General features: G+C 42.6%; 35 protein-coding genes (1 of these 35 running past the window's edge). 32 read left to right on the top strand and 3 right to left on the bottom strand.

The features are described 5' to 3' along the window. From DS742_RS07695 to DS742_RS07555, 29 genes are all read left to right on the top strand, one after another. A protein-coding gene (locus DS742_RS07695; RefSeq protein ID WP_117416408.1) for a non-ribosomal peptide synthetase crosses the window boundary here: on the top strand, positions 1-3,878 show its end. It extends 5,038 nt beyond the left edge of the window; 3,878 of the gene's 8,916 nt are visible here — the last part of the coding sequence; its start codon lies off the left edge, out of view; its stop codon occupies positions 3,876-3,878. Positions 3,879-3,901: 23 nt separating this feature from the next. Then, a complete protein-coding gene (locus DS742_RS07690) occupies positions 3,902-5,176 on the top strand; it encodes a condensation domain-containing protein (RefSeq protein WP_117416407.1) in 1,275 nt (424 codons plus the stop codon). A 22-nt stretch (positions 5,177-5,198) separates the two neighbouring features. Further along, positions 5,199-18,980: a non-ribosomal peptide synthetase gene (locus DS742_RS07685; RefSeq protein ID WP_117416406.1), complete on the top strand. Its 13,782-nt coding sequence runs from the start codon at positions 5,199-5,201 to the stop codon at positions 18,978-18,980. Beyond that, positions 18,967-19,689 (top strand): thioesterase II family protein, encoded by a 723-nt coding sequence (locus DS742_RS07680; protein WP_117416405.1) that lies wholly within the window; start codon positions 18,967-18,969, stop codon positions 19,687-19,689. The genes DS742_RS07685 and DS742_RS07680 overlap by 14 nt, the downstream gene beginning before the upstream one ends. Before the next feature lie 57 nt (positions 19,690-19,746). Next, a complete protein-coding gene (locus DS742_RS07675; RefSeq protein ID WP_242996423.1) occupies positions 19,747-20,124 on the top strand; it encodes an ArsR/SmtB family transcription factor in 378 nt (125 codons plus the stop codon). A 248-nt stretch (positions 20,125-20,372) separates the two neighbouring features. Beyond that, a complete protein-coding gene (locus DS742_RS07670; protein WP_117416404.1) occupies positions 20,373-21,899 on the top strand; it encodes a C40 family peptidase in 1,527 nt (508 codons plus the stop codon). 195 nt (positions 21,900-22,094) lie between these two features. Continuing rightward, a complete protein-coding gene (gene licT, locus DS742_RS07665) occupies positions 22,095-22,937 on the top strand; it encodes a BglG family transcription antiterminator LicT (RefSeq protein ID WP_117416403.1) in 843 nt (280 codons plus the stop codon). Between the two features lie 69 nt (positions 22,938-23,006). Continuing rightward, positions 23,007-24,836: a beta-glucoside-specific PTS transporter subunit IIABC gene (locus DS742_RS07660; protein ID WP_117416402.1), complete on the top strand. Its 1,830-nt coding sequence runs from the start codon at positions 23,007-23,009 to the stop codon at positions 24,834-24,836. 12 nt (positions 24,837-24,848) lie between these two features. Beyond that, entirely contained in the window at positions 24,849-26,300 is a 1,452-nt protein-coding gene (locus DS742_RS07655; RefSeq protein WP_170313390.1) for a glycoside hydrolase family 1 protein, read from the top strand. A gap of 150 nt (positions 26,301-26,450) precedes the next feature. After that, entirely contained in the window at positions 26,451-26,732 is a 282-nt protein-coding gene (locus DS742_RS07650) for an autorepressor SdpR family transcription factor (protein ID WP_117416400.1), read from the top strand. Further along, a complete protein-coding gene (locus tag DS742_RS07645; RefSeq protein ID WP_170313389.1) occupies positions 26,719-27,384 on the top strand; it encodes an SdpI family protein in 666 nt (221 codons plus the stop codon). The genes DS742_RS07650 and DS742_RS07645 overlap by 14 nt, the downstream gene beginning before the upstream one ends. 53 nt (positions 27,385-27,437) lie before the next feature. Next, positions 27,438-28,157: a MerR family transcriptional regulator gene (locus DS742_RS07640; protein WP_170313388.1), complete on the top strand. Its 720-nt coding sequence runs from the start codon at positions 27,438-27,440 to the stop codon at positions 28,155-28,157. Positions 28,158-28,184: 27 nt separating this feature from the next. Continuing rightward, complete coding sequence (locus tag DS742_RS07635) at positions 28,185-29,342, top strand: serine hydrolase domain-containing protein (protein ID WP_117416397.1); 1,158 nt, start codon at positions 28,185-28,187, stop codon at positions 29,340-29,342. Positions 29,343-29,344: 2 nt separating this feature from the next. Continuing rightward, positions 29,345-29,752 (top strand): hypothetical protein, encoded by a 408-nt coding sequence (locus DS742_RS07630; protein WP_117416396.1) that lies wholly within the window; start codon positions 29,345-29,347, stop codon positions 29,750-29,752. Positions 29,753-29,799: 47 nt separating this feature from the next. After that, positions 29,800-30,474 (top strand): response regulator transcription factor, encoded by a 675-nt coding sequence (locus DS742_RS07625; RefSeq protein WP_117416395.1) that lies wholly within the window; start codon positions 29,800-29,802, stop codon positions 30,472-30,474. A 145-nt stretch (positions 30,475-30,619) separates the two neighbouring features. Then, positions 30,620-31,537: a HAMP domain-containing sensor histidine kinase gene (locus DS742_RS07620; protein ID WP_170313387.1), complete on the top strand. Its 918-nt coding sequence runs from the start codon at positions 30,620-30,622 to the stop codon at positions 31,535-31,537. A gap of 152 nt (positions 31,538-31,689) precedes the next feature. Then, the gene (locus DS742_RS07615) at positions 31,690-32,490 is read left to right on the top strand and encodes an SDR family NAD(P)-dependent oxidoreductase (RefSeq protein WP_117416393.1); all 801 of its coding nucleotides are present in this window, start codon (positions 31,690-31,692) and stop codon (positions 32,488-32,490) included. 23 nt (positions 32,491-32,513) lie between these two features. Further along, positions 32,514-33,344, top strand: a complete 831-nt coding sequence (locus DS742_RS07610) for an SDR family oxidoreductase (RefSeq protein ID WP_117416392.1) — start codon at positions 32,514-32,516, stop codon at positions 33,342-33,344. A gap of 63 nt (positions 33,345-33,407) precedes the next feature. Continuing rightward, positions 33,408-34,487, top strand: coding sequence for an efflux RND transporter periplasmic adaptor subunit (locus DS742_RS07605; RefSeq protein WP_117416391.1), 1,080 nt, complete (start codon positions 33,408-33,410; stop codon positions 34,485-34,487). After that, positions 34,484-37,576 (top strand): efflux RND transporter permease subunit, encoded by a 3,093-nt coding sequence (locus DS742_RS07600; RefSeq protein ID WP_117416390.1) that lies wholly within the window; start codon positions 34,484-34,486, stop codon positions 37,574-37,576. Before DS742_RS07605 ends, DS742_RS07600 begins: the two co-directional genes overlap by 4 nt. 14 nt (positions 37,577-37,590) lie before the next feature. Continuing rightward, positions 37,591-38,739: a TolC family protein gene (locus DS742_RS07595; protein WP_117416389.1), complete on the top strand. Its 1,149-nt coding sequence runs from the start codon at positions 37,591-37,593 to the stop codon at positions 38,737-38,739. Positions 38,740-38,743: 4 nt separating this feature from the next. Further along, positions 38,744-39,940, top strand: coding sequence for a TolC family protein (locus DS742_RS07590; protein WP_117416388.1), 1,197 nt, complete (start codon positions 38,744-38,746; stop codon positions 39,938-39,940). 368 nt (positions 39,941-40,308) lie between these two features. After that, complete coding sequence (gene hcp / locus DS742_RS07585) at positions 40,309-41,940, top strand: hydroxylamine reductase (protein WP_117416387.1); 1,632 nt, start codon at positions 40,309-40,311, stop codon at positions 41,938-41,940. Between the two features lie 332 nt (positions 41,941-42,272). Continuing rightward, entirely contained in the window at positions 42,273-43,607 is a 1,335-nt protein-coding gene (locus DS742_RS07580; RefSeq protein ID WP_117416386.1) for a phosphoglucose isomerase-related protein, read from the top strand. A gap of 58 nt (positions 43,608-43,665) precedes the next feature. After that, on the top strand, positions 43,666-45,303 hold the full coding sequence (locus DS742_RS07575) for an ABC transporter substrate-binding protein (protein WP_117416385.1): 1,638 nt from the start codon (positions 43,666-43,668) through the stop codon (positions 45,301-45,303). Between the two features lie 100 nt (positions 45,304-45,403). Then, complete coding sequence (locus DS742_RS07570) at positions 45,404-46,381, top strand: ABC transporter permease (protein WP_117416384.1); 978 nt, start codon at positions 45,404-45,406, stop codon at positions 46,379-46,381. Next, positions 46,374-47,243: an ABC transporter permease gene (locus tag DS742_RS07565; protein ID WP_117416383.1), complete on the top strand. Its 870-nt coding sequence runs from the start codon at positions 46,374-46,376 to the stop codon at positions 47,241-47,243. Before DS742_RS07570 ends, DS742_RS07565 begins: the two co-directional genes overlap by 8 nt. Before the next feature lie 16 nt (positions 47,244-47,259). After that, on the top strand, positions 47,260-48,267 hold the full coding sequence (locus DS742_RS07560) for an ABC transporter ATP-binding protein (protein ID WP_375340421.1): 1,008 nt from the start codon (positions 47,260-47,262) through the stop codon (positions 48,265-48,267). After that, entirely contained in the window at positions 48,268-49,230 is a 963-nt protein-coding gene (locus tag DS742_RS07555) for an ABC transporter ATP-binding protein (protein ID WP_117416382.1), read from the top strand. Positions 49,231-49,290: 60 nt separating this feature from the next. Here the strand turns inward: DS742_RS07555 and DS742_RS07550 are convergent, their stop codons facing one another. Next, positions 49,291-49,779 carry a hypothetical protein gene (locus DS742_RS07550; protein WP_117416381.1) on the bottom strand — a complete coding sequence of 163 codons (489 nt, stop codon included), beginning with the start codon at positions 49,777-49,779 and terminating at the stop codon, positions 49,291-49,293. A gap of 122 nt (positions 49,780-49,901) precedes the next feature. Here DS742_RS07550 and DS742_RS07545 point away from each other — a divergent pair, with 122 nt between their 5' ends. From DS742_RS07545 to DS742_RS07535, 3 genes are all read left to right on the top strand, one after another. Next, on the top strand, positions 49,902-52,337 hold the full coding sequence (locus DS742_RS07545; RefSeq protein ID WP_170313386.1) for a glycoside hydrolase family 3 N-terminal domain-containing protein: 2,436 nt from the start codon (positions 49,902-49,904) through the stop codon (positions 52,335-52,337). An 84-nt stretch (positions 52,338-52,421) separates the two neighbouring features. Continuing rightward, the gene (locus tag DS742_RS07540) at positions 52,422-54,032 is read left to right on the top strand and encodes a sulfatase family protein (protein ID WP_117416411.1); all 1,611 of its coding nucleotides are present in this window, start codon (positions 52,422-52,424) and stop codon (positions 54,030-54,032) included. A gap of 86 nt (positions 54,033-54,118) precedes the next feature. Next, positions 54,119-55,495, top strand: coding sequence for an MATE family efflux transporter (locus tag DS742_RS07535; protein WP_117416379.1), 1,377 nt, complete (start codon positions 54,119-54,121; stop codon positions 55,493-55,495). Here DS742_RS07535 and DS742_RS07530 read toward each other — a convergent pair. Continuing rightward, positions 55,485-56,714 (bottom strand): ROK family transcriptional regulator, encoded by a 1,230-nt coding sequence (locus DS742_RS07530; protein ID WP_117416378.1) that lies wholly within the window; start codon positions 56,712-56,714, stop codon positions 55,485-55,487. The two genes, DS742_RS07535 and DS742_RS07530, sit on opposite strands and share 11 nt — an antisense overlap. Before the next feature lie 45 nt (positions 56,715-56,759). Continuing rightward, complete coding sequence (locus DS742_RS07525; protein WP_117416377.1) at positions 56,760-57,608, bottom strand: creatininase family protein; 849 nt, start codon at positions 57,606-57,608, stop codon at positions 56,760-56,762. Positions 57,609-57,671: the final 63 nt, after the last annotated feature.

Genomic DNA, 57,671 nt, shown 5'->3' with positions numbered 1-57,671 from the left:
GCAGTTCCCCGCGGTTAGGCAGGGTGTATCCATACAGCCAGTATATACAATGGCTGGAAAACAGAGATGACCAGGAAGCTTCGGATTACTGGGATCAGTATCTCATGGAATATGAGCAGACCGAACAGCTCTCCAGAATGAAAGTCACAACTGCCGGGCAGGGATATCTTCAGGAGGAATACGATTTTACAATAAATGAAGAAATGAAAGCAGGACTTGAGAAAACGGCAAGAGATAACGCCGCCACTTTAAGTACGGTGATGCAGACGGTATGGGGAATCTTACTGCAAAGGTACAGCAATACCCGGGATGTGGTGTTTGGATCAGTAGTTTCAGGCAGACCGGCCGAGGTAGAGGGTGTTGAACGAATGATAGGCCTCTTTATTAATACCATTCCAGTCAGAGTCCGGTCAGAAAAAGGGGAAAGCTTCTCCTCTCTTATTTCAAGACAGCAGCGGGAGGCGCTGGAGTCTGAGAAACACAGTTATTATCCGCTGGCAGAAATTCAGTCCAGGATATCCTGCAAAGGGGAACTGGTTCAGAGCCTTATGGCTTTTGAAAATTATCCCATGGAGGAAGCCGTTAAGGGAGATGACAACGGCAGGGATCATATCACCATTCTTTCAGCAAAGGTATCCGAGCAGACGAATTTTGACTTAAATATTATTATAATGCCGGGAAAGGATCTGCAAATCAAATTCCGATACAACAGTCTGGTTTATAACAAAAGCTTTCTCGCCCGGATTGCTGAACAGATGAAAACCATGATCAGTGAAATCGTAAAGCGCCCCGGGATGTCCGTTGAAGAGATCGATGTAGTACCGGAAGGAGAAAGGCGTATGCTGCTTCATGATTTTAATCAGACAGTGATGGAATATCCAAAAAATCAGACCATCCACGGTTTGTTTGAGGAGCAGGCAGAACAAAGACCGGAACATACGGCGCTCGTTTTTGAAGATAAAAAACTGACCTATAGGGAACTGAACCAAAAAGCCAACAGGCTTGCCCATGCGCTGAGGAGAAAGGGAGTGAAACCGGACAGCATTGTTGCTGTGATGACGGAACGTTCTCTGGATATGGTAACAGGGATATTTGGTACGCTCAAGGCCGGAGGTGCCTACCTGCCCATAGATCCAGGCTATCCGCAGGACCGGATTGAATATATGCTGGAGGACAGCGGCGCTGGCGTTCTGCTGACTCAAAAGCATCTAAAAGACAGTATTCAGTATAACGGTAATATAATCTGTCTGAATGAGGAGGATGTTTATCTGGAAGAGGATGCCAATCCCAAGCCTGTAAATAAACCAGATGATCTGGCGTATATCATCTATACATCAGGCTCTACCGGAAAACCGAAAGGGGTCATGGTGGAACATCACGGAATTTTGAATCTGCAGAATTACTTTAAGGAAAGCTGGGGCGTGGACGGATCAGACCGGATGCTTCAGTTTGCCAGCAGCTCCTTTGATGCCTCCGTATGGGAGACCTTTACCATTCTGCTGGGCGGGGGAACACTTTATCTGGTTTCCAGAGATGTGATTAATAATCTGGATGATTTTAAGAATTTCATCAATGAAAACAAAATCTCCATCACCCTTCTGCCGCCTGCATACCTTTCAGGCATTGAGCCGGGAAGCCTTCCGTCATTAAAGAAGCTGGTAACCGGCGGATCGGCTATTACAAAGGAACTGGTTTCAAAGTGGAAGGATAAGGCGGCCTATATGAATGCTTATGGTCCTACCGAATACAGTGTAATTGCAACTGCATGGAAATACCGGAACGAGGAGATGGGATGTGATTCGGTCCCCATTGGAAAGCCTGTGTCCAATACAAGGATCTATATACTGGATAAGGACCAGAAGCTTTTGCCGGTGGGAGCGGCCGGAGAGATGTGCGTATCGGGAGACGGCATTGCCAGAGGCTATTTAAACCGCCAGTCCCTGACTGCAGAAAAGTTTGTGGATAATCCGTATGAAGCCGGAGAGAAGATGTACCGGACAGGAGACCTTGCCCGCTGGCTGCCGGATGGGAATGTGGAATATTTGGGGAGAATTGATGACCAGGTAAAGATCCGGGGATTTCGGATTGAGCTTGGGGAGATTGAAGCAAACTTACATAAGTATCCGCTGATCCGTGAAGTGGCAGTGATCGCCAGAGAGGATAAAAAGAAAGAGAAGTATCTGACAGCATATTTTACTTCGGAAGAAGAGCTGAAAGCGGAAGAATTGAAAAAACATCTTTTAAAGGAACTGCCGGACTACATGGTCCCAGCCTTCTTTATGCAGCTGGAGCACATGCCCATGACTCAAAGCGGTAAGATAGACAAAAAAACACTGCCGGAGCCTGAAATGCGCGGAAATTCAGGGGCAGATTTCATAAGCCCGAGAAACGATGCGGATAAGAAGATTCAGGAAGTGTGGCAGGATACACTGGGAATTGAATCAATCGGAATCGACGACAATTTCTTTATGCTAGGCGGTAATTCCATCAAGGCGATTCAGGCTGTATCAAGGCTGGCGTCGGAATTTGAAATTGGAATCAATGACATTTTCCAATATCCCACAATACGGAGTCTGTCAGATCAGATAAAATACTCCAAAGACAGGCTGAAGACAGCGATTGAAGCACTGCAGGAAGCAGCGGTCACCAGGATTGAAGGAAGGGGAGCCAGTGATGGCAGAATCCTCAAAAGCCTGAAAGAATACCATAAAAGAAATCAGAAGTATAAGGGAGTTGAGATTTCGGAAAAGGCTGGCTACCAGAATATACTGGTGGCCGGAGGAACCGGTTATCTTGGAATACAGATTGTACATCAGCTGCTGAAGATTACTGATTATAAGATTTACATAGCTGTCAGAGGAAAGGATGACAGTGATGCACGGGAAAGGCTGCATGCAAAGCTTAAGTTCCACTTTGGAAATGAAATCTGCGGACAGGAAACACTGGAAGACAGATTGTGTGTATTTTGCGGAGATTTAACAAAGGAATACTTCGGGCTGAGCAAAGAGCGTTATGAAAGTCTGGCAGAAAAAATTGATGCAGTCATAAACTCAGCGGCAAATGTAAAGCATTTTGGGAATTACTCGGAGTTTTATGCAATTAATGTGGAAGGAAATAAAAGGCTCATTGAATTTGCCGGTACAGGGAAGAAAAAGGTGTATAACTTCATCTCTACCACCAGTGTGGGAAGCGGATTCATAGAAGATCAGTCAAGCGTGGTGTTTACTGAGTATGACTGTGATGTGGAACAGAGCTCCGATAACTACTATGTAATGACGAAACTGGAGGCTGAGAAGCAGATCGTCAGGGCGAGAGAAGAAGGCATTATATGCAATGTTTTCAGGGTGGGAAATCTGGTTTTTGATTCAAAGTCCGGTATTTTCCAGGAAAATATTCAGGATAATGCGTTCTACACCATGGTGAAATCCCTGATAAAACTTGGATATGTCCCTGCGATTGCTGATAAAACCCTGGACTTTTCCTTTGTTGACCAGGTGGCGAAAGCTGTCGTACTGCTGTTTGACAGGAAGAATTTAAAAAATGAGACGTACCATTTATTTAACAGCCATCGGATCAATATGATTTCCTTTGCCCGGTTTTTAAATCAGGCAGGAGTGGAAGTGGAGACGATGCCCGTGGACAAGTTTACCTCATTTATTCTGAAAAAATACGATGATGATGATGCGAAACAGGAAGTATCCAGAATACTTGTCCATTCCAATATATTCTTTGAAGGAGCCAGCAAAACATTATTCCTGGTGAAGAACAGAAAGACCGACGGTATCTTAAAAGCACTGGGATTTGAGTGGCCGAAGCTTGACGGCAGCAGAGTAAAGCTCATGATTGAACACTGCAGAAATGTAGGGTTTATGCAGTAAAAATACGCTGGAGGCAGTAAAAGATGGATGCAATCAAACTTGCAAGTTTATATTTTTTTGGAACAGAAGAATTTAATTCGTCCAATTGCATGATAGCAACAGTCAGCTTTAAGAAAAAAATTGATCCGGAACGATTGTATCCCAGCTACCGGGCGCTGGTTATGGAAAATCCGCTGCTGCAGGCAAAAATGGTGGAACAGCCTGAAAAAAATACGTTCAAATGGAACCGGTTTCCAAAAGAGGAGCTAAAAGCTTTGCTTGATTATGAAGAGGAGCAGCTTTCTAAGTATTATACTGAGGAAGAGGTTTTGGAACGATACGATTCCACCAATTCCAGGCTGGTTTTTCACCTGTTTCCTGTAAATGAGAATACGATGGTATTTTCCATGCACCATGCAGTGACCAATGGCCGGGGACTGATATTCTGGATTAAGAAGTGGCTTGAATACTATTCATGTGAAATTGACACAGTGCCGGGAGAGACAGACGCCTCTTCCGGCTTAAGAGATCGGATTCTTCGCACGGTAAGAAGAATTTCTGCCTATTTATGGCTGCCTGTTTTTTTAACGGGCTTTGCATTCCATGCGAATAAGAAGGATAAAAACGAAACGTTAGACTTAAGTTATGACAGAAAACCAAAGAAAGGCAGAGGCTATGTGAAAAAATCCTACAGCTTCAGTGCTGAAAAAACCCGGGAAATATTACGCCAGAGCAGACGGTATGATATGACATTTGGCGAATATCTCTGTTACAGAATGACGGATGGATTATTGGAGCATGATTCCGGAAAACAGCGTGTGCTTGTCTCCATGCCTATGGACATACAGCCTTTGCATTCCTATTCGCCACAGACCATGCATGGTAATTATGTGGCGAGTCTTCCGGCGCAGTTCTTCCGGGAGGGAGATTTGAGAAAACAGGTAAAAGAAGCGTTTAAATGGTTCAAAAGAGGAGTTCCGTACGGCTTGCTGCGTCTGGCAGCGGTATGCTCCAGTTCATTGGAAAAATACAAGAGTCTATGTTTGAAATCGTGTAAGAAAACCATGTCTGAAAGGGGGCCGTTGATGAATACGTCAATCACTCTTTCTAACCTTGGCATTATATCATATCCAATTATGGAAAAATGGGTGGAATCCTTTTATATTTCTGTGAGAGCCCAGTCACTTTTCCTTTCGTCGGCTACCATTTCAGGCCGGTTAATGATGGAACTATGCGTTTCAAAAAATCTTTACGATCCGGAAGAAGTTATTTCTCTTTTTGACAGGATATTATCTGAGAAACATTTATTAAATTCATAGTAATAAGGGGAGATCAATCAGTATGGAAACAAAAATGAAAAACGTTACAGAATATCCGTTAAGCTCATACCAGAAGGATATATGGCTGGAACAGTGTATGTATCCCGGTAAGCCGATTTATAATATTGGCGGATATACAGAAATAAAAGGCGAAATTAATGTACCATTATTTAACCAGGCCATTCAGGTTTTTATAAACCGCAATGAAATGATGCGGGCTAAAATGACAGAAAGGGACGGAGTACCATATCTGAACATATTATCAGAGTCTTTGTATGAACTGCCTGTGCATGATTTCTCCGGGAAGAAAAATCCCCGTGAGTTTTGTATGGAATGGATGCGGGGAGAGTTTCAGAAGCCCTTTGATATGGGAAAACAGCTCTTCCAGTTTGACCTGCTGAAATGGAGTGATAACCAGTACTTTGTATTCATCAAAGCCTTTCATCTTATTATAGATGGCTGGGGCTTTGTACTCACTCACAAACAAATCATAGAAAACTATAATGAATTATACAGAGAGGGAAAAACGGAAGAGAAACCGGTCTATTCCTATCACGATTTCCTGTTGGAAGATCAAAGCTACCATAATTCAAACAGTTTTATAAAAGACCGGGAATTCTGGAGGGAAAAGTATTTAACTATTCCAGAGCCATTGTTTAACCGAAACGCTAACGGAACCGGTCCGGACATGCAGTCAGACTGGAGCGGCAGGCGAATTTTAAAGCTAGACAGGGAATTATATAACCGGATCATTCAGTTTAGTGAAGAAAGGGGCTGTTCTGTCTTTCACTTTGTACTTGGAACCTTATTTACCTATTTCAGCAGAGTATGCGATAAGGAAGAGGTAGTGATCGGCGTGCCGGTTTTAAACCGAAGTAAAACAAAATATAAGCAGACAATGGGACATTTTGCCAATGTGATTCCGTTGAGGATATCTCCGGGAAGCGATATGAGCTTTCAGGAACTTGTGAAATACATTAAAAATGAGCTCATGGATTGCTACAGGCACATGAGGGTTTCCACCGGAGAAATCTACCGGTCTGTTTTCCGTACAACAAACGAAAAAAGCAGTCTTTTTGATATTTCGTTTTCCTATGAAAAGCATGGGGCGACGGAAAGCTTTGTGGATGCTGAAATAGGAAGCCATGTAATGCTGCCTCATCATCATGAACGCAATGCCCTGACAGTCTATTTAAGAGAGTATGAGAATGCAGAAGTTTATATTGATTTTTCCTACCGCATGGATGTGTTTGACAAATTTATTCCAATTGAACATGTGGTCTCTCATTTTGACTTTTTATTCCGCCAGGTATTGGAATATAACGAATCCATCATAACAGAAATCGGTATTGTACCTGAATGGGAACAAAAGAAGATGTTAGAAGAGTTTCATGCAGCAGCTGCGGATTATTCCAAAAACAAGACCATTCACACTCTGTTTGAGGAACAGGTTTTAAAATATCCGGAACAGGCTGCCCTATGTCTGGAAGATGAGAAGCTTACGTACCGTGAATTAAACCAAAGGGCAAACCAGCTGGCATGGACACTGAGAGAGAGGGGGGTGAAAAAAGATCAGATCATTGCCCTCATGACCGGACGTTCATTTGAAATGATCATAGGTATGATGGGAATACTCAAAGCAGGCGGCGCTTATTTAACCATTGATCCCAACTATCCTTCAGAAAGAATAAAGTATATGCTGGAAGACAGCGCGTCGGAAATTTTGCTGACTCAAAAGTATCTGAGGGATAAAGCGGATTTTGACGGTGAAGTGATCCTGCTTGATGACAGCCAGAGTTTTAATGATAACAAAGATAATCCGGAGAACAGAAGTAATCCGGAGGATCTTGCATATATCATCTACACTTCCGGATCTACGGGTAAACCAAAAGGAGTTATGGTAAAGCATCAGGGAATCTTAAACCTTCAGGCCTTTTTTGTGCAGAAGCATGAGATGAATAAAAATGACAGAATGCTGCAGTTTGCAAGCAGTTCTTTTGATGCTTCCGTATGGGAGATTTTTACCACCCTGCTGACCGGTGCTTCCCTTTATTTAATACCAAAAGAAACCATAAACAATTTAATGGAGTTTGAAAAATATGTGAATAAAACAGGTATTACCATAGCATTGCTCCCCCCAACCTATTTATCTAACCTGGAACCAGGAAACCTGCCAACTCTTACAAGGCTGGTTACCGGAGGGTCTGCAATCACAAAAGAAATGGTGAAAAAGTGGAAGGACGGGCTTACCTATATCAACGCTTACGGGCCCACGGAATACAGCGTTATTACTACTACATGGACATATAAAGAGGAAGAGATGGAATATGAATCGGTACCCATTGGAACCCCTGTGAACAATACCAGAGTTTTTATTCTTGACAAAAAGCGCCATATGCTGCCAATCGGTGCAGCGGGTGAATTGTGCATTTCAGGTGACGGACTTGCAAGAGGGTATTTAAACCGTCCGGAGCTTACGAAAGAAAAGTTCGTGGATAACCCCTTTGAATCAGGAGAAAAGATGTACCGGACAGGGGATCTTGCCAGATGGCTGCCAGACGGCAATATTGAATTCCTCGGCAGAATTGACGATCAGGTAAAAGTCAGAGGTTTCAGGATTGAACTGGGTGAAATCGAGAGCCAGCTGCTGAAACTGCCGCAGATCAAAGAGGCAGCAGCTGTTGCAAGAGATGATTCACAGGGTAATAAATATATTGCAGCTTATATTGTCTGGGAAGAAGCATTACCGTTAGACAGGTTAAGAGCAGAACTGTTACAGGAACTGCCGGATTATATGGTACCTTCCTGCTTTGTCCAGCTTGACCAGATGCCTTTCACTGTCAATGGAAAAATTGACCGCAAAGCCCTTCCGGAACCTGACCTGACTATGGATACAGGTGCAGAGTACGAAGCACCGTCTGATGAACTGGAAGAAGGTATCTGCCGGTTGTGGAAGAAAATATTTAAGGCAGAACGTGTGGGCATCAATGATAATTTCTTTGCACTTGGGGGAGATTCATTAAATGCGATTGTACTTTCCTCTGAAATCCATAAAGAATTTAATAGTAACATCCCGTTAAAAGAGATTTTCGCAGGTCCCACAGTAAGGGATATGGCGCAATATTTAAGGAATGCGAAACAGGATATCTATGCTTCCATTAAGCCAGTGGAACAGGCGGAATATTATCCCATGTCATCTGCCCAGAAACGGATATTTGTATTAGGGCAGCTGGAGGACGGGAAGACAGTATATAACATACCGGGGGCTGTCCTGATTGAAGGCGGTATTGACGCACAAAAAACAGAAGCTGTTTTTAAACAGCTGATCGAACGTCATGAGACTTTAAGAACCTCCTTTGAGATGATAAACGGGGAACCGGTCCAGAGAGTGCATGAACAGGCAGATTTCAGCGTGTCTTACAGGGAAGTTCCGGAAGAAACAACAGATAACCTGCTGGATGAATTTATAAAGCCCTTTGATTTAAGCAAAGCACCACTTTTGCGGGTAGGTCTGGTGAAAACCGGAGAAAACAGGCATGTTCTTTTGTTTGATATGCACCATATTATCTCTGACGGAGTCTCCATGGAGATACTGATCCGGGAATTTACAACCCTTTATGAAGGAATGGAGTTAGATCCGCTCAGGCTTCAGTACAGGGATTATTCAGCATGGCAGAATCAGATGTACGAGGATGGAACCTTAAAAAAACAGGAAGAATACTGGCTGAAAACCTTTGAAGGCGATATCCCTGTACTCAACATGCCTCTTAATTATCAAAGACCGGCAGTACAGAGCTTTGAAGGAGACAGAATCAGGTTTCATTTAAGCCAGGACATTACAAGGAAGCTTCAGGTTGTGGCAAAGGATAACGGAGCTACCATGTACATGGTGCTGCTTGCAGCGTACAATATACTGCTTTATAAATACACCGGACAGGAAGATATTATAGTGGGTTCACCGATTGCGGGAAGGCCCCATGCAGATCTGCAAAATATTATAGGAATGTTTGTCAATACTCTGGCAATGAGAAACTATCCCCAGGGAGAGAAGACCTTCCAGGACTTTTTAACAGAAGTCAGGGAAATGGCTCTGGGCGCGTATGAAAACCAGGATTATCCCTTTGAGGAGCTGGTGGAAAAGCTTAAGCTGAAAAGGGATGTAAGCCGAAATGCCCTTTTTGATGCCTTCTTCGCCCTTCAAAGTGTGGATACTGCAGCATTTGCAATGGACGGTCTGAGCATGATACCTTACAGTTATGATGTGAAAATGTCCAAATTTGACATTGCCCTGACTGCCAAGGAGGAGGAAGAGGGGATAGCGTTTGAACTGGCATATTGTATCAGGCTGTTCAGCAAAGAATTCATGGAGAAAACCGCAATCCACTACGGCGCATTGCTGGAAGAGATTGGCTCTTGTCCCCAGACCCGTCTTAAGGATCTTCAGATGCTGGAAAAAGAAGAAATTCAACGAATTGTATATGGCTTTAATGACAACGCTGCAGAGTATTCCAGAAATAAAACCATCATCCAGGTATTCGAAGAACAGGCTAAGAAAAATCCTGACCGGGTGGCTGTGGAATTTGAAGAAAGCAGCCTGACCTATGGGGAATTGAATGCACGTTCCAACCAGCTGGCAGGAGTATTGAGAGAAAATGGAGCGGGTACGGAAAAGACGATAGGTATCATGACAGAGCGCTCGGTGGAAATGATAGTGGGAATTATGGCAGTACTGAAAGCAGGAAGCGCTTATCTGCCTATCGATCCCCTTTATCCGGAAGCGAGAATCCGGTATATGCTGGAAGACAGCCAGACGGAAATTCTGCTGACGCAGACGGAAGTGATGGACAAGGTGCAATTTACTGGCAAAATACTGGACTTAAAGAATGAGTCATTGTATCAGGGAGACGCAGCAAATATATCTTCGCTTAATTTTCCGGATGATATGGCCTATGTTATCTATACTTCCGGAACAACCGGTAAGCCTAAGGGAGTCATAATTGAGCACAGGAATGTGCTGAATCTGACAGCAGGTTTAAACAGGCATATTTACGGAGCGTATGACAGGAACTTAAAAGTTGCTCTGGTGGCACCCTATGTCTTTGATGCATCAGTCAAGCAGATATTCCCGACTCTGATGCTTGGTCATACTCTTTGCATCGTGCCGGAAGAAGCAAGGATTGATGGCACGAGTCTGCTCCGTTACTATAAAGAACATTCCGTGGATGTCTCCGATGGAACCCCGGCACATATCCGTTTTCTGGAGAATGCCATGCTGGATGGAGCGGATGCCTTAACGGTAAAGCATTTTATAATCGGCGGTGAGGCACTGGGGATAGAAACGGTAAAGAGTTTTTATGACCGGATTTCCGGAGAAAAACCCAGGATCACCAATGTATACGGTCCTACAGAATGCTGTGTGGATTCCACCTTGTTTTCCATTGATGATGAAACGGCAGCAGGACTGAACTCTGTTCCCATCGGAGTGCCGCTTAACAATGTACAGGTCTACATTCTTGGTAAAGACAGAGAGGTACTTCCGATTGGTGCGGCAGGAGAGCTGTACATATCCGGTGACGGAGTGGGAAGAGGTTATTTAAACAGAATAGAACTGACAGAGCAGAAATTCGTGGAAAATCCCTTTGTTCCCGGAAGCAGAATGTACCGGACAGGGGATTTGGCAAGATGGCTGCCTGATGGAACCATCGAGTTCCTTGGAAGAATTGATTATCAGGTAAAAATCCGGGGATACAGAATTGAACTGGGTGAGATTGAGAACCGGCTGCTGACCCATGAGTCAGTCAGGGAAGCCGCAGTGATTGACCGGGAAGACGGATACGGGACAAAATATCTCTGTGCATATATAGCAGGAAAAGAAGATCTTACGACAGGGGAACTGAGAGAGTTTCTGTTAAGGGATCTGCCTGATTATATGGTGCCGTCCTATTTTATTCAGCTTGAAAAGCTGCCCCTTACCTTCAACGGAAAGCTTGACCGAAAGGCACTTCCAGAGCCGGAGGGCAGGATTGATACCGGTGTGGAATATGAAAAGCCGGAAGGAATGGTGGAAGAAAAGCTGGCAGGAATCTGGCAGGAAGTATTGAAAATCGAGAAAATCGGGAGAATGGATAACTTCTTTGAACTGGGAGGACATTCTTTAAAAGCTACTGTGCTGGTTTCCAGAATCCACAAGGAATTCAACATCAACATTCCGTTAAAAACGATTTTTGCAGGACCGACAATAAAAGAAACTGCAGAATATATTAAAAACGCAAAAGAAGATATCTACGCTTCCATTAAACCGGTGGAAAAGGCAGAATACTATCCGATGTCGTCTGCCCAGAAGAGGGTATTTGTATTGGGACAGCTGGAGGACAGCAAGACGGTCTATAATATGCCGGGAGCTGTCATGATTGAGGGCAGCGTGGATGGACTAAAAACAGAAGCTGCATTTAAAAAACTCATAAAGCGCCATGAGACTTTAAGAACCTCTTTTGAAATGATGGATGGAGAGCCGTTACAAAGAGTGCACGATGAGGCAGACTTTTGTGTGTCCTGCAAAGAGGCACCAGGAGAAACGACAGAAGACCTGTTAAATGAATTTATAAAGCCCTTTGATTTAAGCAAAGCACCTCTTTTAAGAGTAGAGCTGGTAAAGACTGGAGAAAACAGTCATGTTCTTTTGTTTGATATGCACCATATTATCTCCGACGGCGTCTCCATGGAAATTCTGATCCGGGAATTTATTGCCCTTTATGAAGAAACGAATTTAAATCCGCTCAGGCTCCAGTACAGGGATTATTCCGCATGGCAGAATCAGATGTACGAAGATGGAACTTTAAAAAAGCAGGAAGATTACTGGCTGAAAACCTTCCAAGGTGAAATTCCGGTACTCAACTTGCCCCTTGATTATAAACGGCCGGCAGTACAGAGCTTTGAAGGAGACAGAATCAGATTTCGTTTAAGCCAGGAGGTATCACAAAAGCTTCGGGGTGTGGCCAGGGAAAACGGAGCAACCATGTACATGGTACTGCTTGCAGCATATAACACACTGCTTTATAAATATACCGGCCAGGAAGATATTATAATCGGATCGCCGATTGCAGGAAGACCTCATGCAGATCTTCAAAACATGATAGGAATGTTTGTTAACACTCTGGCAATGAGAAACTATCCCCAGGGAGAGAAGACCTTTGAGAAATTTTTGGCGGAAGTCAGAGAAATGGCCCTGGGCGCGTATGAGAACCAGGATTATCCCTTTGAAGAACTGGTGGAAAAGCTTAATCTGAAACGGGATGTAAGCCGGAGTGCCCTTTTTGATGCTTTCTTCGCACTGCTAAATGTGGATTCAGCATCACTGGTGATGGATGGACTAAACATCACGCCTTACAGCTATGAAGTGAAGATGTCCAAATTTGACATTGCCCTGACTGCCAAAGAGGAGGAAGCGGGGATAGAGTTTGAGCTGGCATACTGTACCAGGCTGTTCCGTAAAGAAACCATGGAGAAAGCCGCAATCCACTACGGCACATTGCTGGAAGAGATTGCCAATGATCCTCAGACCCGGCTTAAGGATCTTCAGATGCTGGAAAAGGAAGAAATTCAAAGAATTGTATATGGCTTTAATGACAACTCCGCAGAGTATTTCAAAGACAAGACCATAATTCAGGTATTTGAAGAACAGGCAGAGAAAAGTCCCGACCGGACAGCTGTGGAATTTGAAGAAAACAGCCTGACTTATGGGGAATTGAATGCACGTTCCAATCAGCTGGCTGCAGTATTGAGAGAAAATGGAGCAGGTCCTGATAAGACGGTAGGAATTATGGCAGAGCGCTCGGTGGAAATGATAGTGGGAATTATGGCAGTACTGAAAGCCGGAAGTGCTTATCTGCCTGTTGATCCCCTTTATCCGGAAGCCAGAATCCGGTATATGCTGGAAGACAGCCAGACGGAAATACTGCTAACGCAGTCGGAATTATTGGACAAGGTGCAATTCTCTGGAAAAATGCTGGACTTAAAGAATGAGTCATTGTATCAGGGAGAGGCAGGCAATATAGCTCCGGTTAACACTCCGCAGAATATGGCTTACGTCATATACACTTCAGGAACAACAGGTAAGCCAAAAGGAGTCGTGATCGAGCACAGAAATGTGCTGAATCTGACTGCAGCTTTAAACAGGCATATTTACGGAAAGTATAACAGGAATTTAAAAGTTGCCCTGGTGGCACCCTATGTCTTTGATGCATCGGTCAAGCAGATTTTCCCGACTCTGATGCTGGGTCATACACTTTGCATCGTTCCGGAAGAAGCAAGGCTTGATGGCACGAGTCTGCTCCGTTACTATAAAGAACATTCCGTGGATATCTCCGATGGAACCCCGGCACATATCCGTTTTCTGGAGAATGCCATGCTGGATGGAGCGGATGCCTTAACGGTAAAGCATTTTGTTATTGGCGGTGAGGCACTGGGGATAGAAACGGTAAAGAGTTTTTATGATAGGATTGCCGGAGAAAAACCCAGGATCACCAATGTTTATGGTCCAACAGAATGCTGTGTGGATTCCACCTTATTTACAATTGATTATGAAACCGCAGCCAGACTGGACTCTATTCCCATCGGAGTTCCGCTTGACAATGTCAAAGTCTACATTCTTGGAAAAGACAGAGAGGTACTTCCGGTTGGCGCGGCAGGAGAACTGTACATATCCGGTGACGGAGTGGGAAGAGGCTATTTAAACAGAAAAGAACTGACAGAGCAGAAATTTGTGGAAAATCCGTTTGTTTCCGGAAGCAGGATGTACCGGACAGGAGATTTGGCAAGATGGCTGCCTGATGGAACCATCGAGTTTCTTGGAAGAATCGATTATCAGGTAAAAATCCGTGGATACAGGATCGAACTGGGGGAGATTGAGAACCGGCTGCTGACCCATGAGTCAGTCAGGGAAGCCGCAGTGATTGACCGGGAAGACGGATACGGGACAAAATATCTCTGTGCATATATAGCAGGAAAAGAGGAGCTTACAACAGGGGAACTGAGAGCATATCTGTTAAAGGATCTGCCTGACTATATGGTGCCGTCCTATTTTATTCAGCTTGAGAAGCTGCCCCTTACCTTTAACGGAAAGCTTGACAGAAAGGCACTTCCGGAGCCGGAGGGCAGAATCGATACCGGTGTGGAATACGTGAAACCGGAAGGGATTGTGGAAGAAAAGCTGGCGGTTATCTGGCAGGACGTGCTGAAAGCTGAGAAAATCGGGAGAATGGATAACTTCTTTGAACTGGGAGGACATTCTTTAAAGGCAACAGTGCTGGTTTCCAGAATCCACAAGGAATTTAACATCAACATCCCGTTAAAAGAGATCTTTGCAGGACCGACAATTGCTGAAATGAAAAAATACATAGAAAATGCAAAGGAAGATATCTATGCATCCATTGAGCCGGCTAAAAAAGCGCAGTATTATCCAATGTCCTCTGCGCAGAAGCGGGTCTATGTATTAAGCCAGCTGGGAGGGAATGGAATTACCTATAACATGCCTTCTGCATTGCGGATAGAAGGAAATGTTGATATAGAACGCCTGCAAACGGCCTTTAGTCAGCTGATTGAGCGCCATGAAACCTTAAGAACATCATTTAAAACAATAGATGGTGAACTGATCCAATGGGTGGATGCCCATGTCGATTTTACAGTCGGGTATGAAGAAGCTGCGGAAGAAGAGGGAAAGGAGATTGTACGTAATTTTGTAAAACCTTTTGACTTAAGTAAGGCACCTCTTTTGAGAGCAGGACTGGTAAAATTAAAAAATGAAAGTTACATCCTGATGTTTGATATGCATCACATCATTTCCGACGGAGTTTCCATGGAGATACTGCTAAGAGAATTCAGCGCTCTTTATGAAGGAAAAGAATTAAAACCACTGCATCTTCAGTACAGGGACTACTCCGTATGGCAGAAGCAGATGTATGGGAACGGTTCACTGAAACACCAGGAAAGTTTCTGGCTGGAGACATTAGGGGGTGAGATACCCGTACTTAACCTGCAGACAGATTACAAAAGACCGGCAGTGCAAAGCTTTGAAGGAGGAAGAGTTCGTTTCCGCATAGGCAGCCAAATCACCGGAAAGCTTGGTGAAATTGCAAAAGAAAACGGAGCCACCATGTATATGGTACTGCTGGCAGCCTACAACACGCTGCTTTACAGATATACAGGGCAGGAAGATATGATAGTCGGCTCCCCCATTGCCGGAAGGCCTCATGCAGATCTGCAAAATATAATAGGGATGTTTGTTAATACCCTGGCGATGAGAAATTACCCCCAGGGAGAAAAAACCTATAAAGAATTTCTGGCAGAAGTCCGGGAAATGGCCCTGGGCGCTTATGAAAACCAGGATTATCCCTTTGAAGAGATAGTAGAAAAACTGGGATTAAAGGGAGACATGAGCAGAAATGCGTTGTTTGATACCATGTTTGCGCTTCAGAATATGGAGACCGGAAGCTTTGAACTTGCTGGAATGAAAGCCGCTCCTTATGGCGGCGGGGCTCCCATATCCAAGTTCGATATAACTCTGGCTGCCATTGAAACACAGGAAGGCATTTCCTTTGAACTGGAATACGGGATTAAGCTGTATAAAAAGGAAACCATGGAAGCTCTTTCGGAACATTTTGTCAATATTTTGAAAGCAGTGGCAGAAAATCCGGAGGTGAAGCTGAAGGATATTCCGATTCTTGATGAAGAAGAACGTAAAAAAATATTATACTGCTTTAACAGGACAGCGGAGCCGTATCCAAAACACAGTACCATTCATGGAGCTTTTGAAGAACAGGTCAGAAGGTATCCGGATAAGGCAGCGGTAGTCTTTGGTGAGAGCAGTCTAAGCTATCTGGAACTGAACAAAAGGGCCAACGCACTGGCTGAAATACTGCAAAACAGGGGTGTGGGGACGGATAAGATTGTCGCCATTATGGCGGAGCGCTCCCTGGAAATGATCGTTGCAATGTTTGGAGTATTAAAAGCAGGAGGAGCCTATCTGCCTGTAGACCCCAATTATCCGGAGGACAGAATCCGGTACATGCTGGAGGACAGCGGTGCAGCGGTAGTCCTGACACAAAGGCACCTTAAGGAGAAAGCTGTGACTGACAGTGAGGTGATTTTCCTTGATGACCAATTTGGTGAGTGTGGGGAAAATCCTGAGAACTTAAGCAGTGCAGGAGATTTAGCGTATATTATCTACACCTCAGGTTCAACGGGAAAACCCAAAGGAGTCATGGTAGAACATCATGGAATCATAAACCTCCGGAATTATTTTAAAAGATACTGGAAGGTGGACGAAAATGAGCGGATGCTTCAGTTTGCAAGCAGTTCCTTTGATGCATCGGTATGGGAGATATTCACCTGTCTGCTGGGAGGGGGGACCCTGTACCTGATATCAAAAGACACCATAAACAACCTAAATGAATTTGAAGCATACGTCAATGAAAAGGAAATAACCATAGCACTGCTTCCGCCTACTTACTTAGCCGGAATTGAACCGGGAAAACTGCGTACACTGAAAAAACTGGTTACCGGCGGTTCCGCTATTACAAAGAACCTGGCAGATCAGTGGAAAGACAGTGTTGAATATATGAATGCCTATGGTCCCACGGAATACAGCATTATAACCTCCGCATGGAAGTACAGGGCAGAAGAAATGTGCTACGGTTCCGTACCGATTGGAAGACCTGTGGACAACACGAGAATCTATATTCTGGACAAAAACGGCAATCTTCTGCCGGTAGGTGCGGCGGGTGAATTGTGTGTAGCCGGAGACGGAATTGCCAGAGGTTATTTAAACAGGCCGGAGCTGACAGCTGAAAAATTTACAGCTGATCCGTTTTTGTCTGGTGAAAGAATGTACCATACTGGAGATTTAGCCAGATGGCTTCCGGATGGAAATATCGAGTATATGGGAAGAATTGACGACCAGGTAAAGATCAGGGGCTTTCGGATCGAGCTTGGAGAAATCGAAGATCGGCTGCTTCAGTGTCCGTTAGTACGTGAGGCAGTGGTTATGGCCCGCGAAGACAGTCATGGAGATAAGTATCTTGTCTCTTATTATACGGGGGAAGAAGAGCTGGAAGCGGCTAAACTCAGGGAACAGATGGCACAAGCACTGCCTGACTATATGGTGCCGTCCTATTTTGTGCAGTTGGATGCGATGCCTGTAACTGCCAACGGTAAGATTGATAAAAAAGCATTGCCGGAGCCGGAAATAGGCGGATGTGGGCAAGCAGAATACATCGGACCGAGAAACGACACAGATGCCAAAATCCAGAAGGTATGGCAGGAGGTCCTGGGGATCGGACAGATCAGTATCGACGACAACTTCTTTATGCTTGGAGGTAATTCTATTAAGGCGATCCAGACAGTATCTAAACTGGCAATGGAGTTTGAAATAGAGATCAATGATATTTTTAAGTGCCTGACGATACGTGTTTTGTCGGATCACATCAGATATTCCAAAGACAGGCTGAAAAATGCCTTAAATGCCTATAGAGAAGCGGCTGTTACAGCTCAAAGCGGAGTGGCTGCACTAGACGAAGGAATGGAAAAGCGGATCATTAAATATAAGACCAGGATCCAGAAGTATAAGAAGATGGATTTATCAGAAAAAGCAGATTACAGAAATATCCTTCTGGCTGGAAGCACCGGTTATCTGGGAATCCATATTTTATATCAGCTGCTGCAAAATACCGATTATAAGCTGTATGTGCCGATCAGAAGTAAGGATGACGAAGAAGCCTTTGAAAGGCTTTGCAAAAAGCTTGAGTATTATTTTAATCCGGATGCGCAGCTAAAGAATGTTTTAGCGGACAGAGTCTTCGCATTTAGAGGAGATCTGGCAAAAGAAAATATGGGCTTAAGCAGGGAACTGTATGAAGTGCTGGCAGATAAAATTGATGTAATCATTAATTCGGCGGCGAACGTGAAGCATTATGGCCACTACTCTGAGCTGTATGACGCCAATGTGGCAGGTAATGAAAGGCTGATTGAATTTGCCCGGACAGGGAAGAAAAAAGCGTACAACCTCATTTCCACAACCAGCATAGGAGAGGGAGCTATAGAGGGAAAGAAAAGAGAACTGTTTACCGAATACGATTGTGATCTGGGGCAGAACTCAGAAAACTACTACTCACAGACGAAATTTGAAGCGGAGAAGATGGTTGTAAAAGCCCGGGAAGAAGGAGTAAATGCCAATGTGTTCCGGGTTGGTAATCTGGTATTTGACTCTGCCACAGGCATTTTCCAGGAAAATATCACAAATAACGCGTTCTATGCGGTAATCAGATCCTGTATCAATCTTGGCTGTTTTCCTGAGACGGCAGAAAAGAACATCAATTTCTCTTTCATCGATCAGGTGGCCAAAGCGGTTGTGCTGCTGTTTGACAGGAAAAAACTGCAGAATGAAACGTATCACCTGTATAACAGTCACACCGTGAGCATGAGTTTCGTTGCAGAGCTGATCAATCAGGCCGGGGTGAAAGTTAAGATCATTCCTCCTGCAGAATTTGTGGAGAATCTGCTTAAAAAATATGATGATAAAGATAAAACAGATGATATCACCCAGATTCTTGTCCACACCAATATGTTATCCGGAAGCATGGAAAAGACCTCATTTACCCTGTTAAACAGCAAAACGGATGTGATTTTAAAAGCTGCAGGTTTTGAATGGTCAAGGCTTGACTGTGAAAAGGTAAAGTTAATGCTTGAGCATTGCATGAAGGTGGGATTTATTAATCGTTTTGTAAAGGAGAGAGAACGTGAGCAGAATTAAGTTGTTTTGTCTGCCTTATGCGGGAAGTTCCGCTATGATATATTATCAATGGAGCAAATTTCTGGATAAGGATATAGATTTGCAGCCTGTGGAATTAGCAGGAAGAGGGAGCAGAATTGATGTTCCCTTATATGACAGTATGAATGGAGCAGCACAGGATGTGTGCTGTTCCATAAAAAATCAGATAAAAGATACACCGTATGCCATATTCGGGCACAGTATGGGCAGTTGGATTGCATTTGAATTATATCATGAGTTAAAAAAGTCAGGTCTTCGTATGCCGGAACATATTTTTTTCTCCGGAAACAGGGCCCCCCAGCTGAATGTGAAAAGAAATAGAATAATCCATAATCTGCCGGAACATGAATTTAAGAATGCCATTTTAAAAATGGGGGGCACGCCGAAAGCTGTTTTTGAAGATAGCGCGCTGGCTGAAATTTTTGTTCCGCTAATCAGGGCAGATTATAAAATTACGGAAAAGTACATCTATACCCCTGGAAAAAGCAAACTTGAGTGTGGAGTTTCGATTCTGTGCGGCAAGGATGATACGATTACCGAAGAAGGCATAGAAGCGTGGAACGAGAATTTGTTAAATGAGGCAGAAATTGTATATTTTAGCGGAGGACATTTTTTCCTAAACCAAAATATTGGAAATGTCACAGCCTACATTAACCGCACGCTTAAAAAAGCTGATTGCTATGTATCATAAAATCTATATGCAGAATGGAATCTGCGTATAATCAATAATTGAAGTTCAGAAGGGATCATGGAACGGTGCAGTATGGGAGGTTCAGTTAATAAGTGTGACTGTCAGGCTATTAATCAGGAATTGGCAGAAAAAGTGAAGTCAGAAATGAAAGATGACGGCTGTTTTTCTCTTCTCTTGGCATTCTTAAAATTAATTAGTGATGATACCAGAATAAAGATCATGTATGCATTATCAAAAAGTGAATTATGTGTGAATGATCTTGCCGTCATTTTAGATATGACGAAATCAGCAATATCCCATCAATTAAAACTGCTTAAGGTATCCGGCCAGGTAAAATCAAGAAAAGAGGGGAAATTTGTCTATTATTCCATGAATAATGAGCATGTATTTGAGATAATGGAGAATGCTCTGATTCATGTAAAATACCAAAAGTAGTATTTCATACAGCGCCTGTGCTTTTTTATCAGGCGCTGTATTTACTATTATTTGCCGCAGTAATATCATACTTAAAAAACATCGTCATCACGAGGTTGACGATGTTTTTTTTCATCCACATAAAATCCACACATTAATATGATAAATTGAAAAAGTCTTCATATCGCCTGTGGAATACAGAAAAAAAGGCTCTGGGACCAGGAGTATAATCATACATCGGACAACAGAAAGGATTAAAGACTACAATCATGTTTAATATCATTAAAACACAGAAACGAACAGTTCTTTTTCTTGCTGCAGCTGTATTATTTGCAGCAGTGTACGGTATATTTGTATACAATCAGGCAGAAACCAGTTCTCAATTTGAGCAGAAAGCAGAAACGGTCATTCCTGATGAGAACAGTCAGGTCATAAAACTGGAAACAGTAAACGAAGCGGTTTTGCCTGCGACAGAAAGTGAAGCGCAGGAAGAACCTGTGCCGGACAATCTAAAAGAAGGTTCAGAACACCCCTTTGTTGCTAAATTGCAGGAGCGGCTGATGGAACTGGGTTTTATGGAAAATGATGAACCGACTCTGTTCTATGGGTCTGTAACTGCCAATGCCATTCGTATATACCAGAGGCAGAATAATATTGTTCAGGATGGAATTGCGGGACCAGAGACACTGGCTTCACTTTTCTCCCAGGAAGCAAAGTATTATGCGGTATCCCTGGGGATTTCCGGGGATGACGTCAAACAAATCCAAAACAGACTTTATGAACTGGGTTATCTTGCGAAGGAAGAGGAAGTAACCGGAGAGTTTAACGAAACAACAGAAAAAGCAGTAATGAAACTGCAGGAGCTCAACCAGCTGTCAATAGACGGAAAGGTAGGGCGGAAGACCATTCGTCTGCTTTACAGTGAAGAGGTGAAACCTGATTATCTGGCCTACGGAGAGAAAAATGAAGTGGTTCTTTCTGCGCAAAAGCGTTTAAAAAGTCTGGGGTATTTAACAACTGTACCAGATGGTAATTATGGAAAAGATACGGTAACGGCAGTAAAGCAGTTCCAGTCCAGAAATGATTTAGTTGTAGACGGATACCTGGGACCTTCTACAAGAATTGCGTTAGAACAGGAGGAGGCCACACCCAATGGGGTCATGCTGAGAGAACAGGGAGAGAGTGTAAAGCGGATACAGGAACTTTTAAATAAGTACGGTTATCTGTCCTCTTCTAATGTTACCGGGTATTTTGGAGAGGTAACCGAGCAGTCCGTGAAGCGCTTTCAGAAAGATAATGGTTTGAAAGCAGACGGGTCGGTTGGTGTACAGACGCTTTCGCTGCTTACAGCAGATAAGTCTGTCAAAGCGGGCAAGGACTTCCGCCCTGCGGTAGTGGATGCAGGCAGTGGCGGCGGAGGCAAAACAGTAAATGGAAACGTAAAGGCATTTATTGATATTGCAGCATCGAAGGTAGGATCAAAGTATGTATGGGGGTCAAAAGGACCCAATTCGTTTGATTGTTCCGGTTTTGTTTACTGGAGTCTGAATCAGATCGGAGTAAGACAGAGCTACCTTACCTCCAGCGGGTGGAGAAACATGGGTAAATACAAACGAATATCCAATTACGACGATATAAAACCAGGTGATATTGTGGTGGGAAAAGGTCATATGGGGATTGCGGCAGAGAGCCAAAAGGTGATAGATGCTTCTTCTAGCAACGGAAAAGTAGTTTACCGGCAGAGGACAGCCTGGTGGAGAAATAACTTTATTGTGGCATGGAGAATATTCGAGTAGATTCATAATTTATCTTGCTAAAATCATTTTTTTGTATTATACTGTGGTCAAGTGGATGGTGATTGCATTTGCAAGCTATACCTGTTTATTATGTTATTGTGGCATTTTTTGCCTATAATACATGGTAAACAGGTTTTTTTTCGCCAAAAACAGGAACTTGAGGATCATTTATACCAGTGGACAGGGGTGAGAAGCATGATCATTTACAAAATTTTTAATAACAACGCGGTAGTTATTAAAGATGAAAACGGGGTGGAAAAGGTGGTTATGGGATGCGGTCTGGCGTTTAAAAAGAAGAATGGAGATGAGCTTGATGAAAGTAAGATTGATAAGATTTTTGTTTTGTCCGACCCCCTGATTAACAACCGGTTTCAGGAACTGGTTGCCAGCATTCCCATCGGTTATGTGGAGCTGGGAGAAGAGATTATTGAATATGCTTCAAAGGTTTTAGAGGCAGACTTAAATGATACCATTCATTTATCTTTAATCGATCACATTTATTCTGCAGTGAAACGGTTCCAGGAGGGGATTGGGATAAAAAATGCCATTCTCTGGGATATAAAGAAGTTTTATAAGAAGGAATTTGAGATTGGTTTAAAGGCACTGGATATGATAGAAAAACGTTTTTCCATCCGACTGCCGGAAGATGAAGCCGGTTTTATTGCCATTCACTTTGTGGAAGCTGTAACAAAAAAAGGTGCTGAGGAGATTCACCAGGTTGCCGAGCTGATCGCTGAGATCACAAGCATCGTTTCCTATAATTTTCACTTGTTCTTTAACGAAGATTCACTATATTATTACCGTTTTATCACTCATCTGAAGTTTTTCGCCCAGAGACTGCTGGAGGGAAAAACCTATCTTGATGATGAACAGGATGATCTTCTTATGATCATTAAGAAAAAATATGTGAATGCCTATGAGTGTGCGGAAAAGATCTGTGAATTTCTGAAAAAGAAATATAACTATCAGGTATCCAATGATGAAAAGCTGTATTTAACGCTTCATATTGAACGAGTTGTTTATAAGACTGTTTTATGACAAGATGGTTACATTAGGTTGGCTAAACTTTCATATTTCAAATAAAAAAGAAAAATGGAGGATTTAACAATGGGAAAATATGACCTGTTGGCAAAAGACATTATCAAAAAAGTCGGCGGCAAGGACAACATTTTAAGCCTTGTACACTGCGTGACCCGTCTGCGCTTTCAATTAAAAAATGAAAGTCTTGCAGATGATGAGGCACTGAAACAGACAGAAGGTATTATAACAGTTATGCGCAGCTCCGGACAGTATCAGGTTGTCATCGGAAACCACGTTCCTGAGGTATTTGCAGATGTGTGCAGAATAGCAAATATTTCAACAGAGAAAGCAGCAGAAAAAAAGAAAATGAGTTTCAGGGAAAAATCGCTGGATCTTATCTCCGGGATTATGATGCCGGCAATCGGCCTCCTCTGTGCCTGCGGTATGTTAAAGGGACTTAATTCCATTCTTTCCTACCTTGGACTTTATTCCAATGAGGACGGAATCTATATTCTGCTCAATGCAATCGGAGATTCCATCTTTTATTTCTTCCCTGTTGTCATCGGTTACAATACAGCAAAGAAGATACAGATGAATCCATTCCTGGGTCTGATTATAGGTGCTGCTCTGTGTTATCCAACCATTAACGGAGTGGATGTGCCCCTGTTTGGCCATGTGTTCAATGCTACCTATACTTCCACACTGCTTCCCGTAATTTTGATCGTAGCCATGGCAAAACCTCTTGAGAGCTTTTTTAACCGGGTAATACCTGATATGGTAAAGACTTTTATCACGCCAATGCTTGTGCTTTTCATATCAGTGCCCATCGGATATGTGGTAATCGGACCTCTTGCCAATCTGCTGTCTAATGCCATTTCACAGGCAGTACTATCTGTATACAAGCTAAGCCCTATAGCCGCCGGATTTTTAGTGGGCGGATTCTGGCAGGTAATGATTGTGTTTGGTGTTCATATTGTATTAGTTGTGTTGTGTATTACGAATATTATATCCGGAACTCCGGATCCGATCCTGGCATTTACCACCTTTGTTACCTTTACAACTACCGGCATGGTACTGGCCATGTGGCTGAAAACAAAGGATAAGACTTTAAAGCAGATCGCTCTTCCTGCATGGATTTCAGGTTTTTTTGGAGTAACAGAGCCGGCTATTTACGGAATTTTACTTCCAAGGATGAAGCAGTTCGTTCTTTCCTGTGTTTGCGGAGCTTTTGCAGGGGCAGCAACAGCTGCACTGGGATTAAAATATCACACGATGGCAGGTATGGGGCTGTTTGAGATTCCGGCACTTCTTGATCCGGCCCAGCCGGGAGTGAGTCTGGTGAGAGCAGTGATTGCTGCAGCTGTCTCTGTGGTGACTGGTTTCGTAGTTTCCTTTGTAACTTTTAAAGATGAGGAGCCTTCTCAGACAAAAGAGGAGGAACGTGTCTCTGAAAAATGTAAAAAAGGAGTGATCGCCTCTCCGCTGTCCGGCAAGGTTAAATCCCTGAGTCAGATCGATGACGCGGCATTTTCCAATGAAACTCTGGGAAAAGGAGTTGCAGTTACCCCTTTGGAAGGAAAAGTGACGGCTCCGTTTAAGGGCACGGTTATGATGCTGTTTCCCACAAAGCATGCCATAGGGCTTACATCTGATGAGGGCTGTGAAGTTATCATACACATAGGAATGGATACGGTTCGTTTAGACGGAAAGCATTTTGAAGCACATGTGAAAGAGGGAGATAAGGTTAAAAAAGGAGATCTTCTGATCACCTTTGATAAAGATGCCATTGAGAAGGAAGGATATTCTCTTGATTCCCCGGTAATCGTGACCAATACAAATGATTATATGGATATCATAGCAATGATGGAAAGCGGTTCAACCGTCCGCCATGGTGATGATTTAATTGCCATATTATAACAGACAGGAGGAATGAAATTGTTTCCGGATAATTTTTTATGGGGCGGTGCTGTTGCAGCCAACCAGTGCGAGGGAGCCTGGGAGGCAGATGGTAAAAAAGAGAGCATCTGTGATCATTTAACGGCAGGATCCCTTAACAAGAACAGGGTTTTTACTTCTGAAATTCGTAAGGGAGAAAGTTATCCCAGCCATACCGCAGTTGATTTCTACAACCGCTACAAAGAAGATATTGCATTATTTGCAGAAATGGGGTTTAAGGTATTCCGGCTGTCTATTGCCTGGAGCAGAATTTTTCCAGATGGAGATGATGAATTTCCAAATGAGGAAGGCTTACAGTTCTATGACCGGGTTTTTGATGAATGCCGCAGATATGGAATTGAACCAATGGTGACACTGAGTCATTTTGAGATACCATACCATCTGGTGAAAGCTTACAAAGGATTCTCAGACCGGAGGGTGATTGGCTTTTTTGAACGCTATGTAAGGTGCGTAATGGAACGGTATAAAGATAAGGTAAAGTATTGGCTGACCTTTAATGAAATTAATTTTGCCACCATGCCTATGGGAAATCTTGAGGTACTGGGCATCATTAACAGGGAAGACGATGAAGTGGCTAATCCGATAGATGACAAAAACCTGCGCTTTCAGGCGCTGCATCACGTATTTCTTGCCAGTGCAAGGGCAGTGTCCGCAGCGAGAGAAATCAACCCGGATTTTAAAGTGGGCTGTATGATCGCTCATATCACCATGTATCCTTTGACTTCCAGACCGGAGGACATGCTTCTTTTGCAGGAACTTGACCATTTAATTAATGATTTCTGCGCAGATGTCCAGATAAAAGGGAGCTATCCCGGATATGCGCTGCGCTATCTGGAGGAAAATCACATAGATCTGACTGTTGAGCCGGAGGATGAGGCTGTATTACGAAATGGCTGCGTTGACTTTTATTCATTCTCATACTATATGAGCAACTGTGTGACCACAGAGGAAGGTCATGCCACCACTCTTGGAAATCTGCTGGGCGGAGTGAAAAATCCCTACCTGGAAGCAAGCCAGTGGGGCTGGCAGATTGATCCGAAAGGCCTCAGGTATACACTCAATAAGATTCAGGACCGTTACGGTATCCCCATTTTCATTGTGGAGAACGGACTTGGAGCAGTTGATGAGCCGGATGACAACGGCTGTATTCATGATGATTACAGGATTAATTATTTAAGACAGCACATAACTGAAATGGGTAACGCCATTGACGGTAAGGTGAATCTCCTGGGATATACAGTCTGGTCGGCTCTTGATATCGTAAGCTCCGGTACAGGAGAAATGAAAAAACGGTATGGATTTATCTATGTGGATAAAGATGATCAGGGAAATGGGACAATGAAGCGGGTCAGAAAAAAGTCATTCTACTGGTATAAAAAAGTAATCAAGACCAATGGGGGAGATTTAACAGATATAGAAATTTAAAAACAGGGACATGCAGGAGGTATTTTACTTCCGGTATGTCCCTGTTTTGTATAAAATGTCAGATAGTAAAAGTGCTAAGACTCTTGACAGGAATTCATGAAGGGAGTAATATCTATTTAGAAAAATATCTAAATAGATAGGAGGATCATATTGGGCTTCCCGGATACGTTTAAGGCTCTCTCAGATCCGGTCAGGCGGGAGATCCTGCTGATGCTGAGAAATGGCCGCTTATCTGCCGGACAGATAGCAGAAAAATTTGACATGACAAATGCAACGATTTCATACCACCTTGCACAGTTAAAGAAGGCAGACCTGGTATTTGAATCAAAGTATAAAAATTTTGTTTATTATGAACTTAATACATCTGTTTTTGAGGAGCTTATGCTTTGGCTGTCTCAATTTAAGGGAAAGGAAGGAAATGATGAAGAATAAAAGAACAATTATCTTAACCTCCGTTATGTGTATGCTTCCGGAGATACTGTCTGTTATACTCTATAAGAGACTGCCGGAGCAGATTGCTGTACACTGGAACAGCGCAGGTGAGGTTGACGGATATTTTCCAAAAGCTTTGGCAGCGTTTGGAATGCCGGTTTTATTTCTGCTGTTAAACTTGTATTCAAACATTCGGCTGCTCTATGACCCAAGACGGGAGGGGCACTCGAAAGTTCTTCGTGCGATCAGTATCTGGACGGTACCGCTTACTTCTCTGATTCTGGTTCCTGCCACACTGTTTATAGCACTTGGTGCTCAAATTCCAATATCCGCATTATCATCTTCCGTGGTAGGTATTCTGCTTATTGTAACTGGAAATTACTTACCGAAAAGCAGGAGAAATTACGTGATGGGAGTGAGGCTTCCATGGACCTTTCACGATCCCGATAATTGGAATAAAACAAACCGGATGGCCGGACATATTATGGTGGCCGGAGGAGTAATTATCCTGTTGAGCGGATATTTGCAGCAAATAGCTGTTTTATATGGAGTTTCTATTATTGTTGTTATAACAGCATTGATCATTGTAATACCCTTTTTTTATTCCTTTGCCCTATATAAAAAAGAGAAGGATAAAAATCCTCTTACGTAATGTATTGCTTGTGACGCTGCGTCATGTTGTAAGATTGAGAAGAGGTGATGAAAATGTTAAAATTTTTTACAACAGGTGAGCTTGCAAAAATATGTAATGTAAGCATACGAACGGTACAGTTCTACGACAAGGAGAATATCGTGAAGCCGTCAAAATTAAGCGATGGCGGACGAAGACTGTATACGGAGGAAGAGGTTAAAAAGTTTCGGTGTATTTGTCTTTATAAGGCTCTTGGTCTCTCACTGGATGAAATCAAAAAAGTATCACAAACCCAGAATCCATACGGGCTTCTGTCAGAAATCGTCTTTTTCCAGAGATTAAAAATAGATGAGGAGATCAAAAATCTGGAACAGATGAAGGCGCGGTTAAGCGTTATTACGGAACAAATCAATGAGGCTGGAAAAGTGGAAGTGGAAAGTATTGATGATTTGGAGGAGCTGATGCGGAGAAAAGAACGTCATAAAAGGACGGATGTTATGACGTACATTTTTTTGGCCTGTTATGTTCTTGTGCTTTTGGCAGGATTTCCCATTGCAGCAGCCCTGGGTGGATTTGCACCTGGGGTAATGGGTGTGGCAGCCGTGATTCTTTTGTCAGGATTGATTTTTTACCATTCACAAGTCAATTCTTATATCTGCCCTGTTTGCGGAAAACGGTTTTCCATAGGTTTTTTTAAAGATGCATTTTCTTTTAATGGCATCAGGAAGGGTAAATTTCTCAAGTGTCCGTCCTGCGGCCGAAAGGGGTGGTTTAAAGAAACTTATTTCCATTAACGTTTAAACATTCTATGGGGGAGAGTTATGAAGAAATTAGCAGTAATATTTTTAATTATGGTTATGCTGTCGGTTGCTTTTCTGTCTAATCTGTTCCGAGTCAGACTTAACCGTCTGAAGAATAGGAAGGATACTGGGGATCTGCAGGGAAGAATTGATCAGTCTGGAGAGGAATATTTAAAATCCAATAATGGTGTGGGTCTTGTTATTGGAGTGGTTCAAAGAGGGAACGTTTATATTCAGGGGTATGGAAGAATCAGAAAAGAAAGCGATGAGAAGCCTGATGAAATGTCCCTTTTTGAACTGGCATCGGTAGGAAAGCTTTTTACAGCTGCAGCGCTTGAGGTGTTTACTGACAGAGGAGATCTTTCTGCCAGCGACAGTATTGATCAATATTTAGCTGATGTAGTAAAACTTCCCAAAACAGCGCAAACCACAACCTTAATGCAGCTGGCTACCCATACCTCTGGTTTTCCTTCCATACCTGACAGCTTAAGAAGAAGGATGAAGGATCAGAAAAATCCATACAAAAGTCTGACAAAGGCAGATCTTTATGAATATCTTTCCACCTGCCAAGGTAAAAAGAGGGCAGGTCATTATAAGTATTCCAATTTCGGCATGGGACTATTAGGCCATCTATTTGAACTGAAATATAAGGATACATATGAGAATATTATTAAAAAAGAGATCTGCACTCAGTTAGATATGGAAAACACAACGATAACCATGAATGAAAGCCAGCAAAAGCTGCTGGCACAGGGCTATGATGCAAAAGGCGCTCCAAATCCTGTCTGGGAAGATTATGTTCTGACAGGTGCCGGTTCGTTTTTATCAAATGCAGAAGATATGGTAAAATTCATAAAGGCAAATTTGTATGAAGAGAAAACTACCCTTTCCGCCTCGCTGTTTAAAACCCATGTAAGGCAGATGAATGGAAAAACCGGTCTTGGGTGGCATTTTCCAATGCTTGGAGAAAGGCTTCTGGGATTAAATGATATCATCTGGCACAATGGAATGGCGGGAGGCTACAGCAGCTATATCGCTATTGATAAAGAAGATGAAACTGGAATCATTATTTTATCAAATACTGCCTGTGATGTCAGAGCACTTGGTGTTAAAATTTTATTGTATGCCCGTAATATTTCGCTTAATAATGAATCTGTTAGTGGAATTGGAGAATCATGAAGATGGATCGATGCATTTATTGCCATAAGGAAATTTTAATTGCTCATACGCTGCCTACCGGAGACAAAGAAGAACAACTGCTTTGCTGCAGCGGGGAATGTGTACAGAAAACGAAAGATTTTTTAAATTTTTTTAAAAGAATGAAACGCTGGTTCTATATGGGTATCTTCCTGTCGCTGGGTCTTGTTCTTGCAGGAACAGTAGTGGCTGTGCTAAAATATTCCCAGTCTCTCATGACATTGTGCATAACAGGAGGGCTGGTTATTCAGGGGATCTCTGTGTTCTTCTTTCCCTTTGCCACTTCGGAATCGTATTTTTTATGGGGAATAATGAAAACAACTAAACTTGTTAAATTTTTGGGTGTAGTTTTGATCTTTATGGGATTTAGCTTAATATACTACCTAAATTAAGTACAATAGTTATATTAGTTTATATAAATCAGATTTGGAGGTGTTATATGGCAACAATTCTGGTTGTTGAAGATGATAAACATACAAGACTGCTTACCTGCGCCAGATTGAAACCGTTTTATGCAGTGGCAGAAGCGGAAAATGGGGAAGAAGCGTTGAAAATGCTGGATCAAAATCATATAGATCTCATAATAGCCGATATTCAGATGCCTGTTATGAATGGTTATGATCTTGTAAAGGAACTACGGGATTCAGGGATACAAATACCAGTTATCATGCTGACTGCAATGCACACGTTTGATGATAAAAGAACAGGCTTTGCTTCCGGCACAGATGATTATATGACTAAGCCGATTGATTATGAGGAGCTTCTCTGGCGTATAAAAGCACTTCTAAGAAGGGCTAATATAGTCAGCCAAAGAAAAATTATAATTGGAGATATTACTCTTGATTCTGCCGCTTATACCGTAACAAGAGAAGGAGCAATTACAGAACTGGCTAAGAAAGAATTCGATCTTCTTTTTAAATTACTTTCCTATCCTGGTATGATTTTTACAAAATCCCAGCTTCTTGATGAAATATGGGGGTATGAAACCAATAGCGATGAAACAACGATAAAGACCCATATAAACAGACTGAGGAACAAATTTGCAGACTGTATGGAGTTCGAAATCATTACAATCAGGGGACTGGGGTATAAAGCGGAAATTCATGAAAAATAGTTACAGGAAAGAGAGGTAGATAAAAATTACAGGAAAATTTAATAAGAAAAAACTACTTACTGTACATTGGGCAGTGTGGTTTTACATTTTAATACTGATCAGTTCTGTTATGTCTTTTGGATTTATTGCGTATATGGAATTGGATATGAATAGCAATGATGCGGTTTATATGCTTGCCATGATGCCTTGTATGGGTATAATTGCAGGAGCAGCCCTGCTAAAAATAATAAGAATTCTCAAACTTCGGATGAAAAAAATTCTGGATGGCATTACCAGTGTGGCAGAAGGCGACCTGGATGTTGAGATAGATTTAAATAATTCCGGTGAATATAGAGAAATGTACGAGAATTTTAACCGTATGGTTCGGGAATTGAAGAATACAAAAATTGAAATGCAGAATTTTATGAATGAATTCTCCCATGAATTTAAAACCCCCATAACCTCCATTCATGGTTTTGCAGAATTGTTATTAGAAGAAAATATCAGCGAAGATGATAGAAAACAATACCTTCAGATTATATTGGAGGAATCCCAGCGACTGGCATCACTTTCTCAAAACACGCTGTTACTCTCAAAGCTGGATGCACAGGAGGTTTTGACGGATAAAAAGGAATTTGAATTAGATGAGCAGATTAAAAAATGCGCAATTTTATTATTCAGGGAAATAGAAAAGAAAGAGATCGTTTTAAATATGGAGCTGGCTCCCGTGACATATTATGGAAGCGCAGAACTGCTGCATCAGGTATGGATGAATCTCATTAGTAATGCGATTAAATTTACTCCCAATGGCGGAGAGATTACTATTATAATGATTGCTGTAGGAAACCAGATCACCATTAATATATCGGATACAGGAATCGGGATGGATGAGGAAACTGCCAGGCTTATATTTAATAAATACTATCAGGGAGATTCTTCTCATGCTACCGCAGGGTTTGGACTTGGGCTTTCTATCGTGAAACGTATTGTAGATTTGTGCAAGAGTGAAATCATTGTAACCAGTGTTCCCGGAAGAGGAAGCACATTTTCAGTAGTATTACAAAATCAAAACAAAAACAAATAAAAGGAAAGAGGCTTTACATGGACATTGATCGTGTAAATGCCTTTTTTTTTGTATTATAAAAACTTTGCTGTTTTTATTTTAGTTTACATTCAGTTTACAAACGCTTATTACAATGCAGAAGTAGTCATTCATCAGGCTTGAGAGGAGATTCAATGAAAGCAGATCATAAAAACATAATAGTAACCGGAGGCGGTAATGGAGTAGGCAGACAATTGATACTTGAACTGCTGATAAGAGGAGCTGCAGTAATTGCAGTTGATAAAAATCAGGTAGCGCTGAACGAGACCATTTTAATATCAGGAAATAACAGCCGGTTATATACTCATGCTGTTGATATTTCCAATCGAGAGGAGGTAGCTGCATTTACAGCTGAGGCAGTTTCAAAATATAAAAATATTGACGGCCTTATTAACTGTGCAGGAATCATACAGCCATTTATAAACCTGGATGAACTGGATCTGGCAGCGATTGACCGGGTGATGAATGTGAATTTTTACGGAACACTCTATATGACAAAATCATTTCTGCCTTATTTAAAAAAACGTCCGGAAGCACATTTAGTAAATATATCCAGTATGGGGGGCTTTCTGCCGGTTCCTGGTCAGGGAATCTATGGTGCTTCGAAAGCTGCTGTAAAAGCTATGACAGAAGCTCTTCATTCAGAACTTGCAAATACAACAGTAAAGGTTACGGTTGTATTTCCAGGTGGTGTAGCAACAGATATCAAAGTGAATTCTGATATAAAAGGAAGTAAATCGGTAACAGAAGACAAAAGGGCAAAAAAAATGATGTCTCCGGAACAGGCAGCTAAACAGATTATACAAGCAATGGAGAAGAATCGTTTCCAGGTATTTATAGGTAAGGATTGCAGGATAATGAATGTACTGTATCGTTTAAGACCGGAATCAGCAATGAAATTAATTCGAAAGGTGATGGCATCCAACAGTCATTGACGGTAAAAAGGAGAAAACAAATAATGCGAAAAATTTGCGTGATAACGGGTGGCGGCAGCGGTATGGGGTTAGCGGCTGCAAAGATCATGGGAAAAAGTTATTATATTATCATCTGCGGGAGAAATACAGAGAAGCTGGAAGCTGCAGTAAATGAATTGAAAGCGGAAGGAATACAGGCGGAAGCATATCCCTGTGATGTTTCTGATCTGGCCAGTGTAGAGAAGCTGGCTTCTTATTCAAAAGCCAAGGGTACTGTGGCTGCAGTGATTCACGCGGCCGGTATGTCACCTCATATGGGAGATGCAAAAACTATTTTGGAGGTAAATGCGCTTGGCACCATTTATATCAATAATGCTTTTTACAAAGTGATGGAAGAGGGATCCTGTTTGATTGATGTGTCATCGATGTCTGCATATTTAACTCCCCAAATGGTAATGCCGGTGGGAATATATAAGTACAGCCGAAACGACCCGGAAAAATTTATGAGAAAAATGATGCGGCGCATCAGGTTTTATCCTGAAAAATATCAATCCGGTATCGCATATGGAATTTCAAAAAACTTTGTTATCTGGTATGCAAAACAGGATGCCGCCAGATTTGGAGAGAGCGGAGCCAGAGTACTTTCGGTGTCACCCGGCAATTTTGACACTCCTATGGGAGAAATTGAAAAGGAAGAAGCCTCCGCTTACGTAAAATACTGTGCTGTTAAAAGAGCTGGAAGAGTAGAAGAAATAGCCGGTCTGTTTTCGTACTGTGTCAGCGAAAGCGCAGGTTATTTGACGGGAGTGGATATTTTATGCGATGGGGGCTTGGTAGCATCGGGAATCAATGTGCTGCAAAAAAAGGTTGTGTAATTGAACGAAGGATCCCTGTAGATAAAACAGGACCATATAAAAATTAATTTTAAGGAGCAGAAAATGAAAAAGAAAGTACTATTACTTGGAGTAAGCGCAGTGATATTGATTGCGGTGATATTGATTCGGATTAATGGAATGAAGGTTCCCGTCAAGGCAGATACTCTGCCCGTAGTAGAAACCGTTAATCCGGAAGTTGGCACAATTGAGTTATACACCAGTCTCATTGGAACCATAGAGCCTGAAACTGTTGTCAGAATCTCCCCTGAAGCATCAGGAACAGTTACGCAGGTAGCTGCAAAAGCAGGTGATATGGTGCAGCAGGGACAGCTTCTGTGCGTCATTGATACAAATAAAGTACAGAATGCAAAGAATACCATGGACAATGCGCAAGTTACTTATAAAGAAGCACATGATACCCTGGGACGAATGTCAGCGCTTTATCAAAGCGGTGCTGTCTCGGAGCAGGAATATCAGGGGTATGTAAACTCAGCAAAAAAGTCGGAGATTGCATACAAACAGGCGAAGGAGGAGTACGAAAATCAGGTCTCCTATAGTAATATCAAATCTCCAATCAGCGGAAAGATAGAAAGCTGCAGCATAGAGCAATTTGACAAGGTATCTACCAGCGATCAGATCTTTGTCATATCCGGAGTGGGGAATAAAATTATCTCTACCAGCCTGACAGAGAAATTAAAACGCCGGGTAAACCCTGGTGATACTGTTACCGTTGAGGAAGACGGAAACAATATGCAGGGAACTATTTCTGAAATAAGCGGGATGGCAGATGATAAGACCGGTTTGTTTAAGATTAAGATACAGCTTGCCGACACAAACGATTTATCTACCGGAACCAGTGTCAAGTTGTCTTTGTGCTCTGAGAGGGCAGACCAGGTGATTACAGTACCCGTAGATTCTGTTTATTATGAGAACAGTAAACCATATGTGTTTACTTATGACAATGGTACAGTACATAAAATTTTTATTGAAGCTGGTATCTACGATTCAAGCCGCCTGGAGGTAAAGGGAGGAATACAGAAAAATATGGATGTAATTACCACCTGGAGTCCTGAGCTTTATGAAGGAGCAAAAGCGTCGGTAATGAATTCAGGAGAAGAAATAAAAGGAGAATCCAAGGCATGAATCAATTAACAAAAATCGTCTTAAGACGGCCGGTTACCGTTATTATGTGTCTTCTATGCCTAGTGGTATTTGGTGTTTCTTCTGTAATCAACTCCAGGCAGGAGCTGACTCCGGAGATGAGCATGCCCATGCTTATGGTCGTGACCGCATACCCTGGAGCACAGCCAAAGGATGTAGATGAATTAATCAGTAAAAAGATTGAAGATGCAGTTGGTTCACTCAGCGGTATAAAAAAGGTAACGTCTAAATCCTCTGAAAACCGTTCTACAGTAACAATTCAGTATGAATATGGCACAGATTTAGATAAGTCCTATAATGATTTGAAAAAGAAAATAGACGAAGTTTCATCAGATCTGCCGGGAGAGGCTAAAACGCCGATTGTAATGGAACTGGATACCGGATCTTCCGCTGATATAAAATTAGTTGTTACCGGGGCAGAGACGTCAAATCAGTATGATTATGTGAAACAGGAGATTGTACCGGAATTTGAAAAGCTGTCCAATGCAGCGGAAGTATCAATAGCCGGAGGCAGCGAGGATTATATTAAAGTAGAACTGAATCCGGAAAAAATGCAGCAGTATAAGATATCCATGTCCTCCATCGCGAATGATATCTCCGCATCAGATGTAAAGATGCCTGGCGGTACAATCGAAGTAGGCAGAAAAAAAGCGGCAATATCATCACGACTGAAGTTTGATACAGAAGATTCCCTGCAGAATGTACCGCTTACGGTACCGGGCAATAATATTGTTTATCTTGGAGATATAGCAGATATTTATACAACAAGTGAAAAAGAAGGAAGTATAGCACATTATAATGGGAAGAATACCGTTTCGCTATCTGTCAGCAAACAGCAGAGTTCCACTGCAGCAGATCTTTCAAAAGAAGTAAATCAGACAATTAAGACACTTGAGGCATCGAACCCTGGTTTAGACATTCAGATAGTCAATGACAGCTCCAAAGATATTATGGCTTCCCTGGAGTCCATTGCAGAAACCGTTATTCTTGCTATCCTGATTTCCATGGCGGTTATCTGGCTTTTCTTTGGGGATTTAAAAGCTTCCTTAATCGTTGGAAGTTCCATACCTGTATCGATTCTGACCGCGCTTATTTTAATGAAGTTTATGGATTTTTCATTGAATATGCTCACACTGGCAGCACTGTCCATGGGAGTCGGTATGATGGTGGATAATTCAATTGTCGTAATGGAAAGCTGTTTCCGTGTGACATCACAGGAAAAGAAGGAATTCATTGATTATTTTCAAGACGCCTTAAAAGGAACTGGAATTGTGGCAGCTTCCGTTTTTGGCTCCACACTGACTACCTGTGTGGTATTCCTTCCCCTGGCTTTTTTGAACGGCATGGCAGGACAGATGTTTATGCCTCTGGGATTTACCATTGTGTTCTGCATGGGAGCTTCCCTGATATCAGCCATTACGGTGGTACCTTTATGCTATCTGATGTATAAGCCGGAAGAGACTCCGGCACCCTTATCAGCCCCGATTAGCAAGCTTCAGAATCTGTATAGAAACGTGATGCGTCATATCCTTCCGAAGAAGAAAACGGTCATGGCAGTCTCTATCCTTCTTCTTTTGGTGTCTTTTCTTATGGCAGGACAGCTTAAAGTAAGCCTGATCACTGCCGATGACCAGGGGCAGATTGCTGTTACAGTAGATATGGCTCCCGGACTCAAGACAAAAGATGCGGATGAATTGCTGAAAAAAGTAGAAGATTCTTTTTCCGATTATCAGGAGATGGAGTCCTATGTAACCAGTTATGGAGGAAGTGGTGTAAGCGCAGGAAACTCTGCATCAATCATTGTTTATTTGAAAGAAAACAGAAAAGTACCCACGAAACAGGCGGTGGAAATTTTTAAAGAAAAGCTTAGCAAGTTGACAGATTGTAAAATTACGGTAAAAGAAAATTCCTATGCAAGCATGATGAGTTCAGAAGATTCTTATGAACTGGTATTGAGAAGTACAGACTACGATCAGTTGAAAAACTCATCCCAGCAGATTGTATCAAAATTAATGGAAAGGCCTGAACTTACCCGGATACATTCGTCCCTTGAAAATGCGGCACCCGTTGTGGAAGTACGGGTGGATTCGGTTAAAGCAAAGGCAAAAGGGATCAGTCCTTCCTCAATTGGCCACAGTATATACCAGGCTATTAATGGAGTGACTGCAAAAACCATAGAAGTAAATGGAGATGATGTGGATGTAAAAGTCCAATATCAGGATGATGAATTTAAGTCTGTGGATCAGATCCGGAATATGACACTGTCTCTTTCAAACGGAGGGTTTGCTGCTGTTAATGATGTTGCAGAAATAAGCTTTCAGGACAGCCCGGCAAGTATTACAAGAGAAAATAAGCAATATGTTGTTTCCATAACCGGGGATTATACGCCATCAGCGAATAAAAATACAAAACCCGTAATTAACCGGGAGATTGTGACACCAAATTTAAATTCTTTCGTAAGCTTAGGATCCAGTGCAATGGATGATCAGACGACAGAAGAACTTACTTCTCTTCTGTATGCAATTATGCTGGCAGTATTTCTGGTATTTGTAGTAATGGCGGCTCAGTTTGAATCACCGAGGTTTTCGTTTATGGTTATGACAACCATTCCATTCAGCCTGATAGGGGCATTTGGCCTGATGTTTTTTGCAGGTTGCGAATTAAGTATGGTTGCCATGCTTGGATTTTTAATGTTAATCGGAACAGTAGTAAACAGCGGTATTCTTTATGTGGATACGGTCAACCAGTATAGAGCAGAGATGTCACCCGAAGAGGCAATGATTGAAGCTGGAGCGACCAGACTTCGCCCGATATTAATGACAACCTTAACCACTGTACTTTCTATGATCCCGATGGCCCTTGCATTAGGACATTCCGGTGAAATGATGCAGGGACTTGCAGTTGTCAATATCGGAGGATTGACGGCTTCCACCGTTTTAAGTCTTCTTATGCTTCCGGTATACTATAATCTTATGAGTAAAAAAGAGAGAAAAAAAGAAAAAAAGAAAAAAAGAAAAAAAGAAGAGAAAATCAAGGAAAAAAGATGTATAGACCGGTGGTTTCAGTTATAGGAAAGGAATAATAAATGAGAAATTTAAAACAGATTGCCGCATTCAGTCTCGCTGCTGTACTCTCTTTTTCCGGCCCGGCGTTAAACGTCTGGGCCGGCAGCCCGGAGTTTTCCAGGACACAGGAGGAGTGGATGAAGCTTAGGGATAATGTGGTGGAATATGAGGAACTGGCTGATCTGATCCATGAATACAATGTGACTGTTCAAAAGAACCAGCTGGATCTCAATAATAAGAAAAAAGATGATCTGATTACCAGAGACCAGTATGCTCAGTATTACAGGGATGCGGCAGATGATGCAAGAAGTGCCATATCAGGCGATGATCCGGTTACTGATGCAAAAAGCGCAGTGAGCGCTGCAAAGGCGGATAAAGCGGCGGATGATAATACAGAGGATCTGGAGGTATACAGACTCACCTATGATCAGACTGAAGCAAATTTGGCTGCGCAGGCTCAGACCTTAATGATTACCTATTTCCAACAGAAGAACCAACTGGAAAGCTCACAATTAGAATTAGAGCGTTCTGAGGCAGATTATCAGACAACACTGGCAAAGCAAAGCGCAGGTATGGTAACCCAGGCTGATATACTTGCAGCCCGGGAAACCATACAAAACACCAGTGTCTCCATGGAGAAACTTCGTGCGTCGGTGGAAGAAACAAGACAAAAATTCTGCGTAATGCTGGGCTGGAATTACAATGATTCTCCTGAAATCCGGGATCTTCCGGCGGCAGACTCAGGACACATTCAATCATTGAATCCGGAGGCAGATAAGGAAAAAGCTCTGCAGAATAATTATACTATAAATATAAATAAGAGAAAGCTGGAAAATGCCAGTGCAGATATTACAAAGGAGACGTTAAAAAGAACCATCTCAAGCAATGAGCAGAGCATCAGCACAGCACTTGTAAAGGCTTATCAGGCAGTTTTGCAGGCGAATGCCGCCTATGAACAGGCAGTTACGGAATATAATCTGGAAAGTAAAACCATGGATGTCATTCGGCAAAAATACCAGCTTGGTATGGTTAGCTCTCTTGTGTATCAAAAGCAGGAAAATACATACAAAACAAAAAGTATTGCGGTAAAATCCGCAGAGCTTACCCTTTTCTCCTCTGTCCAGACCTATGATAATACTGTAAACGGTCTTGCTTCTGCAGGAGGATGATGTGATGAAAAAGGCAGTTATTTTATCTTTCTGTATGGCAGCAGGACTTGCGGTTTCTTTCGTCATTCCTGTTTACGGTTCAACCGGACCCGGTCAGAAAGAGAATTCCATTCCAAATGGAATAACAAAAGAGCAGTGGGATAAATTAAATGATCAGACAATTGAGTTTGATGAGCTTTCTGATTTGGTACGTTATTTTAATCCGGGTATTCAAAATACAACAGATACTATTTATGACTCTCTGGACAATCAGCGATATATACAAAATGAAATGAAACGTTACATTATAGATTTAAATGATGAAGCGGATGAATTAAAAAATTCGGGTGCAGCAGACACTGCCCATGGAATGGAACAGTATATGATTCTAAATCAGACGGTAAAGAGCATGAAAGCGTCGGCAGAAAAAATGGGAAGATCACTGGACTATATGGATCGGTCCAATTCATCGGTTCAATCAAACATCACACAGGCAGTAAAGTCCAATACATATTATGCGAATCAGGTTATGATCAGTTATAACAATACACTGGCGAACCGAAATACACTTATAAAGGCAGCAGAATTAAGCAATGCTGCCCTGGAAACTCAAGAAATAAGCGTTAAGCAGGGGATTTCAACGGAATCAGATATATTGTCTGCTCAAAAGGAAGTTCAGTCAGCCCAAAATTCACTTCTAAAACTTGATCAAACCATTGACAGCTTTCGAAGCTCACTTTGTTTAATGACCGGATATTCTAAGGATACAACTCCTGTAATTGGTAATCTTCCAGACATCGATCCTGCTGCAATTTCTGCCATCAGCTTAGAAGCTGATACAGCAAAGGCGATAGGAAATAATTATAATCTCATATCAGAACGGCATACAGCTTCCAATCACTCTACAACCGGGTTGAATAACAAAATAGCCCGTGTTTCGGAGGGAGAACAAAACGTCGCAATTACGATGCAGTCCTATTATCAGGCGCTGCTGCAGGAAAAAAAATCGTATGAGGCTGCCTGTACCTCTTTTGAAAAGGCAGTATTGGAAAAAGAAAAAGCAGATCGTTCCTATCAGATTGGAATTCTAAGTAAAATCGGTTATATACAAGCCCAATTATCATATTTAAAAGCAGAAAGTGCAAAACAAAATGCCTATGGGTCTCTTTACCAGGCCTATGATACCTACCAGTGGGCAGTGAATGGAATCCTTATGAAATAAATTATAAGAACGGAACGAGGACATTGGATCAATAATATCCCCGTTCCTTTCTTATTGGCAAACTGCCGGATATTAGATTTTTATATATTACTTTGTCCGTATAACAGATTGTATGCGAGTGTTGTAAATACAACGTATTTGTTATAATTCCTATGATATGATTTAGTATGAAAAAACATCTTTATTTTTAAAAAAACAAATTTCAATCTGGAGAAATATTAAAAAAGATATTGTTGTGTTGTAATAACAACCGACATAAATGCGGTTCGATGATATTCTTAATGAGCAACAAGGCAATAGCACATTGTTGAATCGCGCACAAACTCCCAAATGGGGTGTGTATAAATTTACTTTAGGAGGTAAGGAATATGAGCATGTTTTGCTATCAGTGTCAGGAGACAGCAAAGAACACAGGATGTACAGTGAAAGGTGTATGCGGCAAGACGGAAGAGGTTGCCAAGCTGCAGGATCTGCTTATCTATGCAGTAAAAGGAATTTCTGAAGTGGTGGTTAAGACAGGAACCAGTGCAGCAGATATCGCTGAAATTAATCATGAAGCAGTAAAGAGCCTTTTTATTACCATCACCAATGCGAACTTCGATGCGGCAGCGATTGAAGCACAGATTTTAAAGGTACTTGGCTTAAGAGATGAGCTTGCGGCAAAAAAAGGTTACACAGGCAATCAGGATGCAGCTGTTTTCCACGTAACTACAAGAGAAGCAATGCTTGAGAAGGCAGCTACAGTAGGCGTTCTTGCCACAGAGAATGAGGATGTACGTTCCTTAAGAGAGCTGATTATCTATGGTATTAAAGGTATGGCTGCTTATGTAGAGCACGCAATTAATCTTGGCAAAGAAAACACCGACATCTATGGATTTATGTATAAAGGGCTGGCAGCAACTCTTGATAACACCCTTTCTGCAGATGATCTGGTTGCTTTAACATTACAGACAGGAGAAGTTGGCGTAACAGCCATGGCACTTCTTGATGAAGCCAATACTTCCCGTTACGGCAATCCGGAAATCACTTCTGTTAATATTGGTGTCAGAAAGAATCCGGCTATCTTAATCTCCGGTCATGACTTAGCAGATATGGAACAGCTTTTAGAGCAGACTGCCGGAACAGGCGTAGATGTTTATACCCACGGCGAGATGCTTCCCGCTCATTACTATCCTGCATTCAAAAAGTATGATCATTTTGCAGGAAACTACGGAAATGCATGGTGGAAACAGTTAGAAGAGTTTGAGTCCTTCCATGGTCCGGTTCTCTTTACAACCAACTGTATCGTTCCTCCAAGAACACCGGAGGCAGCAGCTAAAATCTTCACGACCGGCGCTACCGGCTTCCCGGGATGCACACATATTGAAGCAGATGAAAATGGAAAGAAAGATTTCTCAGCAATCATCGAGCTTGCAAAGACACTTCCTAGTCCGGAAGAGATTGAAACTGGCTCTATTATAGGCGGATTCGCACATAATCAGGTATTTGCACTGGCAGACCAGGTGGTTGATGCTGTAAAATCCGGCGCCATCAAGAAATTCTTTGTAATGGCAGGCTGCGACGGCAGAGCGAAATCAAGAAACTACTATACAGAGTTTGCCCAGAAGCTTCCAAAGGATACGGTAATCCTGACAGCAGGCTGTGCAAAATATAAATACAACAAGCTGAATCTGGGCGATATCGGCGGTATTCCGAGAGTCCTTGATGCAGGTCAGTGCAACGATTCTTATTCCCTTGCAGTTATTGCAATGAAGTTAAAGGAAATCTTCGGCCTGGCTGATATCAATGAGCTTCCCATCGCTTATAACATTGCCTGGTATGAGCAGAAAGCGGTTATCGTGCTCCTTGCACTCCTTCATCTTGGCGTAAAGAACATTCACTTAGGACCGACATTACCAGGATTTTTATCTCCTAATGTTGCAAAGGTGCTTGTAGATACCTTTGGTATTGCAGGAATCGGAGAAGTGGATGATGATATCGAATTATTCATGAATGCATAATTATAAATATTAAAAAAAGTCCATCGGATCTGTTGTTTTAAACAGCAGTCTGATGGACCTTTTTTGCTCTTATACAGTACAGTTCTGGCCGTTATTCATATTTTACCAGCACTATCAAAGTTTAACAACATAAGACGACAGATCAAAATTCATTCATAGAACGGTTATCTAATGCAATTTGTCGAATAAAGTATTTTACTGAAAATAGTGCACAAAATATATGGCATATTTTTATGAAATTTCACATCTTGAATAAAACCCGGATGTAAAGTAAAATGTGTATAAATTAAATTAATTAATTAATTGCTTTTACATTTTTTCAGAGGTGAAATATGAAAGAAATAAGTATGGATTTGATAGACGGTTCCTCATGGCTTACGCCTGAGGAAATTACAGGCAAAATGGAGGAATACGCCTCTTACCTCGATGAAGTAAAGTACGGGGAAGAGCAGTATGAAGAAAACCTTGGCTGGCTTGATGTAAATGAGTGGGCAGGTGAAAAGTGGATCACTTACTATCAGAAATTAGCAGCAGATGTACGGAAGAATGCAGATGTGTTCGTAGTGATCGGTATCGGCGGATCGAATCAGGCGGCGCGTGCGGTGGTGGAGGCAATTGGTGAGACCGGTCCGGTTACGATTATATGGGCGGGTAACAGTATTTCTGCAGACAGTATCCGTAATGTACTGCAGGAATTAAAAGGAAAGAGTGTTTACATAAATCTAATCGCTAAAAATTTTGAAACGCTGGAACCTGGCATCGGATTTCGCGCTCTTCGCAGTTTTATGAAAAAAGAATATGGGGAAGAATATGCAAAGCGTGTGATCTGTACCGGAACGGAAGGAAGTCATCTGGATATGCTTTGCAAGATGAACGGATTTCACTTTCTGCCGTTTCCGCTTAATATCGGAGGAAGATTTACGGCCCTTTCCCCGGTAGGACTGTTCCCTATGGCTGTGGCAGGAATTGATATTGAAGCAATTGCTGCAGGCGCACAGTGCATGCGCCAGAGACTGCTTAAGGAAAGTGCTTCTGAGAGTATGGCTCTGAAATATGCAGTGATAAGAAACCTGTTGTATCAGAAGGGATTTGGCATGGAGATGCTTTCTTATTTCGAGCCGCGCTACTTCCGCTTCGCAAAGTGGTGGATGCAGCTGTTTGGCGAGAGCGAAGGAAAAGACAACAAAGGGTTATATCCTTTGTTTGGCAATTTTTCTGAGGATCTGCATTCGATCGGCCAGTTTTTACAGGATGGATCAAATATTATTTTCGAGACTTTTTTGGATATTCAGAATACAGGTGCATCTTACGTTCTGCACAATGATAATGTGGACGATCTCTTTGATTATTTAGACGGTAAGGATTTCGATGAAATAAACCGGGCAGCATTTGAGGCGACAATAACAGCACACAGTAAAAAGTTTCCCTGTGTGAAAATAAGTGTTCCTGCTGTTGACGAGGAGACGTTTGGCCAGCTGTTTTATTTCTTCGAGTTTGTCTGTTATTTATCGGCAAAGATTCTGGGGGTTAACCCGTTTGACCAGCCAGGAGTGGAAGCGTATAAACAGCATATGTTTCAGGCTCTGGGAAAGAACAGACAACGGAAGCAGGCAAACAGTTATGGGACAGCTGTCGGTGACAGAAGTGCCGGAGGTATCTCTTTTTAATATCAGGTGCGTGAAACACACTTGAAATAATAAGGCATCAGAGAAGGAGGAATTTTTTATGAAAAAAAGTTTTAAGAAGTTTTGCTCGCTTGCCCTGGCTGTGGTAATGACAGCTTCTACGCTGGCAGGCTGCGGCGGTTCTAAGTCAGAAACGTCAGAAAGCAGTGCAGGCAGTGCCGCAGCTGAAAGTACAACAGCAGGCAGCGGTGATACTCAGGCAGCAGCCACAGGCGGCGATGGTGTATTGGATATCGGTTATAACCAGATGGTGGAAAGCTTAACACCATTCAGGGGTAATACCTTAAGAAATGCTCCGTTTATGACCCAGCTGTATGAATCTCTGGCAGTTGTAAATGAAATCCGGGAAATGGAACCACTGGTAGCAAAATCATGGAAAACAGATGATGATGGATTTACATATAATATTGAAATCTGGGACAGAGTAAGCGATTCCGCAGGAAATAAAATCGATGCGTCTGATATTGTCTGGTTTATGCAGGAATCCATGAAACGGGCATTAAAGCCTGTATTTGCAAAGGTTGAAAGTGTGGAACAGACTGGCGACTATACATTGACAGTCAAGATGAAATCCAATATTGTGGGTACATTTGAGTCTCTTTTAAGAGATACCTACGCAATCTCTAAAAAAGCATTTGAAGCCAGCCCGGATGAATTCGGTGCGTCACTGGTTTCCACATCACCTTACATGATTACGGAATATACAGCAAATTCCAAATTGTCCTTTGAAAAGAGAAGTGATTATTGGCAGGATGAAGCAAATATGCCAAAATGTGTACGTCCTTCTGTTAAGAAGCTCAGCTATCACTGTATTACAGAATCTTCCCAGATGGCAATTGCTTTGGAAACCGGTATTGTAGACATGGTAATAGCTCTTGATCCATCTTCTGTAAAACAATTTGCAGACAATAAGGATTACACAGTTGAACTGGCAGATGGTTCTCAGGGATATCAGATGTTTTTCTCCGGCGCAGACACCAGTGTAGTTGCAAATAATGTGAAACTGCGTCAGGCAATCTGCTACAGCATTGATGAGAATGGTCTGATCACTGGTCTTCTTCAGGGCTATGGAACTCCAATGTATGATGTCTGCCCGCCGATGTTTAACGGATTTAACCAGAAGTGGATGGAAGAAGATTATTACAATTACAATGTTGACAAGGCAAAACAGCTGCTTGCAGATTCCGGCTATAACGGTGAACCAATCAGCATCCTTACAACCAGTAACACATTGTCTCAGAGAATGGCGCAGATGCTCCAGAGCTACTTAATGGCAATCGGCATCAAGGTTGAGTTAAAAATAGTTGATATGGCGTTATACACCTCCATTCGTCTGGATGGTACCCAGTATGACATTGTACTTAATACAATCGGTGGAACATTCTTAAGTGACCACTGGTCTATCCGGTATGACCCCGCTGCTTATAAGACCGGAGATGCAACAAGCCGTCATGACAATACTCTGGCAGAGCTTTTATATAAGACCTGGACACCAAGTGGTTATACAGAGGAAAACATTGATGCAGTTCATAAGTATATCAAGGATAATGCAATTGCGTATGGAATGTTTAATCCCCAGACGATTGTAGTAATAAGAAAAGATGCAGGTTTAGAAAAAGAAGTACTTGAGTACCAGGGTTATATTGCTCCGGCATCCAGTACATTTACCAATTACTAAAAATATCAGAAGCAGAACAGTTTTATACTAATTCTAAGCTGAGGTGCGCAGAGAAGCACAACAAGGCTGCGCACCAGTCAGCTTCAATGGAGAATAATATATGTTAAAATATGTATTGAAACGATTGATCTGGATGATACCGATTGTTCTGGGAGTTGCAATTCTGGTTTTTATTATGATGACCTTCTGCCCGGGAAAGCCGGAGGAAATTATCCTTGGTCCTTCCGCGACGGAAACAGAACTTGTTGCGAAACGTCTGGAACTGGGACTGGATGATCCGATTGTGCTTCGCCTCGGCCGGTATATGAGTGATGTTTTTATCCATTTTGACCTTGGAAAGTCCTGGCTGACCAATGTGGATATTACCAGTTCTATTAAGGAACGTCTTCCAAGAACATTGATGCTGACTATTACTACCTTATTAATATCCGTTGGTATTGGTATTCCATTGGGTGTGATAGCTGCAATCAAGCAGAATAAATGGCAGGATTCCCTGTGTATGGTGCTTGCACTGATTGGTGTGGCAATCCCCAATTTCTGGCTTGCGTTGCTGCTTGTTTTACAGTTTTCTGTAAAACTCAACTGGCTCCCTGCTTTGGGAATCGGAACCGGGCTGGCCGGAATTAAATTTTACATTCTGCCTGCAATTTCCGGAAGTACTGGAGGACTTGCAAGCTGTGCCAGACAAACCCGGTCTGCCATGTTAGATGTAATCCGTGCCGATTATATCACAACTGCCCGTTCAAAAGGTGTGCCGGAACGGGATGTAATTATGAAACATGCTTTAAAAAACAGTTTAATCCCTATTATAACTGTTATGGGAACCATGTTTGGCCATTTCCTTGGAGGAGCGATGATCATTGAAACAATCTTTGCTATTCCGGGTATGGGCACCTATATTATCGGTGCTGTAAACAGCCGTGATTATCCCATCGTGCAGGGCGGCTCCATATTCCTTGCAATCACATTCAGCTTCTGTATGCTTATTGTAGATTTACTTTATGCACTGGTAGATCCGCGAATCAAAGCGCAATATGCATCAGGCAGGAAGAAAAGGAAGGTGAAAGCAAATGCCTAAGACGACCGGACATGCCAAGAATCAGGGCGGTTTTACAGCTGTTATAAGACAGATGAGAAAGAATAAAGCGGCAATGCTTGGCCTTTTAATTCTTTCGACTGAAATCATCCTGGCAATTCTGGCACCTTACATTATACCTTATGATTATTCCTTTATGGACATGGCAAATATGTTTGCCAAACCATCATTTTCCCATCCGTTTGGATGCGATGATATGGGAAGAGATATATTCAGCCGTGTACTTTTTGGCGCAAGATATTCCATTTCCATCGGTATTATAGCGGTTGCCATTGGTTCCGTTATTGGTTGTACCATTGGTGCAATTGCCGGTTATTTCGGCGGACAGGTGGACAATCTCATCATGCGTTTTCTGGATATCATTCAGGCAATTCCGGGAATGCTTTTAATGATCGTTATTTCTGCCGTACTGGGGCCTGGTTATTTTAATACAATTGTTGCATTATCCATAGGAAGTATTTCCGGTATGGCCAGAATGCTCCGGGCCCAGATGCTGAAGGAGAGGGAAAACGAATACATTGAGGCAGCCCAGTCCATTAACTGCAGCAAATTCCGTATTATTACAAGTCATCTGCTTCCCAACTGTATTTCACCCATGATTGTATCTGCCACAATGGGAGTGGCGCAGACCATAACGCTGGCTGCTGGTTTAAGCTTTATCGGTCTGGGTGTTCAGCCTCCTATTCCTGAATGGGGTGCCATGTTATCTGCAGCCCGCCAGTTTATTCGTCAGGCTCCTCATCTGGTTTATTTTCCGGGACTTGCGATTGCAGTGACGGTACTTGCATTGAATTTACTGGGAGACGGCTTAAGAGATGCTCTGGATCCCAAATTGAAGAATTAAGGAAGGAGGAACAGCTGTGCATCAGAAAGAAATTAATACAGAAATGCCGTTCCTTTCTATAAAGGACTTAAAGGTGGAATACAAATCGGATGGACAGATTGTACATGCCGTAAATGATGTAAGCCTTCAGCTGGAGCGGGGAAAAACCCTGGGGCTGGTTGGTGAGACCGGCGCGGGTAAAACTACCATAGCAAAATCTATTCTAAGGATTTTACCTGATGTGGGCAGTCATATTGCCAATGGTGAGATCTACCTGGAAGGGGAGAATCTTTTGAAGCTGTCGGAAACCGACATGAGAAAGATCCGGGGCAACAAGGTTTCCATGATTTTTCAGGATCCCATGACGGCATTAAATCCAGTCCTGCGTGTGGGCGATCAGATCGCAGAGGTAGTGAGCCTGCACAGTGATAACAACAATCGTGCAGAACATGAAAAAAGAGCAAAAGAGATGCTTGAAATTGTCGGTATTCCTGCAGAACGTTATTACGCATACCCCCATCAGTTTTCCGGCGGTATGAAGCAGAGAGTTGTCATTGCCATTGCTCTGGCGTGCAATCCCGACCTTCTGCTGGCAGATGAACCGACAACCGCTCTCGATGTGACCATTCAGGCACAGGTGCTTGATTTAATAGCAGAGTTAAGAAACAAATATAATACAGCCATGCTGTTAATCACCCACGATATGGGAGTTGTTGCCCAGGTTTGTGATACAGTAGCAGTTATCTATGCAGGCAGCATTATTGAATATGGAACAAAGCAGCAGATTTTTAAACATCCCTCCCACCCATATACCATCGGTTTGTTTGGGGCAATCCCTGATATGAATGAGGATGAAGAGTGGCTGCACCCAATTGACGGACTGCCGCCGGATCCAACCAACCTGCCTCAGGGCTGTTCCTTTGCGCCCCGATGCAAATATGCAACAGATGCGTGCCGGAAGGAATCAATCAGCATGTATAGGACTCAGGATGGACACGACTGCCGCTGCTGCCGTATCGAAGCCGTTATGAAGGGGGAGGATTAAATGAATCCGGTTATTGAAGTAAAGAATTTAAAAAAATATTTTACAACCCCCCGCGGCATGCTTCATGCTGTTGATGACGTCACATTTACCATTGAAAAAGGGCGTACTCTGGGCGTTGTAGGAGAATCAGGCTGCGGGAAATCCACCCTTGGAAGAACGATTATTCATCTCCATGAGAGCACAGATGGACAGATTTTATTAAATGGACAGGATGTCACCAACTTAAAGGGTAAAAATTTACGGCAGGCCCGTGAAAAAATGCAGATTATTTTCCAGGATCCATACTCCTCTCTTGATCCCCGTAAAACCATTGACAGTACGATTCGGGAACCCTTAATCGTATCAAGGCGTTTTACAAAAAGCCAGATTGATCAGAAGACACAGGAATTGATGGATCTGGTTGGTATAGATGAGCGGTTGAGAAAAGCATATCCCCATGAACTTGACGGCGGACGAAGACAGAGAGTGGGCATTGCCCGTGCTCTGGCATTAGAGCCGGAGTTTGTGGTGTGCGATGAGCCGGTATCTGCTCTTGATGTATCAATTCAGGCACAGGTACTCAACCTTTTAAAGAAGCTTCAGAAGGAAAAGGGACTGACCTATATGTTTGTGACGCATGACATGTCTGTGGTCCGTCACATTTCCGACGATATTTGTGTAATGTACTTAGGACAGGTAGTTGAAAAATGCTCCTCTAAGGAGCTGTTTCAGAATCCGCTTCATCCTTATACAAGAGCATTGCTTTCTGCAATCCCTTCCACAGATATTGATAAACCGAATAAGCGTGAGATTTTGCGCGGTGAAATTACATCGCCGGTCAATCCAAAACCAGGATGCCGCTTTGCAGCCCGCTGTCCCTACGCGAAAGAGGAGTGCTTAAAACAGCAGAAGCAGGCGGAGGTATCCCCTGGACATTTTGTGACATGCTGCCGCCTTCATGAAATTAATTCCTCGTATAATTAACGAAGAAGACTCCAAAAACGCTAATGAAGAATCAGTGTTTTTGGAGTCTTTATAGCAGGATCAGAGATGAATGTCTCCTGCATTGTAGGTTTGTATCTTATTGCTGAAGCGCATTTGAATTTCATCCAGGCGCTGTTTTGAGTAGGTAAGGAAAATTAAGTCCTTTGGCGGCCAGTTAAACATCATGTCAAACCGTTCTTCGTCTGTGAAAGTATTTTTTGAAATGTAGATATAGAGTGATCCTGTATTCTTGGCATCTTTTCTGGTAAACAGCTTCGTTCCTGCAATACCCACTTCCGCAATTTCATCCCAGGAGAAGGTTTGAAGCGTCTTCCAGGGCAGAAAGCAGCGTATGCCTGTCTGGTCCACTGAAACTTTAGCAGCATAAGTGAGCATTGGTTTTATAAAGATAAGTCCGATCAGGAAAAATACTGCAGCTGACCCAAAACGGTGAATGATAATCAGACTGATAACAATAATGAGAGAAAACAGGACGGTGGCGATGCTGACTGCCGCCTTAAAGGTATCGACAAGGTATGTTTTTTTCATGTAATTATATTCCTCTCCTTAAATTAAATGATTTAAATAATTAAAACTATTATAACGAAAGAACTGCATTGTGTCAAATTGCAAAGATATAAAAATCATAAATATAAATGGAGGTATTTGATATGGAATTATACAAGGATCCGCATCAGCCGATAGAAGCAAGAGTGGAGGATCTTCTTTCCAAAATGACTCTTGAAGAGAAGGTTGCCCAGTTATGCGGTGATTTACCAGCTTCCTTTATTGAAGATGGAAAAGTAAATACAAAGCTGCTGAAAGAGAAATTTCCCGATGGTCATGGACGTTTCACCCAGTATTCTATTGTTGGTCTGGTAAGTCCTGAGCAGATCGCAAAGATCAGCAATCAGATACAGCGTTATTTTGTTGAAGAAACAAGACTGGGAATTCCTGTTGCATTACAGGCGGAGAATCTTTGCGGTTATCCGGCAGCCGGCGGCACCCTTTTCCCGGCAATGATCAACATGGGCTGTACCTGGGAGCCGGAACTTGCCGGGAAGATGAGTGAGATTATCGGTCAGGAGAGCCGCAGTGTGGGAATCACCTCCGCCATGAGCCCGGTAATCGATGTAGTTCAGGATCCCCGGTGGGGAAGAACCTATGAGACATTTGGAGAAGATCCATATCTGATCAGCCAGTTCGGCATACACTACGTAAAAGGAATGCAGGAACAGGGCGTCAGCTGTATCGCAAAGCATTTCTTAGGATATTCTTCAACACAGGGCGGCTTAAATACATCGGCATGCCGGATGGGAAAACGGGAGCTTTATGAAATATTTGCAACGCCTTTTGAAGCGGCGGACAAGCTGGCAGGACTGGATGCCATGATGGCCAATTACGGAGAAATTGATGGGCTTCCTGTGATTGTTAACAAAGATATTATTGAAAATCTGCTTCGCAAGACCATGGGCTTTGACGGAGTTTTAACATCTGACGGTGCGGCTGTACTAAAGACTTATCAATACTTTAAGGTTGCAAAAACCTATGAAGAAGCTGGATTTCTGGCCAAAAAGGCGGGTACTGACACTGAGATTCCGGTAGGAGCTGCCTTCCGCCAGCTGCCGAAGTATGTGCGTTCCGGTGAACTGAGTGAAGAATGCATCGATGCTTCAGTGCGCCGTATACTGACAGTAAAATTCAAACACGGCCTGTTTGAGAATCCTTATTGTGAGGAAGAGAAAGTTTCGATGGCTTTAAGCAATGCTTCTAAAAACGAATTAAGTGAAGAAATTGCAGCCAAATCAATGGTTCTTTTAAAGAATGACGGCGTGCTGCCTCTTAAAAAAGGAACAAAAGTAGCACTCATCGGCCCCCACGCTGATTCACTGAGATATCCGGTCAGCGGTTATACCTACCCGGCATATGTAGAAATGATGAAGGCCGGTGCCAGCGGTCAGGCAACTGGTTTTAACGGTCTGGCTGATGAGCAGGAAAAAGCACAAAGCAGTGAAAAGAAATACAAAGGACCTTTTGCAGTCATGTTTGATATGTTCTCCAAGGAAGAACAGGATTCCATGAATGATATGGAATCGGCTTTAAGGAGAACGGGTACCCGCAGTTTAAAAGAAGTTCTTACAGAGCGTTTCTCTGTATCCTATGCACAGGGCTGCAGTATTATAGGCGAAGAGACGGATGGTTTTGCCGAAGCTGTGGAAGCAGCGGAAGAATCAGATGTGATTGTGATGGCATGCGGCGGAAACTCCGGCTGGGTCAATGTAACCGGAGGTGAGGGAAAAGACCGCCAGTTCCTTGATTTACCAGGTGTTCAGCAGAAGCTTCTGGAAGCAGTTGCAGCGACAGGAAAACCGGTTGTACTTGTACTTTACGGACCAGGCGTGTTTGCCGTTAACTGGGCCCAGGAAAATTGCGGAGCGATTTTGCAGGCCTTTATGCCCGGACCATTTGCCGGAAAGGTTATTACCGATGTATTAGACGGAACATTAAATCCTGGAGGAAAGTTGACAATGACTGTGCCGAGAACAGCCGGGCAGATTCCGATCTATTACAACCACCGCATCGGATCCGGTTATAACAGCGGAGGAGATATCACTTCTTCCTCCATCTTTTCCGGGGGATATGTGGATGGTCCTGCTGATCCACTGTACTGCTTTGGTCATGGTCTCAGCTACACCACGTTTGAGCTTTCTGATATGGAAGTATCTGCCGCTGAAGTTCCCACAGACGGAAAACTGGAAATCAGCTGTAAAGTAAAAAATACCGGAGATTTGGCTGGTGATGAGGTAGTACAGCTGTATACCAGCTTTACTGAGGCACATGTTACCCGTCCAAACAAGCAGCTTTCCGGTTTCCTGCGCATGTCTCTGAAACCAGGTGAGGAAAAGCAGGTTGTATTCCATCTGGATATGGCACAGCTTGGGTATTACAACGAATGTATGGAATTTGTGGTTGAACCGGGAACGATGCACCTTATGATGGGCACAAGCTCCGCAAATCTTCCGTTAAACAGCAGTGTACTTCTGACTGGAAAACCGGCAGATGTAATGGGCAGACGTTCTTATGTTTGTCAGACAGAACTGCGTTAGTTTTAAAAAACGGAGGTCAGCTGAAAACTATGGCTGGCCTCTTTCATGTACTTTTACCGCTTTGCGAGAAAGGAAGAAAAACTTATGGATAAAAAACCCCATATTATTATCTTTAACCCGGATGAAATGCGCTCTGACTGTCTGGCTCATCTGGGGCAGAATAAGGCCGCCAAAACTCCGTTCTTAGATGAATTTGCCCGGACAGAAGGCGTATCGTTTCGCAATGCCTTCTGCCAGAATACGGTCTGTGTTCCCAGCCGGTGCAGCTTTTTTACCGGTCTCTACCCCCATGTGGGCGGGCATCGTACCATGCAGCATTTGCTGCGCAGCCATGAGTCAAGCCTGTTTTCCGAATTGAAGGACGCAGGTTATTATGTTTGGATGAACACCCGGAATGATTTAATTGCAGGACAGATACCAGGTCTTATGGAAAAGCATGCAACTGAGATCTATTATGGGGAGGAATGTCCCAAGCCGCCGGGTCCGGAAAAAAAGGATTTCAGAGGGCAGATGGGAGATAAGAACTATTACTCGCATTATGAAGGCAGGCTGTTGACAGATGCGAACGGAATTCATTATTCCGATGATGACGGAGTCGTGGATGCGGCGATTGAACGGATCTTTCATCGGGTAAATGACCAGCCGCTTTGTATGTTTCTTGGTTTAATGTATCCGCATACGCCCTATGCAGTGGAAGAGCCATACTTTTCAGCGATTGACCGAAGCCTGCTGCCCAGGCGTGCTGCGGCAGGAAGAGATAAGCCGGAAATGGAGTCAGCCTTAAAGAATCTCATGGCTATGGATTCCTATACGGAACAGGACTGGGATGAGCTGCGTGCCTGTTACTTAGGGATGTGCATGAAGGTGGATGAACAGTTCAGACGCTTATGTGATGCGCTCAAGGAAGCTGAAATCTACGATGATTGCGCGATCTTTTTCCTGAGCGATCACGGTGATTATGCCGGTGACTTTGATTTGCCGGAAAAATCCCAGAATACCTTTGAAGATTGTCTCACCAAGGTTCCGCTGCTCATAAAACCCCCTAAGGGAGAACTGGTTGATGCTGGAATCTCTGATTCTCTGGTGGAACTGGTGGATTTTTATGCAACTGTGATGGATTATGCCAATACAGCCCCCAGCCATGATCACTTTGGAAGGACTCTTAAGCCTGTTCTCAGGGACCGGAGTATAAAGCTGCGCGATTACGTTTTTTGTGAGGGCGGCAGAATGCCATGGGAAACCCAGGCCGATGAATACCATCCGGCTGCCGGCAGTTCCGGTGTAATTCCCAAAACCAGCATGTACTGGCCAAGGCAGACGGCCCAGCTTAATGCAGATGCCCACTGTAAAGGAACCATGATACGGGATTATTTCTATAAATATGTTCACCGGTCAAACGGACGTCATGAATTTTATGACCTTCAGTCGGATCCTCTTGAAGAAAATAATGTTTATGGTGAATCTGAGCACGAAGCAAAAACATTGGAACTAAAGCTTCGTCTTCTGGACTGGTATCAGCAGACCTGTGATGTAGTCCCAAGGGATTGTGACCGGCGTTTAAGCGATCGTATGATGTGGGCAAAGATAAAGCAGGATTGTCCGCCCCACCTTGAAAAAAAAGTGTGGGAAATGATCCGGGATGGTAAGGGGATGGCTTATATCAGAGCGCAATTGACGGCAGGAGCTGATGAATAAAAATTATAATTAATTTCATGAGATAGAACTGCATAACAGAATTATGCAGTTCTATTTGCTCATTTACTGGTACGAAAGGTAGAAAAATGGATAATAATATAAATCTAGGAGAAGAAAGAATAGGAAAGTTACTCTTGAAGCTTGCAATACCTTCTGTCATAGCGCAGTTGGTCAGCATGTTATACAATGTGGTTGACAGAATTTATATCGGACACATGCCCGAAACAGGAGACATCGCTTTAACAGGTCTGGGATTGTGCTTTCCAGTCATTATGATTATTTCGGCTTTTGCAGGTATGATTGGTCAGGGAGGTGCACCGAGGGCTGCTATTTATATGGGAAAAGGACAGCCGAAGGCTGCGGAAGAAGTGCTTGGAAATTGTGTGACGGTTTTGATTATTTTATCACTTTTTCTTACAATTATATTAGAAATATCATTGGAGCCAGTTTTGCGGTTATTTGGGGCAAGTGACAATAGCCTGTCATATGCCCTTCCCTATTTGCGTGTTTATATCCTGGGAACTGTTTTTGTTATGCTTACAATGGGATTGAATGCTCTCATTATCACCCAGGGCTATTCCGGGATCGGTATGGCGACTGTTATGATTGGTGCGATTTTAAATATCCTCTTGGATCCGCTTTTTATCTTTGTATTTAAAATGGGTGTTGTGGGGGCAGCCGTTGCAACCGTTATTTCTCAGATGGTATCAGCATTATGGGTATTACATATCCTGATTTCGTGTAAGACAAATCTAAAAATAAGATCTGATTGCCTGATTATCAGACCGGCTGTCATAATACCTGTATTATCTTTGGGTTTTTCTACTTTTATTATGACAGCAACAGAAAGCGCTTTGAGTATAGTATTTAATATATCACTTGCAAAGTATGGAGGTGATCTGGCAGTTGGTGCAATGACGATTATTGCAAGTCTTATGCAATTTCAGACGCTTCCCGCTCATGGGATTGCACAGGGCGCACAACCGATTATAAGCTTTAATTATGGGGCGGGTAAAGTAAAACGAGTTCAGAAAACATGTCAATTGCTGTTATTGTTAGATTTTGGCTACACATTTCTCTTCTGGATTCTGATTTATTGCTTCTCTGAATCTTTTGTAAAAATTTTTAATAACAGTTCACAGGAATTAATAACCATATCTGTTGAGGCAATCCGTGTTTATTTTGCGGTTTCTGGTATATTTGGAATCTTAATAGCAATTCAGAGGATATTTAATGCTCTTGGTCAAGCGAAACTGTCTCTGATTATTGCTTGTTTAAGAAAACTTATATTGCTTATTCCCCTGATTTATTTTTTACCCGTGTTTTTTGATGATAAGCTGTTTGCGGTGTTTCTGGCTGAGCCTGTCTCTGATTTTTTATCGATTAGTATTGCAATTGTATTATTTGCATTGAATATCAGAAAAATTCTTGCACGGGAAAGCTCTCAGGTAGTTATTCAATGAAAGTTTTTAAATCATTTTGCACTGCAGCAGCGGCGGCACCCAGAGCACCACTGTATATGTCGGGTTCAACAAACATAAAGTTGGTATCGATATCAGTGGCTGTATATAAATTACGATGGATGACATCCATAAGCTGATCTTTATTCTTCTGATTCTGAAAGATGTTTCCGTCGATCAGAATGCATTTGGGTCTGACGAAATTATCAATATTGGCAATGCCGATTCCCATGTGATAGACTGCATCTTCCAGGATCGCATTCACACTCTGGTCTCCTTCAGACTGGGCTTTTATTATTTCATATATGGTTGGAGATTCCGCATTTACGCAAATCCCGCGAAGAATATCTGCCTTGCCGCTGTTCAGTTCACTGATACAATTGGAAATGATCGCCCGTTCACTTGAGAATGCCTCAAGGCAGCCGTGGTTTCCGCATCGGCAGAGAGGACCGTGAGAGTCAACCACCATGTGTCCCACCTCGCCCTGACCGATGATAGATTCCCGAAAACGATCATGAGTATACATCAAAGGACAGGCAATACCTGTTGAAACCATAAAGTATGCAAAGGAGTGATAGTGATCCATTCGTTCATGATCAAATAAATAGGAGCCATAGGCTCTTGCGCTGGCATTGTTTTCGATTGAGATAGGACCGTTGTAGTTAAGCAGTCTGGATAAATCGCCTTTCAGATCTTTGTTTTTCCATTCATAGCCTGTAAGGACAATGAGTTTTCCCTTGTTGCGGTCGACGAGTCCCGGCATGCAAAGACCAATACCAGCGATTTTGGACTTTGGTATTTTACTGGTCCGAAGAAGCTTCTTAACCAGCTCCGAAGTTTCTGTCATGATTTCATCATAATCACTGTAGGCCGTATCATCTGCAATTGCTTTTATCAGTTTACCACGGTAATCGGTGATGCAGGCACGGCGCAGTGTACCGCGTGTTTCAATTCCAATAAAATAACCGCCATCGTCTGAAATATCAATGAGAGATGCCTTTCGCCCAAGGGTTTTTCCGGAAGTTTTTGTATTTTCCACCTCTTTAATAAGTCCTTTGGAAAGTAAAAAATTCACAGTGGTGGTGATTGTAGGAAGGGTAAGTGACAGCTTTTCTGATATTTCAATTCTGGAAATGGGGCCATCGTGATAAATCATCTGGCGAATCGCGGACTGATTCGTGACCTTAACTCTTGATAAATTATTTCCATTGGCAATCTGCATGTTATTTGGATCCTTTCTGTATATGTATCAAATATTTTTCTATCATTATTTTAAATGAGGATAACGGGGGATGATATGCTCCTGTGTTGCAAGGTCAATCAGGTTTAAGTCGTCAATTACCTGCTGGGGATTGAAGAAACGGACAAAGTCATCAATCATTTTCGTACCCTTAAGAGCAAGTTCATCACGTTCGGCAATGGATCGACAGCCTTCGCCCCCGCCATGGTCTGAAAATTCTTCATAGAAAAATCCCACATTACCAGGTGAGGTTGCCACGGCGTTCAGTCTTTGAACCGCAGATTTTAGGGGATTTCCCGAAGCGCCATGAAGCGGTTCTTCCTTCTGTCCGGCATCAGGGTCAACGAAGAGGTAATCCAACTGGTTCATCTGTTTATAAGCGCCGTACATAAGCTCTTTTAACGGCATGCCCTTAACCTGCCAGCCGTTATCTTTTGCAATCTGTATTGCCTGCAGCAGGCTGATATGAACGAACGGGACTTTTTTGTCATGAAATGCATCCATAATAAAACTGTTGATTGTTAAATAGGCAGGACCATGACCGGAGACATAAATCTGCTTACGAAATCCCTGTTTTAACAGGCTGTCAGACAGCTGCCTCAGATAAGATGCACCTTCTGCAATACTTAAGTATACCGTACCCCGTCCCGTCCGTGTCGCACCCGGATAAAAGAAGGGGAGACCGGTTAACGACAGACTGTCGGTGGCCTGGGCCATCTTTTCCGCAATCGCTTCCACATAAATCGTTTCACAATCAAGTGGTAAATCACCATGAAGCTCCACAGTTCCCACAGGGATAAAAATAACATCTCTGCCGCGGTCTAAATACTCCTCAACTTCAACATTTCTCATCTTATTTAAAATATGTGTTTTCATATTTCCTCCAGGGCTGTTTAACAATAATTAAATGATTTAATATTCATAATAGCAGAATAATTA

This window comes from Lacrimispora amygdalina (assembly GCF_003432035.1).
Classification (GTDB): Bacteria; Bacillota; Clostridia; order Lachnospirales; family Lachnospiraceae; genus Lacrimispora; species Lacrimispora amygdalina.
This window is presented reverse-complemented; position numbering and strand designations above follow the sequence as displayed.

Excerpts from the sequence above, each read along its gene's own strand:
- DS742_RS07685 (WP_117416406.1), top strand. The coding sequence starts at position 5,199 with ATGGAAACAAAAATGAAAAACGTTACAGAATATCCGTTAAGCTCATAC.
- DS742_RS07540 (WP_117416411.1), top strand. The coding sequence starts at position 52,422 with ATGGATAAAAAACCCCATATTATTATCTTTAACCCGGATGAAATGCGC.
- DS742_RS07675 (WP_242996423.1), top strand. The coding sequence starts at position 19,747 with ATGGAACGGTGCAGTATGGGAGGTTCAGTTAATAAGTGTGACTGTCAG.
- DS742_RS07605 (WP_117416391.1), top strand. The coding sequence starts at position 33,408 with ATGAAAAAGAAAGTACTATTACTTGGAGTAAGCGCAGTGATATTGATT.
- licT (WP_117416403.1), top strand. The coding sequence starts at position 22,095 with ATGATCATTTACAAAATTTTTAATAACAACGCGGTAGTTATTAAAGAT.
- DS742_RS07600 (WP_117416390.1), top strand. The coding sequence starts at position 34,484 with ATGAATCAATTAACAAAAATCGTCTTAAGACGGCCGGTTACCGTTATT.
- DS742_RS07595 (WP_117416389.1), top strand. The coding sequence starts at position 37,591 with ATGAGAAATTTAAAACAGATTGCCGCATTCAGTCTCGCTGCTGTACTC.
- DS742_RS07530 (WP_117416378.1), bottom strand. The coding sequence starts at position 56,714 with ATGCAGATTGCCAATGGAAATAATTTATCAAGAGTTAAGGTCACGAAT.
- DS742_RS07625 (WP_117416395.1), top strand. The coding sequence starts at position 29,800 with ATGGCAACAATTCTGGTTGTTGAAGATGATAAACATACAAGACTGCTT.
- DS742_RS07590 (WP_117416388.1), top strand. The coding sequence starts at position 38,744 with ATGAAAAAGGCAGTTATTTTATCTTTCTGTATGGCAGCAGGACTTGCG.
- DS742_RS07575 (WP_117416385.1), top strand. The coding sequence starts at position 43,666 with ATGAAAAAAAGTTTTAAGAAGTTTTGCTCGCTTGCCCTGGCTGTGGTA.
- DS742_RS07610 (WP_117416392.1), top strand. The coding sequence starts at position 32,514 with ATGCGAAAAATTTGCGTGATAACGGGTGGCGGCAGCGGTATGGGGTTA.
- DS742_RS07620 (WP_170313387.1), top strand. The coding sequence starts at position 30,620 with ATGAATAGCAATGATGCGGTTTATATGCTTGCCATGATGCCTTGTATG.
- DS742_RS07525 (WP_117416377.1), bottom strand. The coding sequence starts at position 57,608 with ATGAAAACACATATTTTAAATAAGATGAGAAATGTTGAAGTTGAGGAG.
- DS742_RS07635 (WP_117416397.1), top strand. The coding sequence starts at position 28,185 with ATGAAGAAATTAGCAGTAATATTTTTAATTATGGTTATGCTGTCGGTT.
- DS742_RS07670 (WP_117416404.1), top strand. The coding sequence starts at position 20,373 with ATGTTTAATATCATTAAAACACAGAAACGAACAGTTCTTTTTCTTGCT.
- DS742_RS07570 (WP_117416384.1), top strand. The coding sequence starts at position 45,404 with ATGTTAAAATATGTATTGAAACGATTGATCTGGATGATACCGATTGTT.
- DS742_RS07555 (WP_117416382.1), top strand. The coding sequence starts at position 48,268 with ATGAATCCGGTTATTGAAGTAAAGAATTTAAAAAAATATTTTACAACC.
- DS742_RS07640 (WP_170313388.1), top strand. The coding sequence starts at position 27,438 with ATGTTAAAATTTTTTACAACAGGTGAGCTTGCAAAAATATGTAATGTA.
- DS742_RS07580 (WP_117416386.1), top strand. The coding sequence starts at position 42,273 with ATGAAAGAAATAAGTATGGATTTGATAGACGGTTCCTCATGGCTTACG.
- DS742_RS07630 (WP_117416396.1), top strand. The coding sequence starts at position 29,345 with ATGGATCGATGCATTTATTGCCATAAGGAAATTTTAATTGCTCATACG.
- DS742_RS07545 (WP_170313386.1), top strand. The coding sequence starts at position 49,902 with ATGGAATTATACAAGGATCCGCATCAGCCGATAGAAGCAAGAGTGGAG.
- DS742_RS07615 (WP_117416393.1), top strand. The coding sequence starts at position 31,690 with ATGAAAGCAGATCATAAAAACATAATAGTAACCGGAGGCGGTAATGGA.
- hcp (WP_117416387.1), top strand. The coding sequence starts at position 40,309 with ATGAGCATGTTTTGCTATCAGTGTCAGGAGACAGCAAAGAACACAGGA.
- DS742_RS07535 (WP_117416379.1), top strand. The coding sequence starts at position 54,119 with ATGGATAATAATATAAATCTAGGAGAAGAAAGAATAGGAAAGTTACTC.
- DS742_RS07660 (WP_117416402.1), top strand. The coding sequence starts at position 23,007 with ATGGGAAAATATGACCTGTTGGCAAAAGACATTATCAAAAAAGTCGGC.
- DS742_RS07565 (WP_117416383.1), top strand. The coding sequence starts at position 46,374 with ATGCCTAAGACGACCGGACATGCCAAGAATCAGGGCGGTTTTACAGCT.
- DS742_RS07690 (WP_117416407.1), top strand. The coding sequence starts at position 3,902 with ATGGATGCAATCAAACTTGCAAGTTTATATTTTTTTGGAACAGAAGAA.
- DS742_RS07655 (WP_170313390.1), top strand. The coding sequence starts at position 24,849 with ATGAAATTGTTTCCGGATAATTTTTTATGGGGCGGTGCTGTTGCAGCC.
- DS742_RS07550 (WP_117416381.1), bottom strand. The coding sequence starts at position 49,779 with ATGAAAAAAACATACCTTGTCGATACCTTTAAGGCGGCAGTCAGCATC.
- DS742_RS07645 (WP_170313389.1), top strand. The coding sequence starts at position 26,719 with ATGATGAAGAATAAAAGAACAATTATCTTAACCTCCGTTATGTGTATG.